The 56,080-nt window shown below is 71.7% G+C and carries 52 protein-coding genes and 1 tRNA gene (1 of these 53 cut by a window edge); 17 read left to right on the top strand and 36 right to left on the bottom strand.

Translation table 11 applies throughout. The features are described from left to right. The 16 genes from DEO23_RS10760 to DEO23_RS10685 all read right to left on the bottom strand — a co-directional run. On the bottom strand, positions 1-402 hold the 5' portion of the coding sequence (locus DEO23_RS10760; protein WP_109276041.1) for a PH domain-containing protein. Its footprint begins 75 nt before the window's first position; only the first 402 of its 477 coding nucleotides appear in the window; it begins with the start codon at positions 400-402; its stop codon lies beyond the left edge, outside the window. A 19-nt stretch (positions 403-421) separates the two neighbouring features. Next, positions 422-1,279 (bottom strand): ATP phosphoribosyltransferase, encoded by an 858-nt coding sequence (gene hisG / locus DEO23_RS10755; RefSeq protein ID WP_109276040.1) that lies wholly within the window; start codon positions 1,277-1,279, stop codon positions 422-424. Positions 1,280-1,349: 70 nt separating this feature from the next. Next, positions 1,350-1,613 carry a phosphoribosyl-ATP diphosphatase gene (locus tag DEO23_RS10750; RefSeq protein WP_109276039.1) on the bottom strand — a complete coding sequence of 88 codons (264 nt, stop codon included), beginning with the start codon at positions 1,611-1,613 and terminating at the stop codon, positions 1,350-1,352. Between the two features lie 98 nt (positions 1,614-1,711). Beyond that, positions 1,712-2,422 carry a nicotinamide riboside transporter PnuC gene (gene pnuC, locus DEO23_RS10745; RefSeq protein WP_109276038.1) on the bottom strand — a complete coding sequence of 237 codons (711 nt, stop codon included), beginning with the start codon at positions 2,420-2,422 and terminating at the stop codon, positions 1,712-1,714. A 27-nt stretch (positions 2,423-2,449) separates the two neighbouring features. Then, positions 2,450-3,133, bottom strand: coding sequence for a ribulose-phosphate 3-epimerase (gene rpe / locus DEO23_RS10740; protein ID WP_109276037.1), 684 nt, complete (start codon positions 3,131-3,133; stop codon positions 2,450-2,452). Further along, on the bottom strand, positions 3,130-4,818 hold the full coding sequence (locus DEO23_RS10735) for an RsmB/NOP family class I SAM-dependent RNA methyltransferase (RefSeq protein WP_109276036.1): 1,689 nt from the start codon (positions 4,816-4,818) through the stop codon (positions 3,130-3,132). The genes rpe and DEO23_RS10735 overlap by 4 nt, the downstream gene beginning before the upstream one ends. Continuing rightward, a complete protein-coding gene (fmt, locus tag DEO23_RS10730) occupies positions 4,815-5,795 on the bottom strand; it encodes a methionyl-tRNA formyltransferase (RefSeq protein ID WP_109276035.1) in 981 nt (326 codons plus the stop codon). The genes DEO23_RS10735 and fmt overlap by 4 nt, the downstream gene beginning before the upstream one ends. A gap of 39 nt (positions 5,796-5,834) precedes the next feature. Then, complete coding sequence (locus DEO23_RS10725; protein ID WP_165831806.1) at positions 5,835-8,045, bottom strand: primosomal protein N' family DNA-binding protein; 2,211 nt, start codon at positions 8,043-8,045, stop codon at positions 5,835-5,837. A gap of 21 nt (positions 8,046-8,066) precedes the next feature. Further along, complete coding sequence (locus DEO23_RS10720) at positions 8,067-8,447, bottom strand: FKBP-type peptidyl-prolyl cis-trans isomerase (protein ID WP_109276034.1); 381 nt, start codon at positions 8,445-8,447, stop codon at positions 8,067-8,069. A gap of 47 nt (positions 8,448-8,494) precedes the next feature. Beyond that, the gene (locus tag DEO23_RS10715) at positions 8,495-9,451 is read right to left on the bottom strand and encodes an FKBP-type peptidyl-prolyl cis-trans isomerase (RefSeq protein WP_109276033.1); all 957 of its coding nucleotides are present in this window, start codon (positions 9,449-9,451) and stop codon (positions 8,495-8,497) included. A 102-nt stretch (positions 9,452-9,553) separates the two neighbouring features. Continuing rightward, entirely contained in the window at positions 9,554-10,948 is a 1,395-nt protein-coding gene (pafA, locus tag DEO23_RS10710; RefSeq protein WP_109276032.1) for a Pup--protein ligase, read from the bottom strand. A gap of 4 nt (positions 10,949-10,952) precedes the next feature. Beyond that, positions 10,953-11,141: a ubiquitin-like protein Pup gene (locus tag DEO23_RS10705; RefSeq protein WP_109276031.1), complete on the bottom strand. Its 189-nt coding sequence runs from the start codon at positions 11,139-11,141 to the stop codon at positions 10,953-10,955. Between the two features lie 23 nt (positions 11,142-11,164). Beyond that, on the bottom strand, positions 11,165-12,910 hold the full coding sequence (gene dop / locus DEO23_RS10700) for a depupylase/deamidase Dop (protein WP_109276030.1): 1,746 nt from the start codon (positions 12,908-12,910) through the stop codon (positions 11,165-11,167). Then, a complete protein-coding gene (gene arc, locus DEO23_RS10695) occupies positions 12,903-14,480 on the bottom strand; it encodes a proteasome ATPase (RefSeq protein ID WP_109276029.1) in 1,578 nt (525 codons plus the stop codon). The genes dop and arc overlap by 8 nt, the downstream gene beginning before the upstream one ends. 2 nt (positions 14,481-14,482) lie before the next feature. Beyond that, a complete protein-coding gene (locus tag DEO23_RS10690; protein ID WP_109276028.1) occupies positions 14,483-15,577 on the bottom strand; it encodes a tRNA (adenine-N1)-methyltransferase in 1,095 nt (364 codons plus the stop codon). Positions 15,578-15,594: 17 nt separating this feature from the next. Next, complete coding sequence (locus tag DEO23_RS10685) at positions 15,595-16,680, bottom strand: site-2 protease family protein (protein ID WP_109276027.1); 1,086 nt, start codon at positions 16,678-16,680, stop codon at positions 15,595-15,597. A 79-nt stretch (positions 16,681-16,759) separates the two neighbouring features. Between DEO23_RS10685 and DEO23_RS10680 the strand changes: the two genes are divergently transcribed. Continuing rightward, on the top strand, positions 16,760-17,566 hold the full coding sequence (locus tag DEO23_RS10680) for a PAC2 family protein (RefSeq protein WP_109276026.1): 807 nt from the start codon (positions 16,760-16,762) through the stop codon (positions 17,564-17,566). 28 nt (positions 17,567-17,594) lie between these two features. Here DEO23_RS10680 and mshC read toward each other — a convergent pair whose 3' ends face one another. The 3 genes from mshC to DEO23_RS10665 all read right to left on the bottom strand — a co-directional run bounded on the left by mshC (position 17,595) and on the right by DEO23_RS10665 (position 20,298). Continuing rightward, positions 17,595-18,869 (bottom strand): cysteine--1-D-myo-inosityl 2-amino-2-deoxy-alpha-D-glucopyranoside ligase, encoded by a 1,275-nt coding sequence (mshC, locus tag DEO23_RS10675; RefSeq protein WP_109276025.1) that lies wholly within the window; start codon positions 18,867-18,869, stop codon positions 17,595-17,597. 59 nt (positions 18,870-18,928) lie between these two features. After that, a complete protein-coding gene (locus DEO23_RS10670) occupies positions 18,929-19,807 on the bottom strand; it encodes an undecaprenyl-diphosphate phosphatase (protein WP_109276024.1) in 879 nt (292 codons plus the stop codon). Between the two features lie 164 nt (positions 19,808-19,971). Next, positions 19,972-20,298 carry a DNA primase gene (locus DEO23_RS10665; RefSeq protein ID WP_109276023.1) on the bottom strand — a complete coding sequence of 109 codons (327 nt, stop codon included), beginning with the start codon at positions 20,296-20,298 and terminating at the stop codon, positions 19,972-19,974. A 105-nt stretch (positions 20,299-20,403) separates the two neighbouring features. On the opposite strand from DEO23_RS10665, the gene DEO23_RS10660 reads away from it, so the two are divergent. Beyond that, positions 20,404-20,688 (top strand): DUF5703 family protein, encoded by a 285-nt coding sequence (locus tag DEO23_RS10660; RefSeq protein WP_420808025.1) that lies wholly within the window; start codon positions 20,404-20,406, stop codon positions 20,686-20,688. Positions 20,689-20,813: 125 nt separating this feature from the next. Next, positions 20,814-21,314, top strand: coding sequence for a prepilin peptidase (locus tag DEO23_RS10655; protein ID WP_109276022.1), 501 nt, complete (start codon positions 20,814-20,816; stop codon positions 21,312-21,314). On the opposite strand, the gene DEO23_RS10650 is transcribed toward DEO23_RS10655, so the two are convergent. Next, on the bottom strand, positions 21,311-21,823 hold the full coding sequence (locus DEO23_RS10650) for a tRNA (cytidine(34)-2'-O)-methyltransferase (protein WP_109276021.1): 513 nt from the start codon (positions 21,821-21,823) through the stop codon (positions 21,311-21,313). The two genes, DEO23_RS10655 and DEO23_RS10650, sit on opposite strands and share 4 nt — an antisense overlap. Positions 21,824-21,996: 173 nt before the next feature. Between DEO23_RS10650 and DEO23_RS10645 the strand changes: the two genes are divergently transcribed. Both DEO23_RS10645 and DEO23_RS10640 read left to right on the top strand, forming a co-directional pair. After that, entirely contained in the window at positions 21,997-22,506 is a 510-nt protein-coding gene (locus DEO23_RS10645) for a hypothetical protein (protein WP_109276020.1), read from the top strand. 94 nt (positions 22,507-22,600) lie between these two features. Beyond that, a tRNA-Leu gene (locus DEO23_RS10640) sits at positions 22,601-22,686 on the top strand. 139 nt (positions 22,687-22,825) lie between these two features. On the opposite strand, the gene DEO23_RS10635 is transcribed toward DEO23_RS10640, so the two are convergent. The 9 genes from DEO23_RS10635 to DEO23_RS10595 form a co-directional block, all read right to left on the bottom strand. Next, the gene (locus DEO23_RS10635; RefSeq protein ID WP_109276019.1) at positions 22,826-23,683 is read right to left on the bottom strand and encodes a shikimate dehydrogenase; all 858 of its coding nucleotides are present in this window, start codon (positions 23,681-23,683) and stop codon (positions 22,826-22,828) included. A 4-nt stretch (positions 23,684-23,687) separates the two neighbouring features. Beyond that, positions 23,688-25,415, bottom strand: a complete 1,728-nt coding sequence (gene mltG / locus DEO23_RS16250; protein ID WP_205678949.1) for an endolytic transglycosylase MltG — start codon at positions 25,413-25,415, stop codon at positions 23,688-23,690. Continuing rightward, entirely contained in the window at positions 25,412-25,954 is a 543-nt protein-coding gene (gene ruvX, locus DEO23_RS10625; RefSeq protein WP_109276018.1) for a Holliday junction resolvase RuvX, read from the bottom strand. The genes mltG and ruvX overlap by 4 nt, the downstream gene beginning before the upstream one ends. Further along, positions 25,954-28,653 (bottom strand): alanine--tRNA ligase, encoded by a 2,700-nt coding sequence (gene alaS / locus DEO23_RS10620; RefSeq protein ID WP_109276017.1) that lies wholly within the window; start codon positions 28,651-28,653, stop codon positions 25,954-25,956. Before alaS ends, ruvX begins: the two co-directional genes overlap by 1 nt. 159 nt (positions 28,654-28,812) lie before the next feature. Continuing rightward, on the bottom strand, positions 28,813-29,439 hold the full coding sequence (rpsD, locus tag DEO23_RS10615) for a 30S ribosomal protein S4 (RefSeq protein WP_109276016.1): 627 nt from the start codon (positions 29,437-29,439) through the stop codon (positions 28,813-28,815). Between the two features lie 175 nt (positions 29,440-29,614). Then, positions 29,615-30,985: a replication-associated recombination protein A gene (locus DEO23_RS10610; protein WP_109276015.1), complete on the bottom strand. Its 1,371-nt coding sequence runs from the start codon at positions 30,983-30,985 to the stop codon at positions 29,615-29,617. 16 nt (positions 30,986-31,001) lie between these two features. Beyond that, positions 31,002-32,102, bottom strand: coding sequence for a quinone-dependent dihydroorotate dehydrogenase (locus DEO23_RS10605; RefSeq protein ID WP_109276014.1), 1,101 nt, complete (start codon positions 32,100-32,102; stop codon positions 31,002-31,004). Further along, positions 32,099-32,641, bottom strand: coding sequence for a hypothetical protein (locus DEO23_RS10600; protein ID WP_240613356.1), 543 nt, complete (start codon positions 32,639-32,641; stop codon positions 32,099-32,101). Before DEO23_RS10600 ends, DEO23_RS10605 begins: the two co-directional genes overlap by 4 nt. Next, positions 32,638-33,000, bottom strand: coding sequence for a hypothetical protein (locus tag DEO23_RS10595; protein ID WP_109276012.1), 363 nt, complete (start codon positions 32,998-33,000; stop codon positions 32,638-32,640). Before DEO23_RS10595 ends, DEO23_RS10600 begins: the two co-directional genes overlap by 4 nt. Before the next feature lie 106 nt (positions 33,001-33,106). On the opposite strand from DEO23_RS10595, the gene DEO23_RS10590 reads away from it, so the two are divergent. The 3 genes from DEO23_RS10590 (at position 33,107) to sucB (ending at position 38,035) form a co-directional block, all read left to right on the top strand. Next, positions 33,107-34,561, top strand: a complete 1,455-nt coding sequence (locus DEO23_RS10590; protein ID WP_109276011.1) for a leucyl aminopeptidase — start codon at positions 33,107-33,109, stop codon at positions 34,559-34,561. Positions 34,562-34,694: 133 nt separating this feature from the next. Next, on the top strand, positions 34,695-36,098 hold the full coding sequence (lpdA, locus tag DEO23_RS10585) for a dihydrolipoyl dehydrogenase (RefSeq protein ID WP_109276010.1): 1,404 nt from the start codon (positions 34,695-34,697) through the stop codon (positions 36,096-36,098). A gap of 23 nt (positions 36,099-36,121) precedes the next feature. Beyond that, entirely contained in the window at positions 36,122-38,035 is a 1,914-nt protein-coding gene (gene sucB / locus DEO23_RS10580) for a 2-oxoglutarate dehydrogenase, E2 component, dihydrolipoamide succinyltransferase (protein ID WP_109276009.1), read from the top strand. Positions 38,036-38,167: 132 nt separating this feature from the next. On the opposite strand, the gene DEO23_RS10575 is transcribed toward sucB, so the two are convergent. Next, entirely contained in the window at positions 38,168-39,586 is a 1,419-nt protein-coding gene (locus tag DEO23_RS10575) for a hypothetical protein (RefSeq protein WP_133249867.1), read from the bottom strand. 112 nt (positions 39,587-39,698) lie between these two features. On the opposite strand from DEO23_RS10575, the gene lipB reads away from it, so the two are divergent. From lipB to DEO23_RS10560, 3 genes are all read left to right on the top strand, one after another. Next, the gene (gene lipB / locus DEO23_RS10570; protein WP_109276007.1) at positions 39,699-40,397 is read left to right on the top strand and encodes a lipoyl(octanoyl) transferase LipB; all 699 of its coding nucleotides are present in this window, start codon (positions 39,699-39,701) and stop codon (positions 40,395-40,397) included. Between the two features lie 61 nt (positions 40,398-40,458). Continuing rightward, entirely contained in the window at positions 40,459-41,481 is a 1,023-nt protein-coding gene (gene lipA / locus DEO23_RS10565) for a lipoyl synthase (protein ID WP_109276006.1), read from the top strand. A 15-nt stretch (positions 41,482-41,496) separates the two neighbouring features. Next, positions 41,497-42,231, top strand: coding sequence for a DUF4191 domain-containing protein (locus tag DEO23_RS10560; RefSeq protein ID WP_109276005.1), 735 nt, complete (start codon positions 41,497-41,499; stop codon positions 42,229-42,231). A 394-nt stretch (positions 42,232-42,625) separates the two neighbouring features. On the opposite strand, the gene DEO23_RS10555 is transcribed toward DEO23_RS10560, so the two are convergent. After that, positions 42,626-43,060, bottom strand: a complete 435-nt coding sequence (locus DEO23_RS10555) for an RDD family protein (RefSeq protein ID WP_109276004.1) — start codon at positions 43,058-43,060, stop codon at positions 42,626-42,628. A 305-nt stretch (positions 43,061-43,365) separates the two neighbouring features. On the opposite strand from DEO23_RS10555, the gene glnA reads away from it, so the two are divergent. From glnA to DEO23_RS10540, 3 genes are all read left to right on the top strand, one after another. Continuing rightward, positions 43,366-44,796 carry a type I glutamate--ammonia ligase gene (gene glnA / locus DEO23_RS10550; RefSeq protein WP_109276003.1) on the top strand — a complete coding sequence of 477 codons (1,431 nt, stop codon included), beginning with the start codon at positions 43,366-43,368 and terminating at the stop codon, positions 44,794-44,796. A gap of 81 nt (positions 44,797-44,877) precedes the next feature. Next, complete coding sequence (locus DEO23_RS10545) at positions 44,878-46,155, top strand: sensor histidine kinase (protein ID WP_109276002.1); 1,278 nt, start codon at positions 44,878-44,880, stop codon at positions 46,153-46,155. Then, positions 46,152-46,775 carry a LuxR C-terminal-related transcriptional regulator gene (locus DEO23_RS10540; protein ID WP_109276001.1) on the top strand — a complete coding sequence of 208 codons (624 nt, stop codon included), beginning with the start codon at positions 46,152-46,154 and terminating at the stop codon, positions 46,773-46,775. The genes DEO23_RS10545 and DEO23_RS10540 overlap by 4 nt, the downstream gene beginning before the upstream one ends. On the opposite strand, the gene DEO23_RS10535 is transcribed toward DEO23_RS10540, so the two are convergent. The 4 genes from DEO23_RS10535 to DEO23_RS10520 form a co-directional block, all read right to left on the bottom strand. Further along, positions 46,776-47,693 (bottom strand): hypothetical protein, encoded by a 918-nt coding sequence (locus tag DEO23_RS10535; RefSeq protein WP_109276000.1) that lies wholly within the window; start codon positions 47,691-47,693, stop codon positions 46,776-46,778. A 119-nt stretch (positions 47,694-47,812) separates the two neighbouring features. Further along, positions 47,813-51,001, bottom strand: coding sequence for a bifunctional [glutamine synthetase] adenylyltransferase/[glutamine synthetase]-adenylyl-L-tyrosine phosphorylase (locus DEO23_RS10530; protein WP_109275999.1), 3,189 nt, complete (start codon positions 50,999-51,001; stop codon positions 47,813-47,815). Then, on the bottom strand, positions 50,998-52,335 hold the full coding sequence (locus DEO23_RS10525) for a glutamine synthetase family protein (RefSeq protein ID WP_109275998.1): 1,338 nt from the start codon (positions 52,333-52,335) through the stop codon (positions 50,998-51,000). The genes DEO23_RS10530 and DEO23_RS10525 overlap by 4 nt, the downstream gene beginning before the upstream one ends. Before the next feature lie 112 nt (positions 52,336-52,447). After that, entirely contained in the window at positions 52,448-53,125 is a 678-nt protein-coding gene (locus tag DEO23_RS10520) for a prolipoprotein diacylglyceryl transferase (protein ID WP_109275997.1), read from the bottom strand. Between the two features lie 189 nt (positions 53,126-53,314). Between DEO23_RS10520 and panB the strand changes: the two genes are divergently transcribed. Then, entirely contained in the window at positions 53,315-54,154 is an 840-nt protein-coding gene (panB, locus tag DEO23_RS10515; RefSeq protein ID WP_205678947.1) for a 3-methyl-2-oxobutanoate hydroxymethyltransferase, read from the top strand. 21 nt (positions 54,155-54,175) lie between these two features. Here panB and DEO23_RS10510 read toward each other — a convergent pair whose 3' ends face one another. Continuing rightward, positions 54,176-54,358 (bottom strand): hypothetical protein, encoded by a 183-nt coding sequence (locus DEO23_RS10510; protein WP_109275996.1) that lies wholly within the window; start codon positions 54,356-54,358, stop codon positions 54,176-54,178. Between the two features lie 139 nt (positions 54,359-54,497). Here DEO23_RS10510 and map point away from each other — a divergent pair, with 139 nt between their 5' ends. After that, positions 54,498-55,385, top strand: a complete 888-nt coding sequence (map, locus tag DEO23_RS10505; RefSeq protein ID WP_109275995.1) for a type I methionyl aminopeptidase — start codon at positions 54,498-54,500, stop codon at positions 55,383-55,385. 128 nt (positions 55,386-55,513) lie between these two features. Next, positions 55,514-56,080: polyphosphate--glucose phosphotransferase (gene ppgK, locus DEO23_RS10500; RefSeq protein WP_133249866.1), on the top strand; the 567-nt coding region annotated here is incomplete at its 3' end.

Raw genomic sequence — 56,080 nt, 5'->3', positions numbered from 1 at the left:
ACGGGCCGCGCGCATGCCGCTCGCCCCGTCGGTGCGCTGCACGGCCATCACGGAGATGGTGTCGCCGTCGGCCAGGTCGAGAGTCGCCCAGGGGTCTCCGGGAGGGAAGATCACGCCGATGATCTCGGCCCACTCGAGCTCGCGCGTGGTCATCAGGTTGCGCACCACCAGACGGTCCGCGTGGGCGGTCGCGCGCACCGATCCTTCGCGGTGGCAGAACCACAGCACGGCCAGACCGAAGGCGATGAACCCGACGGTGTCGAACAGCCCGAAGCGGGTGAGCACCGAGAGCAGCACGGCGGACAGCAGGACCAGCACGCCGATCACGTAGGCGACGACGCGTGTCAGCCGGGGCCGGAAGACGATCGGCCCGACCTCGCCCTGGGGTTCGCTGATGCTCATCGGTCCACGTCCCGCTCGCTCACATCCGGCACGCCTGGATCGCGGTGACGAGGATGGCGCGGGCACCCGCCTCGTACAGCGCGTCCATGACGTGGTTGGTGTCCGAGACCGCGACCATCGAGCGCACGGCGGACCAGCCGCTGCGATGCAGCTCGGAGACCGTGGGGGCCTCGAAGCCCGGGGTCACGGCGACGGCGCCCTCGAGCTTCTCGGTGGGGATGTCGTAGTCGATCAGCACGTACTCCCGGGCCACCAGCACCCCGCGGATCCTGCGCACCAGCACCTCGAGCGTGTGGGCGGCGTCGTCCTCGAGCTCGAGGTCGACCCGGGAGAAGAGCACGGCCTCGCTGGTCATGATCGGGTCGCCGAACACGTCCAGACCCGCCTGGCGAAGGGTGGTGCCGGTCTCCACCACGTCGGCGATCACCTCGGCCACGCCCAGTCGGATCGAGCTCTCCACGGCGCCGTCGAGGTGGACCACGGTCGCGTCCACGCCGTGCTCGGCCAGGTGGTCCTCGACGAGGTTCTCGTAGGAGGTCGCGATGCGGGCCCCCTGGAGGCTCTCCAGGGTGCGATCGGCGCCGTCCGGGGCGGCGAAGCGGAAGGTGGAGCGGGCGAACCCGAGCGGCAGGATCACCTCGCCGACGGTGCGGGAGTCGGCGAGCATGTCCTGGCCGGTGATGCCGACGTCGACCGTCCCCGAGCCGACGTACACGGCGATGTCCCGGGGACGCAGGAAGAAGAGCTCGACGTCGTTGGGCTCGTCGACCAGGACGAGCTCCTTGGCGTTGCTGCGGCGGCGGTAGCCGGCCTCGGCCAGCAGGGCGGCGGTGGGTTCGGACAGGGCGCCCTTGTTGGGCACGGCGATGCGGAGCATGGGGATTCCCTTTCGGGCGGGGCGGCGGAGGGCGGTAGGGGGCGCCGGGCCGGGCTCGTCGGCCGACGCCTCACAGATGTCGGTAGACGTCCTCCAGCGAGATGCCCTTCGCGATCATCATCACCTGCAGGTGGTAGAGCAGCTGGGAGATCTCCTCGGCGGCGGCCTCGTGCGACTCGTGCTCGCAGGCCATCCAGACCTCGGCGGCCTCCTCGACGATCTTCTTGCCGATGGCGTGCACTCCCGCGTCGAGCTCCGCGACGGTGCCGGACCCCTCGGGGCGTTCGGCGACCTTCCTCATGAGCTCCGCGTGCAGCGTCTCGAAATCCTTCACGGCACCAGGGTATCGGTCCTGCGGAGGGTTGCGGACCGCGGTCCGGGGCCGGGGCCCGCCCGGAGCGACGGCGTGAGCTCGGTGCCCGACGGGCCCGGTCAGCGACCGCGGTCCTCGCGGCCGACGGTCGGGTCCAGGTGAGCGGTCTCGACCGTCACCGACCCCTCGGCGCGCGAACGCACCCGCCACCACACGAAGAAGCCCGTGAGGGTGAAGAGGCCGTAGACGACGTACATCAGCCCGCTCGCGTAGTACCCCGCGGAGAACAGCAGCGGGACGCCGACGATGTCCACCGCCACCCAGATCAGCCAGAACTCGACCCAGCCCTTGGCCATGCCATAGGTGGCCAGCAGGCTGCCCATGAAGATCCAGGCGTCGGCCCAGACCGGCTCGTAGGAGCCCAGCGCGCGGAACAGCGGGGTGAGGGCGGCGGTGCCGCCCACGAGGGCGAGCGCGAGCAGGATCCGGGTGCGCCATCCCGCCCACCGCGGTGCCACGGCGGTGCCGCCGTCGCCGCGTGCCGCGCGCCAGCGCCACCAGCCGTAGACGCTGGCGACGATGAACATGACCTGGCGGCCCGCCTGCCCCAGCAGGTCCACGGGGTTCGGCGTCCCGAAGACGGTGCCCAGGAAGACGGTGAGCAGGAGCAGGTTGCCGAGGATCCCGATCGGCCACGCCCAGACCTTGCGCCGCATCCCGCCCAGGGCGCTCAGCAGGCCGAAGACGTTCCCGATCACCTCCCGCCAGAGCAGGAACTGCCCGCCGGAGAACTCGATCCTGGCGTCGAAGAGCCAGTGCGCGAATCCCATCAGCTTCCTTCCTCCCGCAGCGAGGGGTCAGTTGCCGTGGCCGTGCCCGGACGCCAGGGAGCGCAGCGTCCCGATCTCCTCGGCGGCGTCCTGCGCGCGGTAGATCGCCGAGCCGGCGACGAACACGTTGGCCCCGGCCTCGGAGCAGCGTTCGATGGTCTCGCGGTTCACGCCGCCGTCCACCTGGATCGACACCTCCAGGTGCGATGCGCTGATGGCCTTCCGGGCGCGCCGGATCTTGGGGAGCATCGATTCGAGGAAGCTCTGACCGCCGAACCCCGGCTCGACGGTCATGATCAGCAGCATGTCGAACTCGCCGATCACGTCCAGCAGGCTGTCGACGGGTGTCGCCGGGCGCAGCGCCACACCGGCGCGCGTGCTCTTGGCCCGCAGCTCACGGGCCAGACGGATCGGGGCGCTGGCGGCCTCGAGATGGAAGGTCACCGAGTCGGCCCCGGCCTCCGCGTAGGCGGGGGCGTTGCGGTCGGCGTCCTCGATCATCAGGTGGGCGTCCACCGGGATCGGCCCGTGGCGCACGATCTGCGAGACCATGTCGACCCCGAAGCTGAGGTTGGGGACGAAGTGGCCGTCCATGATGTCCACGTGGACGCTGTCGGCCGCGGAGATGCGGTCGAGCTCGCTGCCGATCTCCAGGAAGTCGGCGTTCAGGATGCTGGGGTGGATGAACTCCGCGTCGGTCGAATAGGTCACCGGTGCGTCCCTTCGCTCGGGTCGTCGTGATCGGGGTGGGCCTCGGGCAGGCGGCGCAGCAGGGCGATGAACATGCCGTCGGTGCCGTGCACGTGCGGCCACAGCTGCACGCTGGGGCCGGCGCCGAGGTCGATGTCGGCCGCATCGGCCCGGAGGCCGGCGCGCACGGCGTCGCGGGCGTCGAGCTGCTCGACGTCCTCGCGCCTGCGCAGGACGTCGCGGACGACCAGCAGGGTCTCGGCCACGTGCGGGGAGCAGGTCACGTAGGCGACCACTCCCCCGGGCTCGGTGGCATCGAGGGCGCTGGCGAGCAGGTCGCGCTGCAGACGGCCCAGCGCCGCGACGTCGCCGGGGCTGCGACGCCAGCGGGACTCGGGGCGGCGCCGCAGCGCTCCCATGCCCGTGCAGGGCACGTCGGCCAGCACGCGCGAGAAGCTCGACGGGCTCTTCCCGCCGATCTCGGTGCCGTCGCCCGCGCGCACCTCGACCTCGGCCCCCGCGTCGACGAGGGTGCCGACGGCGCGGCGGACGAGATCCACGCGGTGGGGCTGGATCTCGAGGGCGAGCAGGTCGGCGTCGTGCTCGACGGCGAGGCCTGCGAGCAGGGCGGTCTTCCCGCCGGGGCCCGAGCAGAGGTCCAGCCAGTGGGCGTCGGCGGACCGCACGGCGTCGTCGGCCCCGATCCCGAGCGCGAGCGCCATCAGCTGGGAGCCCTCGTCCTGGACGGCGGCGCGGCCCTCGGCGACCGGGGCGGCGGTGCCGGGGTCCCCGCCCGGCCAGGAGGCCGCGAAGATGCTCAGACGACCGGGCTCGGCGCCCGCGGCGGCGAGCTCGTCGGCGTCGGTCAGCCCGGGCCGCATCACCAGCGAGACCGAGGGCGCGGTGTTCTGCGCGGCCAGCAGGTCGTCGATCTCGCTGCGATCGCGTCCGTGGCCGGCGAGCGAGTCGGACAGGGCCCGCACCACCCACGCCGGGTGCGAGTGCGTGATCGCTAGATGGCCCACCTCGTCCTCGGAGCGCGCGGGGGCCGCGTCGGCGACCCAGGCCTCGAGGTCCTTCTCGCCGATCCGTCGCAGCACCGCGTTGACGAAGCTCGCGGCGCCGGCCCCGACGGTCTGTCGGGCCAGCGCCACCGTCTCGGAGGTGGCCGCATGCGGGGCGACCTCCATGTCCAGGAGCTGGTAGGCGCCCAGACGCAGCACGTCGCGCACGGCGTCCTCGACGTCCTCGAGCGGCCGGTCGATGCACAGAGCGAGGATCGCGTCGAGCCGGCCCTGAGCGCGCAGGGTCCCGTAGAACAGCTCGGTCGCGAAGGCGGCGTCCCGGCCGTGCAGGCGGGAGCGGCGCAGCTGATGGGGCAGCACGAGGTTCGCGTAGGCGTCGTCCTCGTGCACGGCGCGCAGCGAGTCGTAGGCGACGCTGCGGGAGGAGGTGGAGGACCTGCGGCGTTCGGACGGACGGCTCTCGGACCAGCCGCGGCGGGGGCCGCCGCGGCCGCGGGAGCCCGAGCGCTCGCGTCCCTTCTCGTCCCGGCCGTGGCGGGGTGCGCCGCGGTCATCGCGCCGGTCGCCGCCTCGATGGTCGCCGCCTCGATGGTCGCCGCCGCGCCGGTCGCCCGGGCGGCCGCCTCCGCGCGGTCCGTTCTCGTCGCGCCGGCCGTGTCCCTGACCCTGCTGCGGGCTCATCGCTCCTCCTCCTGCGTCTGCTCGCCACCGTGGTCGTTCGTCGTGGCACTGCCGAAGGCCGCGCCCTCGGACAGCCCGGCGCCGCGTGCCCAGTCCGCCGCGCGCATCGGCCGCCGACCGGCGGGACCGAGCTCGGCCAGGGCGAGGGGTCCGGTGCCCGTGCCCATCAGCAGCTGCTTCCGTGTGGCGTGCAGCTGACCGGGCGCGAGCGGCGGCCCCTCGGCGTGCACGGGCTCGAGGGCGAGCACCTTCATCCGCGCTCCTTCCCAGGTGGTCCAGGCACCCGGGGCGGGGCTCATCCCGCGGATGTGCGCCGAGACCTCCGTAGCCGGACGTGCGAGGTCGATCTCGGCCTCGGCCGGGGTGAGCTTCGCGGCGTGCGTGGCACCGTCCTCGTCCTGGACGCGGGGCCGTGCCCGCCCCGCCGCGAGGTCGTCGAAGGTGCGCACCAGCAGCGGTGCGCCGTCCTCGGCCATGCGCGACAGCAGCGTGCCCGCGGTATCGAAGGGATCGATCGCGACCTCCTGCGTCGCGAGGATCGGTCCGGTGTCCATCCCCTCCTCGAGCAGGAAGGTGGTCATGCCGGTGCATTCCTGGCCGGCGAGGACGGCGCGCTGGGCGGGGGCGGCACCGCGCCACGCGGGCAGCAGCGAGAAGTGCAGGTTCACCCACCCTTGGGCGGGGATCGCCAGCGCCGCCGGGGGGACGATGCTGCCGTAGGCGACCACTGCCGCGGCATCGAGCTCGAGCCCGCGCAGACGGTCCTGGACGTCCTCCCCGCGCAGACCCTTCGGGGTGAGCACCTCGATGCCGGCCTGCTCGGCGAGCTCACGCACGGGGCTGGGACGCAGCGTGCGCCCGCGGCCCGACGGCGCGTCGGGACGGGTGAGCACGGCGACGACCTCGTGGGAGGAGTCCAGCAGGGCGCGGAGCGAGGGAACGGCCACCTCGGGGGTGCCGGCGAAGAGGATGCGCATGATCAGCCATTCTACGGGCGCGCGGCGCCGGGGTCGGGGTCAGAAGACGTCGGGGGGATCCAGGCGCACGCGGAGGCTGCCGGGATTCTTGTGGGCGCTGCGCGCGGCCACCCCGGCCCGCAGCGCAGCGGCCAGTTCTCGTGAGCGGGTGACGGGCAGGCGCAGTACGGCCCGGGAGCGGATGCGGTCCTCCTCGTCGGCGACGTCGAGCGGGCCGAAGACCTCGGTCCCGTCGGGCAGGTCGGTGCCCTCGAGGAAGGAGCGCACGGCGGTCCTGTCCCCCACCACCTCGGCGACCTTGGTCAGCGGCGGGAGGTCGAGAGACTGCCGGTCGGTGAGCACCCGGTCGATGAACACCCGCGAGCGGTGGGCGACGAGGTCGCGGATGGCCGGCAGCGTCGCCGTGCCGACGACGAGAACCCTGCCGCCCTCGGCCTGGGGCCTCACCAGGGCGATCGCGTTGGACCACCGCCGCACGGCCTCGACGTCGGCGTCGAAGGCGGCGCGGGCGAGCATCGCGTCGGCATCGAGCAGGAGCGCGGCGGCGTAGCGCGATCCCGGCGCGGGCTCGGCGCCCGGGGTCGCGACCACGATCGCGCCGTCGGGCACGTCGTCGTCCGGGACCGGCCCCTGCGCACCCCCGGCCACGCGGAAGGGCGCGGAGGGGAAGGCGCGCCGGAGCTCCTCGGCGGTGCGGGCGGACCCGATCACCAGGGCGCGCACCTGTGTGCGCGAGCACTCGGGGCAGCGGTAGGCGTCCTCCCGCCTGCCGCACACCACGCAGTGCAGCCCTCCGCCGCGTCCGCGCAGCACGAGCGGCGCGGAGCACTGCGGACAGCGGCAGCGGGTCCCGCAGAAGGTGCACGCGACCGCCGGGACGTACCCGCTGCGCGGGACCTGCACGAGGACGGGGCCGCGCTCGATCCCCTCGCGCAGCACCCGCATCGCCTGCTGCGGGATCCGCGAGCGCCCGCTGGGACCTTCCCGCTCCCGCAGGTACTCGTCCATGGCCTCGATGTGCGGGCGCAGCGTGGTCAGCGGTGCCGGTGCGGGCGGCAGCAGATGCAGGTACCCGCTCTCGGCAAGGGCATCGGTCTGGGGGTCCAGCGAACGGCTCACCAGCAGCAGGGCGGCGCGCTCCTCGGCGGAGCGGCACTGCAGGATCGTCCGCAGGTGCGGGTACGGGGCGCGGGGTTCGACGAGCAGGTCGTCGGCCGGGTCCAGGCAGATGGCCAGCGCGAGGTCGCGCACCGGGGCGAAGGCGGCCGAGCGGTTGCCGATCACCACGCGGGACGCGCCGCGCAGTATCCGTCGGAAGGCGCGGTAGCGCTTCTCGGGGCCGTCGGCGCTCGCGAGCACCTCGTGCTCGATGCCATGGGCCCCGAGGCAGCGCGAGAGGCGCTGGACGTCGCGCTGGTCGGGGGCGATCACGAGGGCTCCGGCGCCCTCCGGCAGCGCGGCGACGGCCTGTGCGGTGAGCTCGTCCCAGGAGTGGGCGGGCTCGAGGACGATCCCCGCCCGCGGGACGGGGCCCTCGGGTTCCCCGGCACGGGAGAGCAGCGCCGGCAGCCCTGCATAGGCGGCGAGCAGGCCGTCGACGGTGGACTCGGCATCGGCCTCAGCGTCGGGGCCGGCCTCCGGATCACCGTCCGGATCGGACTCGGGTGCGGAGTCGGGCGCGGGGTCGGGTGCGACGTCCGCGTCGAGGTCGCTGCTCCCGGACTCCTCCACGGCCTGCTGCTTCTCGGCGGCGGCGCGGTCCGCCTTCTCCGCCCGCGCGTGACGCGGCGGGATCGCCAGGCGCAGCACGTCGCCGACGCTCCCTGCGCAGCGCTCGGCGATCTCGCCGCACACCCGCAGCATCGCCGGGGAGATGACCACGTCGGTGGAGACCAGCCGGGCCAGGGGCGCGAGCGGCCGGTCGGTCGAGGCGTGCTCGCGGCGCTCCAGGACGATGCCGTCGTGCTCCCGTCCCGAGAAGCGGACCTTCACGCGCATGCCGGGACCGGCGGCGGCGAGTTCCGCGGGAACGGCGTAGTCGAAGGGGCGGTCGAGGTGCGGAAGGGTGCCGATCAGCCGGACGGAGGCCACGGGCAGCTCGTCGGCGACGGCGAACCCCGCGGTCGTGCGGGGACGCGTCGCCGGGCGCGACGACGGATCCGCCCCCTCCCCCGTGCTGTCGCGCGGGGCGGGAGCGGATCCGGAGGCGGGAGCGGGGGCCTCGAAGAGCCCCTCCTGTGCGCTGCTCATCTCGCGGGCGTCATCGGCGGCTCAGCGGGAATGGACCGCCACCAGGTCGCACACGAAGATCAGCGCCTCACCGGGCGCAATCACCGGCGGGGCTCCGCGGTCGCCGTAGGCGAGCGAGGCGGGGATCTCGAGGCGACGACGACCACCGACCCGCATGCCCTGCACGCCCTGGTCCCAGCCGCTGATCACCTGGCCGACGCCGAGCTGGAAGCGCAGGGGCTCGCCGCGGTTCCAGGAGGCGTCGAACTCCTCGCCGGAGGAATGGGCGACGCCCACGTAGTGGACGTCGACGACGTCCCCCGCCTTCGCCTCGGCGCCGTCGCCGACGATCTCGTCGTGCGAGGTCAGCTCGGTGGGCGTCTCGGTGCCGGGGAACTCGATCTCGGGCTTGCTGCGGTCCATGGGTCCTCCTGGGGGTGGGGATGGGTGTTCTGGTGGACGGCGGGCCGTCAGGAGCCCTTCGGCGACGCGGCGTCCAGGACGTCGACGACGAACACGAGGGTCTTGCCCGCGAGCTCGCCGCCGCTCTTCTCGTCCGTGCCGTAGGCGTCCTTCGGCGGGATCACGAGCATCACCTGGCTGCCGACGGGCAGATCCGTGAGGTGCTCGTCCCAGCCCTTGATCACGTCGCCCTGGCCCTGGGTGAACCCGAAGGGCGTGCCGCGCTCCCACGAGGAGTCGAACTGCTTGGCGTCGTCCCACGTCCACCCGGTGTACTGCATGACCAGGTGATCGCCCTTCTTCGTCTTCCTGCCGCCGCCGCGGATCAGCATCTCGACGGTGGTCTTCGAGGGCGGGTCGCCCTCCGGCTTCCCGGACAACGAGGGGGCGCCGTCCTTGCCGAGCTTCACGGCGGGGAGGTCGCCGGAGGGCTTCTCCTGCTTCCCCTTCGCCCGCAGAGGGGAGACGATCCGGTCGATGTCGGAGACCTGGACGAGGGAGACCATGGAGCCCTTGGAGTCCTGCTGCCAGCCGGCGAGGGCGACGCGGGACTTCACGGTCGCGGTGGTCAGGAAGTCCTTGGCCTTCGCGCCGATGTCGTCGGAGGTGACCGTGATGCTGCCGGCCGGGGCGCCGTCCCACCAGGACTGCTTGGTCTTGCCGCTGCTGGCGTCGACGTAGAGCGTGCGCCAGATCAGGGTGTCGCCCTCCGAGATCTGATCGCCCTTGCCGGCGACGATCGTGCGCGCGTCCGGCTCCTCGATGTTCAGCGGCGCCGTGAACTTCACCGTCGGCGCCTTCCCGAGGTCCTCGCTGATGGTCACGGCATCCAGCGCCGGCTTCGCGCTGTCGGAGCCGCCGCCGTCGGAGGCCTTCGACGACGAGTCGTCATCGGAGCAGGCGGCGAGGCCGATGGCGGCGGATGCCGCCAGCGCGGAGCTGAGCAGGTTTCGGCGACTGATCACCAGGTGGCCTTTCGTAGCGGGAGGGCGAGATGGCCCACTCCCTCCAGGGTACGGGGTTCAGATGGGGCACGTCTGGACGCCGGCGCCCCGCCCGCGAACGTCTCAGGCGGGATGTGCGGCGTTCGTGCCCTGTCCCCCGCCTTCGGCGCGGACCCTCTCGATCAGGGCGTCGACCTGGGACGACGTGGTCGCGAAGGGGTCCATGACACTGACGGGCATGGCGCCCTGGCGCACGAGCCGCATCGTGGTCCAGTCCGCCACGTGGTCGACCCCGGCGTCCTCCGCGGCGGCGATGAAGCGCCCCCGCAGGTGCGCGCGGGTGCTCGTGGGCGCCGTGGTCCTCGCGGCCTCGACGTCGGCGTCCGCGAGGACGCGCGGCGCCAGGCCCCGACGCTGCAGCGAGGCGTGCAGGCCCTGGGCGGGATCGATGTCGTGGTAGGCGAGGTCGAGGCGTTCGATGCGCGGGTCACCGAGGTCGAGGGCGTGCCGCTGCGCGACCTGCCCGACCATCTTCTCCTTGATCGCCCAGTCCAGAGTGCGCGAGGCCCAGCTGCGATCCCCGGTGAGCACCGCGTCCAGGGCCCGCTGCCAGGTCTCGAGGACCTCGTGCTCCTCGGGGCGCGCGAGCGGCGCGACGAGGTCGAGGTAGCGCTGCTGGACCTGGAGCGCGCTCGCGGTCCGCCCACCTTCCAGGGGCAGCGGCTCGATCCCGCTGAGGTCGCGAGAGACGGCGCGGATAGAGCTGATGGTGTCCTCGAGCTCGGGGACGTCGGCGGCTCGACCGGACTCGATCAGGCGCAGCACCAGGTCGGTGGTCGCGAACCGCAGCCAGGTGGAGACCTCCGACATCGTCGAGTCGCCCACGATGACGTGCAGACGCCGGAAGCGGTTCGGATCGCCGTGCGGCTCGTCCCGGGTGTTGATCAGGGGGCGTGTGCGCGTCGTCGCCGAGGAGACCGCCTCGAACATGTGGTCGCTGCGGCGGGAGAAGACGAAGCGGGAGGTGCCGTCGGCCTCGGTCACGACGCCGCCCGCACCGGTGACGATCTGGCGGGTGACCAGGAAGGGCAGCAGGATCCGCGGCAGCCGGGTGAACTCCCCGCGTCGGTCCACGAGGTAGTTCTCGTGGCTGCCGAAGGCATTGCCCTCGTGGTCCACGTTGTTCTTGAGCAGGTGGATGCGGGCGTCCTCCCCGCGCTCGGCGAAGCGCGCGTTGGCCTGGGCCATCAGTTCGGCCAGCAGACGCTCGCCGGCACGGTCCTGGGCGACCAGCTCCCACCAGTCGTCGCACTCGGCCGTCGCGTACTCCGGGTGGGAGCCGACGTCGAGGTACAGCCGGGCGGCATTGCGCAGGAACACGTTCGAGGAACGGCCCTTGGCCACGACCGGCTTGAACAGCTCCCGCGCGGCTGCCTCGGGCTCGAGGGCGCGGGTGCCGTCCCCGCGCACGCACACGAGTCCGAACTCGGTCTCCAGTCCGCCGATGCGGCGCTCCATCAGATCACTGACCGCCCTTCTGGACGAAGGAGCGCACGAACTCTTCGGAGTTCGACTCCAGGACGGAGTCGATCTCGTCCAGGAGGTCGTCGGCGCCCTGTGCGGAGGCGAAGACCTGACCACCGGCGGCGGTCTCCTCGCTGCTGTTCTCGTCGTCCGACGGGCCGGAACCGTGCAGGCTCTGCTGGGACATGGTGTCTCCTCGGGGTCGTGGGATCAGTGGGACGGGTCGGTGCCGACGGCGCTGCCGGCGTCGGCGTCGGGGCCGGGGACGGTGGCCGTGTCCGCCGCGGCGCGGGCAAGGGCCTCGAGCACATCGGGCAGGGCGGCCTCGGGGTCGAGGCCCAGTGCCTCGCACCAGGGGCGGGAGCCGATGCGGGGATCGGCCAGGCGCACCCGGGTGGTCGAGCCGTCCTCGGCGGCCAGTGTGATCACGTCCCAGCCGGTGGAGGCGACCTCACCCCGATGGTGACGGACCAGGCGGCCGCGCAGGTAGGCGCGGGTGCTCGCCGGCGGCGTGCCCACGGCCTCCTCCACCTCCTGGTCGCTCACCAGGGTGGCGACGCGGCCGGCACTGCGGAGCTTCGTGAACAGGCTGCGCTGGGGGCGGAGGTCGCCGAACTGGAGGTCGATCGCCCGCAGCCGGGCATCGCCCCAGTCCAGGCCCGCGCGAGCGCGGTAGCTCTCGAGGAGCTGGTGCTTGGCGACCCACTCGATGCGGTCGGCCGCGCGTGCCGGCTCGGTCTCCAGGGCCTGGAGCAGCTCCGACCACAGGTCCAGCACCTCGGCGGTCTCCGGATCGGTCCGATCGGCGTGCGCGCTCACCGCTTCGAGATGGGCGCGCTGGATCTGCAGGGCCGTGAGCTCGCGTCCGTCCGCGAGCGGGACCGTCCGCGTCAGTGTGGGGTCGTGGCTGATGTCCCGCAGGGCCTGCACGGGGTCGGCGAGCTCGAGCACGGGGAGGATCCGCGCCCCGCTCTCCTGCTCGGCCTCGAGCGCGGCGAGGACGAGCGAGGTCATGCCCATCTTCAGGAACGTCGAGGTCTCCAGCAGGTTCGCGTCGCCGATGATGACGTGGAGACGGCGGTGGCGCTCGGCGTCGGCGTGGGGCTCGTCGCGGGTGTTGACGATCGGGCGGTCCAGGGTGGTCTCCAGCCCCACCTTCTCCTCGAAGAAGTCGGCCCGCGAGGAGATCTGGAACCCGGGCTCGGTGCCACGGGTGCCCAGCCCCACGCGGCCGGCGCCGACCAGGATCTGCCGGGTGGCGAAGAAGGGCAGCAGCGCCTGGACGACCCGTTCGAAGGGCACGTCGCGCGCGAGCAGGTAGTTCTCGTGGGTGCCGTAGGAGGCGCCCTTGCCGTCGGTGTTGTTCTTGTACAGGGCGACCTCGGGGACGCCGTCGGCGGCGGCGAGGAGCTCCATCGCGCGCTGGGCCACCACCTCGCCCGCCCGGTCCTGCAGGACGGCCTCGCGGGCGCTCGTCACCTCGGGTGAGGAGTACTCGGGGTGGGCGTGGTCGACGTAGAGGCGCGCGCCGTTGCTCAGCACGGTGTTCCCGATCGAGCGTCGCGCGGCCCAGGCGAGCACCTCGGCGTCGCTGCCCTCGGGGGCGATCTCGGGCGCCTGCAGCGGCATGTCCATGTCGATGCTGGGCAGGTGCGCGTCGTGCACCTGATCGGTGAGCTGCGTGGGATGGGCGGCGGCCCGGCGGATCTCGAAGCCGCGGGCGTCGCGCAGCGGCGACTCGTCCCCGTAGTCCCAGCGCACGCGCCGGCCGCGGGTGCCCTCGGCGGGGTGCAGGAGCCCGTAGGCGCCGACCACCAGGTGAGAGAGCGCGATCGAGCTGCTGGCCTCTCCGGTGCGCGCATCGAGCGCGGCGTCCAGGATCCCGAACTCGGTCTCGATGCCCATCACGCGCTCGGTCACCAGTCCGCGGCGGGCGTCGGGGGCCTGGTCAGACATCCCGGGCTCCCTCCTGCTCGTCCTGTGCGGCGAGGATGCCGCCGGCGCGCAGCGGCACCACGTGCTCCACACGGCGTCCGCGCCGGCCCGAGATCCGGGCCCAGTCGTCGGGATGCGCCCCCGAGGGCAGGTCCTCGTTCTCGGTGAACTCCTGGGCCACCGCCTGCTCGAGATGCTCACGGCCGATGCCGCTGGTCCCCGTGTTCAGGTAATCCTTGACCGCGTACTTCTTCGCACGATCGGCGATGTTGCGCAGCGTCGCCCCGGAGACGAAGTCACGGAAGTGGAGGGTCTCGGAGCTGCCGTCGGAGTACTCCAGCCGCACGAAGGCGGTGTCCTCGCCCTCCGCATAGATCCGGTCGACGGCGACATCGAGAAGAGCCTCGTGGTCCTCGCGGACAGGGACGCTCCGGTCGAGGTAGAGCGCGAGGATCTCGCGGGCCGCGGCCGCGTCGGGCCGGCGGATCCGGATCTTCACGTCCAGTCGGCCCGGGCGCAGGATCGCCGGATCGATCATGTCCTCACGGTTGGAGGCGCCGATCACGATCACGTTCTCGAGGGACTCGACGCCGTCGATCTCCGCGAGCAGCTGCGGGACGATGGTGGTCTCCACGTCGCTCGAGAGGCCCGTGCCGCGGGTGCGGAACAGCGACTCCATCTCGTCGAAGAAGACGACGACGGGATGACCCGACTCGGCCGCCTCCCGGGCGCGCTCGAAGACCAGGCGGATCGACCGCTCGGTCTCCCCCACGTACTTGTTGAGCAGCTCGGGGCCCTTGACGTTGAGGAAGAAGGAGCGCTGGAGCGCCTGCTCGACGCTCACTCCCCTGGCCTCCGCCGAGCGCACCGCGAGCTCGTGGGCGACGGCCTTGGCGATCATCGTCTTGCCGCAGCCGGGAGGGCCGTACAGCAGCACGCCCTTGGGCGGGCGCAGCCCGTACTCGCGATAGAGGTCCTGCTGCAGGAAGGGCAGCTCGACGGCGTCGCGGATCGCCTCGATCTGCTCCCCCAGCCCGCCGATCCGGGCGAAGGAGGTGTCGGGGACCTGCTCGAGCACGAGGTCGGTGATCTCGGCCCGGTCGATGCGCTCGAGGACGAGCTGGGCGCGCAGATCGGCGAGCACGTGGTCCCCGGCGTCCAGCGAGACCTCCTCGACCGCGCCGGAGCGGCGGAAGGCGCGCAGGTCGTCCGGGCCCACCTGGACGAGCACGCGGCCGTCCTCGAGGGACTCCTCGACGACGATCACGCTGCCCGTCTCCTGGGTGGGGACGACGTCCACGACGGCGAGCCCCTCGTTCAGGCGCAGCTCGGCACCCGGTCGCAGGGCCTCGAGGTCGATCTCGGCGCTCGTGGCCACGCGGAGGCGTCGACCGTTGTGCAGCACGTCCACCGTGGTGCCCTCGGTGCGGCGCAGGAAGGTCGCATAGGAGTTCGGTGGGTCGCCGACCCGCTCGAGGTCGTTCTTGAGATCGACGATCTGGGCGCGGGCCGACCGCAGGCTGGCGACCAGTCGGTCGTTCTGCGCGACGTAGCGATCGAGCTCCTCGGTCATCTCCTGGTAGGTCTTCATTCTCACCGGTCCCGGCCCTGGCGGATGTCGCGCAGGGCTCGCTTGATCTTGCGGGGGGCGACACCGCGCTCCCCGATGTCCTGGCTGCTCCACTCGCCCGTGGAGCCGCCGAAACCCTCGTTGTCCGGATGGTTCAGCTCGGCCTCGTCCTGGGAGCCCGGTGCCGGTCGGCGGGTGCGACGCAGGGCCTGGGTGCCGTGGGCGGTGCGGCGGGCGGTCAGGAGGAAGCCCGTGTGGGCGTTCATCCGGTGCTCGGGCCGCACGGCGAGCCCCTCGAGGTGCCAGGGACGCACGAAGGATTCCCATGCGGAGGGCTCGGTGAACTCCCCGTGGTCGCGCAGGGCCTCCGCGGTTCGGGAGAGCTGGGTGACGGTCGCGACGTAGGCGAGGTAGACGCCCCCGGAGACGAGCACGCCGGCCGCGGCGTCCACGCACTCCCAGGGGGCGAGCATGTCCAGGACCACGCGGTCGGCGCTCTCGCCCTCGTCGGCCATGCTCGCGGCGACCTCCTGGAAGTCACCGACGCTCAGGGTCCAGGTCTCCGGCGTGCCGCCGAAGAAGGTGTCGACGTTCTCGCGGGCGACCTCGGCGAACTCCTCGCGGCGTTCGATCGAGTGCACGCTGCCGTGCTCGCCGACGGCCCGCAGCAGGGCGGTGGTCAGACCTCCCGAGCCGACGCCGGCCTCGAGCACGCGGGCGCCCGGGAAGATGTCGCCCCACATGAGGATCTGGGCGGAGTCCTTGGGGTAGATGATCGCGGCACCGCGGGGCATCGAGAGCATGTAGTCGGAGTACAGCGGACGCAGCGCCTGGAACGCGTTGCCGTGGGAGTCGTGGACGACGACGCCGTCCCGGGCACCGATCAGGTCCGTGTGCCGCAGGACCCCCCGATGGGTGTGGAACTCGCCGCCCTCACGGAGGGTGATGGTGTGCAGCCGGTTCTTGACGTCGGCGAGCTGCACCTTGTCCCCGAGCACGAAGGGGCCCGTGCGGTCGAGTCCCGGTCGCGCGGCGGGCGGGGCGGGCACCTGCGCCGCCGGGATCGCGGACTCCTGACCGGTGTCAGGAAGGGGAGTCTCATCGGCAACTGGGGTCATGCTCACCAGTCTAGGCGTCAGCGCTGCTGGAGGGCACGATCGACCATCGCGGTGGTGACGACGCCGACGACGTCGCCGCGCTCGTCGACCACCAGGTGCAGGGCGCGACGCTGCTCTTGGATCTCGGCGACCAGCTCGTCGCCCTCGAGGGTGACGGCGAGGCGACCGGGGGGACCGAGCCAGGTGGTGACCGCGCCGACGGGCACCCTCTCGTGCTCCTGGGACGGGACGGAGCGCACGGCGTCCTCGTCCAGCAGCCCGGCGCCGTGCGCGGGGTCGAGCACGAGAACCTGCGGGCCCTGGGCGGGCAGCTGCGAGAGGACGGCGTCCGAGCGGACCAGGGCGACGGGGCTCATCACCTCGCGCACCCGGAGCGTGCGTACGCGCTCGTGCAGGCCGGCGTCGTGCAGGGCCTCGCCGGCTCCGCGCCACAGCATGGCGGCGATCATGAAGCCCCACATCACCAGGATGAGGCTGGTGGTGGAGGGGAAGCGCAAGGCGGTCAGCAGCGGGCCGGCCACCACGATCACGGCGATCACGCGGCCCGCCCAGGCGGTGATGCGGGTGGCCGACGCCGGGCGGCGCAGGAGCGCTCCCAAACCCGCTTCGACGGCGCGCCCGCCGTCCATCGGCAGGCCGGGCAGCAGGTTGAAGACCGCGAGCGCCCAGTTCAGGCTCGAGATCATCGTCAGCAGATGCGCCGTCGCCCCCTCCTGGCCGACGCCGTTCCCGAGCAGGCCGGCGGCGATCGCGAGAACGAGGTTCACCGCCGGTCCGGCGAGCGAGATCAGGACCGAGGAGAGAGCTCCCACGCGTCGCGCGCGGTACGTCGTGTGCCCGCCCCAGAGCGTGAGCGCGATGTGGTCCACGTGCGCTCCCGAGGCCCGTGCGACCACCGCGTGGCCGATCTCGTGCAGGGCCACCGAGAGCACGAGCGCGAGAGCCACGCCGACGGACAGCGCGAGAGCCGCCCCCGAGGAGATGCCCGGGATCGACTGGAAGCCCGGTGCGACCAGCAGCGCGACCACGGCGATCATGACCAGCGTCGCGGCGGACAGCTGGATGGGTGGAAGACCGGGCAGGCGCAGTCTGGGCGCGGGCATTCGTCCTCCGGGCACTCGCGGATGATCACGGGGTCACCGCACCCTACGCGGCCCACCTGGGGAGACCTAGACTGATGCGATGACCCGCATCGCCATCTGTGCATTCAGCGGCTGGAACGACGCCGGCGAGGCGGCGACGGGAGCCCTCGAGCTGCTGCTGGAGGCGTGGCCCTCGCACACCATCGCGCGGATCCCGGCCGAGGAGTTCGTCGACTTCCAGGTGCACCGACCCGAGACCCGGCTGGACGCCGACGGTCGCAAGGTCATCGACTGGCCCGACACCCGCATCGACCTGGTGACCCCGCCCCAGGGCCCCGAGCTGCTGCTCGTCCACGGCGCGGAGCCGTCCCTGCGCTGGAACGCGTTCTGCCGGCAGGTCCTGGACCGGCTGCTCGGGGCCGACGCCTCACGCCTGATCTCCCTGGGCGCCCTGCTCGGCGACGCCCCGCACACGCGCCCGCTGCCGATCAGCGACCAGGTCGAACCCGGCCGAGCGGAATCGGCCGACCCCGAGACCTACGAAGGGCCGATCGGGATCCCGACGGTCCTCGCCCGCGCCGCCGTCTCCCTGGGCGTGCGCACCTCCAGCATCTGGGTGCAGGTCCCCCACTACGTCTCGCAGAACGCCTCCCCCAAGGCCGTCCTGGCTCTGGTGCGCGCGCTGCAGGACCACGTCAGCGCGCCGATCCCGGTGCGCGAGCTCGAAGAGGACGCGGAGGCCTGGGAGCGGGGCGTCGAGGAGCTCTCGCGCAACGATCCCGACATCTCCGAGTACGTCGCACGTCTCGAGGAGGCGCAGGACGCCGAGGACCTCCCCGAGGCGTCGGGCGATGCGATCGCCAAGGAGTTCGAGCGATTCCTGCGCCGACGCGAGGGCGAGGACTGAACCTCCGGTCAGGCCGTGAGGCTCGCCGTCAGGCCGTCAGCGTGATGCCGAAGAGGGCGTCCAGCGCGGCGGGCACGTCGGCCGGACGCTCCGCGCCGGGGTCCTCGGTCGGGACGGCGCTGCTCGGCACGGACTCGCCGGCGGCCCACGCGTCGAGCAGCACGAGCGCCTGCGGGGTGTCGAGGTCCTCGCGCAGGGCCGCGCGCAGACCCGCGACCACGTAGGCGTCGGCCTGGTCGCCAGCCTCCCGTCGAGCGGCGGCGCGGTAGGCGTCGAGACGGCGCTGCGCGTGCTCGAGGTCCTCGTCCGTCCACTCCCAGTCCGAGCGGTAGTGGTGGTCCATCAGGACCAGACGGATGGCCATCGGGTCGACCCCGCGCGCGACCAGGCGGGAGACGAACACCAGGTTCCCCAGGGACTTGCTCATCTTCTCGCCCTCATAGGCGACCATCCCGGTGTGCGGGTAGGTGCCGGCGAAGGGGCGTCCGAGCGCCGTCGCGTGGGCGGCGCACATGTCGTGATGGGGGAAGACCAGGTCGCGACCGCCGGCCTGGACGTCGAAGGGGAGGCCGAGCGCGCCGCGCGAGATGCACACGCACTCCACGTGCCATCCGGGACGGCCCCGGCCGAGCTCCGCGGCGTCCCAGGCGGGCTCGCCCTCGCGCTCCGCGCGCCACAGCAGCGGATCGAAGATGCCCCGCTTGCCCTCGCGCTCGGGGTCTCCCCCGCGATCGGCGAACACCTCGAGCATCTGCTCCTGGTCCCATCCGCAGACGGCGCCGAGGGAGCCGTCCATCGCCAGGTCGAGGTACCAGTCGTCGCCGGAGGCGTCGGCCGTGGGGACCCGGTAGGCGCGGCCGGAGGCCCGCAGCTCCTGCACCAGGTCGATGATCTCGTCCATGGACTCGCTGACCGAGCGATAGGTCTGCGGGGCGAGGATCCGCAGGTGCTCCATGTCCTCGCGGAACAGGTCGGTCTCGCGCTCGGCGAGGTCCTTCCAGTCGATGCCGTCGCGCGCGGCCCGCTCGAGCAGCGGATCGTCGACGTCGGTGACGTTCTGGGCGACCTCGACCTCGAGACCCTGGTCGAGGAAGGCACGGCGCATGAGATCGGCCGCGTGGTAGGTCGCGGCATGCCCGAGGTGGGTGGCGTCGTACGGCGTGATGCCGCAGACGTAGAGGCGGGCGCGGCTCTGCGTCAGCACGGGGACGGGGGCGATCCGGTCGGTGCGCGAGTCGTGCAGCCGCACCGGGAGTCCGGAGGCGGGAAGCGGGCTGATCAGGGGCGAGTTCCAGGAGCGCACCCGTCGATCATACGGACCCCCGGGCCGCGCGGGATGCCTGGGAGGCATGCCTCACGCGATCAGGCCGTGGACCCCGCGAGCGGATCCAGGACGCCGGTCGTCAGCAGCACGATGAGCAGCAGCCCGGCGCCGACGCGGTAGACCACGAACGGCAGGTAGGAGCGGTTCTCGATGAGCCGCATGAACCACACGATGACCGCGTAGCCGATGCCGAAGGCGACGAGGGTCGCGATGATGATCGCGAGCAGCGAGGGCTGGCCGGCCGCAGCGGCCTCCGCGCTGCCCCGAGCGCTCAGCAGGGGCGGGAGCTCCTTCGCGGCCTTGTAGAGACCCGAGGCGAAGACGGCGGGCACCGCGAGCAGGAAGGCGTAGCGGGCCGAGGCACGACGGGTGTAGCCCATCGCCAGTCCCGCCGTGATCGTGCCGCCTGACCGGGAGACGCCCGGGATCAGCGCGAGCGCCTGCGCCAGTCCGAACAGGATGCCGTCGCGCCAGCTGAGGCGATCGAGCTCCTTGCGCTGGGGTCCGAGGCGGTCAGCGAGGGCGAGCAGGATGCCGAAGCCGATCAGCATCGCGGCGGTGATGTAGAGATTGCGCAGGCCGTGGTCGATCTGGTCCTCGAAGGCCAGCCCCAGGACGCCGATCGGGATGGAGCCCACGATCACGAGCCAGCCCATGCGCACGTCCGGGTCCGACTGCGGCACCCGGCCCGCGAGGGCGCGGCACCAGCGGCCGATGATCCGCGAGATGTCCTTGCGGAAGTAGAGCAGGACGGCGGTCTCCGTGCCGAGCTGCACGATGGCGGTGAAGGCGGCGCCGGGATCGGCGCCGGGCATCAGCAGCTCCCCCACCACACGCAGGTGTGCGCTGGAGGAGACGGGCAGGAACTCGGTGAGTCCCTGGACGATGCCCAGGATGATCGCGTCGAGGACGGACACTTCGGCTCCTGAGGGCGGCGGGGGCGGCGGACAGGTGGGCCCGACGCGGACGCCGAGCCCCGCACACAGTACGCGGCGCCCGCCGCTGTGGCGGGCGCCGCGCAGGTGCTCGAGGCGAAGATCTCGGGTGTGAGGCTCTGATCAGGGCCTCGGTGGCGGATCCGTCAGCGGGTGGGGAAGTCCGCCTCGTCCTCGTCGGTGTCCTCGTCCTCGAATCCGTCGTCGTCGCCCTCGACGTCGAGGTCGTCGTAGTCGTCGTCATCGTCGTCGAAGTCGTCGTCATCGTCCTCGCCGTCGAAGACGATCAGGGGCGTGGCGATGTCGTAGGCGTCGAACAGGGCGTCGTCGTATGCGTCGAAGGCCGTGGTCAGGCCCTCCGTGGCCGCCTCGAGGGCGGGGTCGTCGTCGCCGCGCGAGGAGGCGGCGGCCTCGTAGTGCCGTTCCAGAGCTGCGATGAGTGCGGCGAGGGCCGAACGCGGATCCGTGTTCATGGTTGGACGGTACCGCGTCGATGGGCACAATGGACAGACCTCGATCCCGGGCTCGGGTCATTCCGTGCTCGGACCTCCCTCTCGCTGCTCAGGAGGTGTGCCCCCGTGCCCAGGCCGCAGGGACCCCCGCCGTTCCGCCGACTGCCGCTCCCCGCCGCGCGTACACGGGGCGACCTGCCCGTGGAGCGTGGCCGCACGCCGGAGGACTACGAGTTCCAGGTCCTCGCCGTGCCGCGTGGCACCTCGTTGGGGAGCGTGCGCAGCGCGCTCGCGGCCGAGTCCGAGTACGGGCGCTGGGACCTCGTGCGCACGCGGCTGTACATGGGAGGCGAGAGACGCGTGTGGATGCGTCGACGGATCATCCGGGTGCGCTCGAGCCTGCCGCGCTGAGCCGGCGCGCGCCGGACGGTCCGCTCGGGCGGTTCCGGCACGCACCAGGCCCTCCCCACCGCGGGCTCGTCCACAGACTGGCGAGGATCGCTGCGCGCCACGGCGGACTCTGCTGGAATGCTCGCGTGAGCCACGTCCCCGCCCTGCTGCTCCTGCCTCTGCTCGCGGTCTACCTCCCCCATGCCGTCGTCCTCAGTGCGATCGACGGTGCCGAGCACCGGCTGCCCAACCGCTGGGTCGCCTCGCTCACGCTGCTGCTGGCGGCGGCGCTCGCTCTGCTGGCGGCGCTGCAGGTGGAGCTGCGCCCCCTGATCGGTGCTGCTGCCGTGATCGCGGTCGTGGTGGCCGCGCTGGGCGTCGCCGTCGCTCTCGTCGCGCCGCGCCTGATCGGGATGGGCGATGCGAAGACCGCCCCGGCCGTGGTGCTGATGAGCGCGGCGATGGGGCCGGAGGTGCTGATCGCCGGGGCGCTCGCGACCGCCGTCCTCGGTGGGCTCGTGGGGATCGTGGTGATGGCAGCGACCCGTTCGGCCGGCACCCGCTTCGCCTTCGGTCCCCTGCTGCTGGCCGGCCCGTTCCTGGGCCTGCTGGGTGCCGATGCGGTGCGTGCTGCCCTGGGGACCTAGCGGCCCTCGGATCCCTCGTCCGTGCGCGGCTGCTGCGCGGGGGAGGCGCCGGCGCCGGGGTAGCCGGCCTGCCGCCACGCCTCGTACACCGCGATCGACGCCGCAGACGCCAGGTTCAGCGAACGCCGGGCGGGCAGCATCGGGATGCGCACCCGTGAGGTGATCCGCGGATGCGCGAGCACGTCCTCGGGCAGCCCGGTCGGCTCGGCGCCGAACAGGAGGATGTCGTCCTCCTGGTACTCGACGTCGGCGAAGGAGTCGTCGGTGTGCGCAGTGAAGGCGAAGACCCGCGAGTGCGGCAGGGCGCTCAGTGCATGCTCGAGGTCCGGATGGACCGTGGTGGTCGCGAGGTCGTGATAGTCCAGGCCGGCTCTCCGCAGCTTGGAGTCCTCGAGATCGAAGCCCAGCGGCTCGACGAGGTGGAGCGGGGCGCCGGTGACGGCGGAGAGCCGGATCGCGCTGCCGGTGTTCCCGGCGATCCTGGGCTCGTGGAAGAAGACATGGACCATGGACCGATCTTTTCACCCCGGACCTGCAGATGGCGCGCGGAGGGGTCCTCACGTCCATGGACTTCCCAGTAAAGGGTGGGTAAAGTACGGAGCTGTTCGCGATGCTGCGGCGACCGCCGTCCCTCTCCGCGGGGATCCGGGCCCGGCGTCCGAAAGTCCACAGGGAGGTGGAGATGTCCGCGAGCGCGACGACCCACGAGGAGTCGCTCACACCCGTCGAGCAGCCGCTCGATCCTGCCCCGCCGACGATCGAGATGTCGGAACCGGGCGCCGCGACCTCCCCTCCCCTGCCCTCATCGCCCGCGCTCGTCGCCCCGTCGGCCGCAGCGGCCGTTCCCGCCGCCGAGCCGGGCGCCGTCACCCGCCGACGTCCGGATCCGGTCGAGGACCTGCTGCGCCGTTGTGCGGCGCTGTCCGCTCGTGCCCGGGTCGACGTGATCTCCACCCCGGGCGCCCACTCCCTCGCGGAGCTGCGGGAGGTGATCGCCTCGCTGTTCGCCCTGGAGGCTCCGCTGGATCATCTCGCCGAGGGCCACCTGCCGACGCTCGCCGTCGCCGCCCTCGAGGACCTCCGCCACCAGCTCGCCGAGCACCCGGCGCCCCTCCCCGTGCACGAAGCGCTGCAGGACGTGGATCTCGCTCTCTCCCTGCTGCGGCCCACCCCGCCGATCGTCCGCGCGTGACTCTGTTCACGATCGACCGTGGGGAGCGTTCTCGGTGGTGGAGCCGTGCTTTGTGCGTGCTAGAGTCGCCATGTCGCAACAGCGCGACCACCTCGTCCGGGTGGCGGAATTGGTAGACGCGCTAGCTTGAGGTGCTAGTGACCGTATTAGGTCGTGGGGGTTCAAGTCCCCCCTCGGACACCGACGAAGGCCCCCGATCCGCTCAGCGGATCGGGGGCCTTCTGGTTCACGCCCGCTGCTGCACCCGGGCCGAGCCCCGGCACGCTCCGGCTCCCCGACGGCACCACGTCACCGTCCCCAGGACGGCGCCGTGGGAGATTCAGCGGCTCCCCAGGGCCTCGAGTGCCGCGTCCCGCATGGCGTCGAGCGGCGCTGCCTCGATCCCGAGCATCGAACGCAGCTGCAGGTCGGCCTGGTGGATCAGCATCTCCAGCCCGCTCGCGACCTCTCCCCCGTGTGCGCCGACGAGCGCCGAGAGCGGCGCGGGCCAGGGATCGTAGAGGGCATCGAGCAGGACCAGCGGCATCGGGGGCAGCGAGCGCTCGGACCAGGACTCCGCGAGGGCATGCGCGCCCTCGATCGCGAGGGCGCTGATGACGACGTCGGCCTCGAGGACCTGCTCGCTGCCCGACCAGGGGATCTCGGTGATGGCGATGCCCCGGTGTTCGGCGAGCTGGCGGAGCGGGGCGAGCTTCCCGGGGCTGCGGGCACTCAGCAGCACCCGGCGCACTCCGAGCTCGGCGGCCGCGGCGACGGCCGAGAGGGCGGTCGCCCCCGATCCCAGGATTCCGGCGACGGTGGGATCCGTCGCCCGCCCTGGCGTGGAGCCCGGCAGATGGTCGCGGAGGGCGGCCGTGATCCCGTGGACGTCGTGGTTCTCGGCCCGCCAGCTGTCCTCGCCGGTGCGCAGGAGCGTGTTGGCGATGCCCAGCTCGCGGGACGTCGCATCGTGCTCGTCGGCGAGGTCGTGCGCCTCGACCTTGTCGGGCATGGTCACGCTCAGGCCTTGGAGGCGTGTCCCCTCGCCGTCCCGCAGGAAGGCGCCGAGCGTCCCCGCGGGCACGTCGAAGCGCTCGTAGTCGGCGTCGGTGACGCCGAGGCTGCGGTACGCGGCGGTGTGCAACACCGGGGAGAGGGAGTGGGCGATCGGCGAGCCCACCACGGCGAAGCGACGCATGACCTCAGCCGTCCGTCTTCTGTGCCGAACGGTCCTTCCACTCCTGGACATACTTCTCGTGCTCGGAGTAGGTGTCGGCGAACTTCGTCTCCCCGGTCTTGGTGTCGACCGTGACCCAGTACAGCCACTCGCCCTTGGGTGGATGCACGGCGGCCTCGAGGGTCTCGCGGCCGGGGTTGGAGATCGGCCCGATCGGAAGACCCTCGTGGAGGTAGGTGTTGTACGGGCTGTCCTTCGCGCGCTGCTCGTGCGTCGTGGAGACCGAGTCGCTGTCCGAGACGTAGCTGACCGTCGAGTCCAGCTGGAGCTTCATGGACCCGCCGTGGGCGTCGCCTGCGCCCTCCAGACGGTTCTCCATGGTGCGCACGGCCATGCCGTAGTCGTGCGGGTCGCTGACCTCCTTCTCCGTGATCGAGGCCAGGGTGAGGACCTTGACCCGGTCCTGGTCCTTCACGCCGAGCTCGTCGAGCTGGCCGTCCATCCGCTCCCACATCATCGTCAGCACGTCGCCGGCCGTCGCATCCTCCGGGATGTCGTAGCGGCCCGGCCACAGGTATCCCTCGGGGCTGTTCGCCGCGTTCTTCGGGATGCCGTAGTCGGTGTAGTGGGAGGCGGCCTTCTCGAAGTCCTTCACCGGGATCCCGGTGGACTTCGACATGCGCTCGAAGATCTCCTTCATCCGCATGCCCTCCGGGATCGTCACGCGGGCACCCGTGAGACTCGAGGGATCCATCAGCGCGTCGAGAGCGGAGGACGAGGACATCTTCGTGTTCAGGCGGTAGGAGCCGGGCTGGATCTGACTGGCCTCCTGGGTCGAGCCGAACAGCCGCACGAAGGGTGGGGAGGACTTGATGACGTCGTGGTCGACGAGCGTCGCGGCGATGTCCGAGCCGGAATCGCCCTCGGAGACCTCGACGACGGTCTCCTTGTCGCTGCCCGAGCCCGTGTAGTCCTCCTCCTTCGCCTGCCCGATGCTCACGTGGCCGCTCAGCCAGGAGTAGCCGTAGACGGCGCCGACGCCGAGGGCGCCGACGACGATCAGCACCAGCAGGATCGGCAGCACGTGCAGCGGGGACCGCCTCCGGCGCTCCGGCTCGAGGCCCGCGCCCGCCAGGGGGTGGCGGTCGTCCTCGTCGTCCTCGTACTCGTCGCGTTCGTCGTCCTCCGCGACGTCGTGACGGTCATCGTCCGCGTCGTCGAAGTCCTCGTGGTGGTACTCGTCGTGCTGCTCCGCGCCGTCCTCGTGGTCGCCGTGCTCGTTGTGCTCGTTGTGCTCGTTGTGCTCGACGTCGCCGACGGGCCGACGCTCGTCGGTGGCGGTGGCGGTGGCGGTGGCGGCGACGGTGGCGCGAGGGTCGTCATCGTGACCTTGGCGCCCGTCCTGCTCGGACGGTTCCTCAGTCTCCTCGTGCCGTTCCGACGGGGCCGCGGCGGCGATGCCGGCGGCTCGTTCGGGCGTGGACGCTGTGTCCTCGTCGGCGTCCTCGCGCAGCGCCCTCAAGGAGCGGCGGGCCTCCTCGAGCGCCCGCTGGTGCTCCGGGTCCCGCTCGAGCGAGGCCCGTCGGCTCCCGGCCGCGGCGGGCTGGGCCTCCTCGCCCTGCTCGGGTCTGTCGATCGACTGCTGGGCGGAGCCGTCCTCGTCGCGTCGGGCGCGGCGGCCGTGGGTCCGGGGCCGTCGCACGTGCGGAGAGGGATGGGCTCGCGTGCTGTCCTCCGACTCGCCCTCGCTCATGCGTCATCTCCCTCGACGTCGGTGTCCGCCTCGAGCAGTTCGCCGGGCGCACGGCCCGTGCTGCGCTCGAGATCCAGCGCCTGCTGCAGGATCATCACCGCGGCCACCTGGTCGACGACCGTGCGGTGGCGGCGGCCCTTCCGGCCCGAACGATGGAGAGCCTGATGGGCCGTGACGGTCGTCAGCCGCTCGTCGACGAAGCGGATCTCGGCCTCGACGTCCTGCGAGAGCAGGGCCGCCTGCAGGTCCGTGGCGAAGGCGCGTGCCTTCGCCGCGGCAGGTCCCTCCTGACCGCTCAGGGAGCGCGGAAGCCCGACCATGATGGCACGCGCCTCCAGCTCCCGGGCCGACGACACGACGGCGGCGACCGCCTCCTCCCGCGGCAGCGTCTCGACCGGTGTGGCGAGCAGCCCGTCCAGATCGCTGCGCGCGAGGCCCACCCGCACGTCGCCGACGTCGACGCCGAGACGGACGAAACGCGCAGGCGGCTGTGTCGCGCCGTCCGCGTCGGCTCCCGGTCCCAGCCCGGTCGGCGGCATCAGGAATCGTCGCCGAGGGCGGCGGCGATCGTCGACAGCGCCGCGGAGGCCAGCGCGGGATCGCCGCCGCCTCCCTGCGCCATGTCGTCCTTCCCGCCGCCACGCCCGCCCATCGCCTGGGCGGCGTCCTTCAGCAGGACGCCGGCGCGCTGCCCCTCCGTGCGCGCGGCGGCGTTGGTGGCGACCACCAGGGCCGCCCGGCCGCTCTCGGACCCGGTCACGGCCACGACCGCGGGAGAGTCCTCGCCCAGGCGAGAGCGCAGGTCCTGCGCGAGAGTGCGCAGATCCCCCGCCGCCACGCCGTCCCCGGCATCGTGCAGGAGAGCGCGCACCCCGCCGATCGTGCGGGTGCTCTCGACCAGACGGCCCGCCTCGGCCTGCAGCTGCGCGCCGCGCATCGTCGCGAGCTGCTTCTCGGCGTCGCGGACGCGCTGGGTGAGCGCGCGCACGCGCTCGGGCAGGTCGTCGGCCCCGACGTTCATGATCTCGGAGAGCTGCGAGACCAGCGCCCTCTCCTTGGCCTGGTGCCGATAGGCGTTGAGCCCGACGAGGGCGTCCACGCGGCGCACCCCCGAACCGATCGAGGACTCCCCGACCAGCTGCACCGAGCCGAGCGCGCCGGTGAAGGGCACGTGGGTGCCGCCGCACAGCTCGCGGGACCAGTCCCCGCCGATCGAGACCACGCGCACGATGTCGCCGTACTTCTCGCCGAACAGTGCCTGCGCACCCAGGGCCTTGGCCTCGTCGATGGGCATCTGGGCGTCGGTGACGGCGAGCTCCTGCTGCAGGAGGGTGTTCACGCGTCCCTCGATCTCACCCAGGCTCGACCGCGGGACGGCCTGACCGAAGCGGAAGTCGAAGCGCATCCGTCCGGGCGAGTTCTCCGAGCCCGCCTGGGTCGCGCCGTCGCCGAGCTCCTCGCGCAGTGCCTGGTGCACCATGTGGGTCGCGGTGTGGGCCCGGGCGATCGCACCGCGACGCTCGGTGTCGATCGAGGCGACCGCGCTCTCCCCCGGGTGCGCTCCTCCCTCGACGAGCCGGCCGCGGTGCACCGGGAGGCCCTTCACCGGCGCCTGGACGTCGTCCACCTCGATGATGCCGCCGCCCGCCAGCGAGATCTGGCCCTGATCGGCGAGCTGACCGCCCATCTCGGCGTAGAACGGGGTGGAGGAGAGGACCACCTCGACGCTCGCGGGGGCCTGGACGTCGTCGACCAGCGCACCGTCGACCAGGACGGACTCGACGGAGGTGGCGACGGTGGACTCGGTGTAGCCGAGGAACGGGACGGCCTCGCCGCGCTCGCCCAGCAGACGGTTGTACAGGGCGGTGTCCGTGTGACCGGTCTTCTTCGCCGCGGCATCGGCGCGGGCGCGCTCGCGCTGCTCCGACATGGCCGCGCGGAAGCCCTCCTCGTCGACGCTCAGCCCGACCTCCTGGGCCATCTCGAGCGTCAGGTCGATCGGGAAGCCGTAGGTGTCGTGCAGGCGGAACGCCTCCTCGCCGGGCACGCTGCGGGCACCCGCGTCCCGGACGCCGCCGACGACCTGCTCGAATCTCGCCGTGCCGGCCTGCAGGGTGCGGCGGAACGCCTCCTCCTCGGCGTACACGATGTCGCTGATCCGCGAGAAGTCCGGACCCAGCTCCGGGTAGGACTCCTTCATCAGACCGTGCGAGACCGGCAGCAGCGAGGGCATCGACGGCTCGTCGTAGCCGAGCAGTCGCATGGAGCGGACCGCGCGACGGATCAGGCGGCGCAGGACGTAGCCGCGTCCCTCGTTACCGGGGCGCACACCGTCGGCGACCAGCATCAGAGCGCTGCGCACGTGGTCGGCGACCACGCGCATCCGCACGTCGTCCTCGGCGTCGGCCCCGTAGACGCGACCGGTGAGCTCCTGCGCCGCCTCGATGACGGGGAAGACCTGGTCGATCTCGTAGAGGTTGTTCCTGCCCTGCAGGATGTAGGCGAGTCGTTCGACGCCGAGGCCGGTGTCGATCGCCTTCTGGTCGAGCTCGCCCAGCAGCGGGTAGTCCTTGCCCTTGCCTTCGCCGCGCAGGAACTGGTCGAACACGAGGTTCCAGATCTCGATGTAGCGGTCCTCCGCCTCCGGGGAGCCGGGCCACTCGGCCTGGCGCCCGCTCGGGGCCTCGGGGCCGAACTCGGGGCCGCGGTCGTAGTGCCACTCCCCGGTCGATCCGGCAGGGCCGGGCTGGCCGGTGTCCCAGCAGCTCTCCTCCCACGGCAGCAGGACGATCCGGGACTCCGGGAAGCCGACGGTCTGCACGAGGTGCTGGTAGGACTCGGAGTCCTCCTCCCACAGCGTGATCCACAGCCGCTCGGGATCCAGCCCGTACCCGCCCTCGTCCTGGGAGCTCGTCAGCAGCTCCCAGGAGAAGTCGATCGCGCCCTTCTTGAAGTAGTCGCCGAAGGAGAAGTTCCCGGCCATCTGGAAGAAGGTGCCGTGGCGGGTGGTGCGCCCGACGTTCTCGATGTCATTGGTGCGGATGCACTTCTGCACGCTCACCGCCCGGTCGTAGGGCGCCTTCTCGGTGCCCACGATGTAGGGGATGAAGGGGACCATCCCGGCGATCGTGAACAGGATCGAGGGGTCGGAGGAGACCAGCGAGGCGCTGGGCACGACCTCGTGCTGCTTCTTCGCGAAGAAATCGAGCCAGCGACGATGGATCTCGGAGGTGCGCATGGGGGGCGGGGTCCTTCCTGGGCCGTCCGGACGAGGGACGGGATGGGCGTGGAGGAAGCGGGGCGCGGACGACGAAGCCCCGGTCAGGGTACGTGGAGCACACCTGCCGGGGCACGTCCCGCGCGGCTCACCGGCCGCGCGGGTGTTCGTCGCGAGGGGTCAGCGAGCGTAGTACTCGACGACCAGCTGGACCTCGCAGGTCACGGGGACCTCGGAGCGCTTGGGACGCGAGACCAACTTCGACTTGAGCTGATCCAGCTCGACCGACAGGTAGGAGGGCGTGGCGGCGAGGACGTCGCTGTTGCCCCCCTCTGCGGCGATCTGGAAGAACTCGGAGGCCTGGGAGCGCGGCTTGACCTGGAGGGTCTGCCCGACCTTCACGCGGTAGGAGGGGCGATCCACGATCTTGCCGTCGACCATGATGTGGCGGTGGCTCACGGCCTGACGGGCCTGCAGGATGGTGCGGGCGAAGCCCGAGCGCAGGATCAGCGAGTCCAGACGCATCTCCAGTAGCTCGACCATGCTCTCGCCGGTCAGGCCGGCCTCCTTGCGCGCATCCAGGTAGATGCGGTGGAGCTGCTTCTCGCGCAGGGCGTACTGCGCACGCAGACGCTGCTTCTCCTTCAGACGCACCGCGTAGTCGGACTCGGTGCGGCGGCGAGCACGGCCGTGCTCGCCCGGAGGGTAGGGACGCTTCTCGAAGTACTTGACCGACTTCGGGGTGAGCGGGAGCCCGAGGGCTCGGGACAGGCGCGCCTGGCGACGCGCGCGGGTGACGTTGGTCACGAGGAATACCTCTGTTCGCGTGGTGTGAATCCAGTAAGGCAGCCGCGGATTCAGCGGCCCACTCTATCGGGGTGCTCGATCCCCCTCAACTCACCTGCGCCGATGTCACGCCCGCAGGGCTGTGGAGTCGGTCACGGCGACGGGGCCGGGTCCCACGATCCCGCCGGCGACGAGCTCAGGAACCCCGGACGATGCGGCGCAGCTCCGGGAGGCTGCGGGCGATCGCGGCCTCGGCACCCCGGGTGGTCGGCTCGTAGTAGACGGTGCCGTCCTCGGCGAGGTCGTCGGGCAGGTACTGCTGGGCGGCGACCCCGTGGGGCTCGTCGTGCGCGTACCGGTATCCCTCGCCGTGACCGATCGAGGTCGCTCCGGCGTAGTGGGCGTCACGCAGGTGCGCCGGGACCCCGGCACCGCGACCCGAGCGGACATCGGCGATGGCGGCGTCCAGGGCACGATGGGAGCGGTTGGACTTGGGCGCGGTGGCGATGTGCACGACGGCCTGGGCCAGTGGGATCCGACCCTCGGGCATCCCGAGCATCTGCACCGCCTGCATCGCGGCGACAGCGACCTGGAGCGCCTGCGGATCGGCCATCCCGACCTCCTCGCTCGCGGCGATCACGACCCGGCGGGCGATGAACCGCGGGTCCTCCCCCGCCTCGATCATCCGAGCCAGGTAGTGCAGGGCCGCATCGGGATCCGAGCCGCGCATGGACTTGATGAAGGCGCTGGTGACGTCGTAGTGCTGGTCGCCGGCGCGGTCGTAGCGCAGGGCCGCGCGGTCCACGGCCTGGGCGAGGGTGTCGGCGTCGACGACCTCCTCGCCCTTCATCAGCGCCGCTCCCGCGGCGGCCTCGAGCGAGGTCAGGATCTTGCGGGCGTCCCCGCCGCCCAGTCGGAGCAGGGCGGCGCGGGCGTCGTCGGTGAGCGTGATGGTGCCGCCCAGTCCGCGCTCGTCCGTGAGCGCCCTCTCGATCAGCTGCTCGAGATCGGACTGCTCGAGGGACTCGAGAGTGAGCACGATCGAGCGCGAGAGCAGCGGGGAGATCACCGAGAAGAAGGGGTTCTCGGTGGTGGCGGCGATCAGGGTGACCCAGCGGTTCTCGACGCTGGGCAGCAGGGCGTCCTGCTGGGACTTCGAGAAGCGGTGCACCTCGTCGACGAAGAGCACGGTCTCCTTGCCCGTGGTGCGCAGGCGCGAACGGGCGCGGTCGACCACGTCGCGCAGCTCCTTGACGCCCGCCTGCACGGCGCTGACCTCGACGAACTCGCGGTCCCCGGAGGTCGCCACGACATAGGCGAGGGTGGTCTTCCCGGTGCCCGGCGGACCCCACAGGATCACCGAGGCGGGAGCGGTGCGGGCGTCGTCGGCCGCGACCAGGCGGCGCAGCGGGCTGCCCGGATCGAGCACCTTGTGCTGGCCGACGACCTCCTCGAGGGTCCGCGGTCGCATGCGGACGGCCAGCGGTGCCCGATGGTCGCGGTTGCCCTCGCTCAGGGTGCGCGGCGCGGGCGCATCCCCCGAGAGGCTGAACAGGTCCTCCTCCATCGCTCCAGCGTAGGCGTCAGGACCGACGGGCCAGACCGCGGGCGATCCGGCCGGGCCAGGACGGACCCTCGTAGATGAGTGAGGTGTACCCCTGGACGAGGTCCGCGCCGGCCTCGAGTCGCTCACGGACGTCCGCGGCGGTGACGATGCCGCCGCAGCTGATGATCGTCATCTCGGCCGGCAGGGTCTCCCGCAGGATCCGCAGGATCTCCCGGGAGCGGGCGGCGAGCATCGGGCCCGAGAGGCCGCCCGCGCCGATCCTCTCGATGCGATGCCGAGCCGTGCGCAGGTCGCGCGGGCGATCGATGGTCGTGTTCGTCGCGATCACGCCGTCGAGGCCGAGGTCCCGCGCCAGGGAGGCGACCGCGCGCACGTCGTCGTCGTGCAGATCGGGGGCGATCTTCACCAGGACGGGGATGCTCCTGCCGAGCCGCGAGCCGACCGAGCGAGCCTCCTCGAGGACGGCGGTGAGGATCGGGCGGAGCGCGTCGGTCGCCTGCAGGTCCCGCAGCCCCGGCGTGTTGGGACTGGAGACGTTGATCGCGAGGTAGGAGGCGTAGGGGGCGAGCGTGCGCGCGCTGAAGCGGTAGTCCTCCGCGGCGTCGGGCAGGAGCGTCGCCTTGGTCTTGCCGATGTTCACGCCGATGACCGCGCGCTGGCCCCGCTCGGTGCGACGCACCGAGCTCAGACGCTTGGCGGCCGCGGCCGCCCCGTGGTTGTTGAAGCCCATCCGGTTCACCAGCGCCCTGTCCGCGAGCAGCCGGAAGGAACGGGGACGGGGATTTCCGGGCTGCGGCTTCGCCGTCACGGTCCCGACCTCGACGTGGCCGAAGCCGAGGTCGAGCAGGGCCAGCGGCACCTCGGCGTCCTTGTCGAACCCCGCGGCCAGACCGAAGGGCGTGGGGTGGTCCAGACCCAGGGCGTGGACGGGAGCGGTGCCGGATCCGAGCGGCGCAGGCGTCCGGAACAGGGCGCGCAGGACCGCCGTGCCGCTCGGGACCGACTGCGCCAGGCGCAGGGCCTGGACGGTCGCGCGATGGGCCCACTCGGGGTCCGTGCGCGTCAGCACATGGTCGAACAGCAGTGCATACGGGCGCAGGAGTCTGGACGTGCTCACGGGGCAACCGTAGTTCCTGCGGCGGAGGCCTCGCGGACCTCGGCGCGCCGGTGGACGAGCAGGTAGACGATCGCGACGATCGGCAGGACCAGCGGCACGAACCCGTAGCCGGATCCGAAGTGCGACCACACGGTCGTGACCGGGAAGATCCCCGGGACGAGGGCGGAGAGCGTGCCGACCACGAGGATGCCCGCCAGCTCGATCGCGCACACCCAGAGCGCTGCCCGCGACCGCCCGCCGCGGCGCACCAGGAGGATCGTCACCAGCAGGTAGGTCGCGGCCGAGAGCACGGAGAGCGTGTAGGGCAGCGGAGCCTCTGTGAACTTCGTGGCGAGCTCGAAGGCGGCCCTGCCCGTCGCGGCCAGGGCGAGGATCCCGTAGACGACGATCAGCAGCGTCGCGAAGCCACGCTCGCGCCGGTGCACGCTCCCGGTGGGATCCACGCCGGGCTCCTCGTCCCCTCGCGTCGTGGTGGCCGACGGGAGGGCGACGCCCTCTCCCGTCGCGGGTCGAGGCGGGGGCGTGTCGGTCGGGCTCATAGGGGGCCTCCGGGCCAGATCTGGGGCAGACGCATCTGCAGGACGAACTGGGTCAGCGCGGCGATCGCGATCCCGGCGCTCCCCCATCTGCTGCGCTCGGTCGCGCCCAGCCAGGCGGCGCCGAGCGGCATCACGAAGCCGGTGGCCAGGTAGCCGTACAGGGTGATGCGATCGGGTGCGGGGCCGGCGCTCAGATCGCTCCAGGCGATGACGAGGCCCTCGAGCAGCCACAGCAGCATGATCAGGGCGGGCCCGGCGAGCAGCAGCAGGTCCGCGGCGAGCTGCTTGGCGACGTAGAGCAGGGCGAGCGCTGCCGTGATCCCCGAGGCGACGTAGACGAGAACGGCGAGCACCGCCACGAGCGCTCCCCTCCCGGCGCCCGGCGGCACCGCACAACGAACCTGCGGATCACGGTCCGCGGCCGGCTCGGTCGGAGGGCCGCGAAGCGCCCCCTACGATAGAGGAATGGCCTCCATCACCACATCCTCCTCAGCCGTCACCTCCGTCACTGCCGACGTCCTGGTCCTGCCCGTGCTCACGGGCGAGGGGGACGCCGGTCCGTCCGTGCCGGACGTGCCCGCGCTGGATGCCACCCTCGCGGCCGTCGGGGTCCGCGGCAGCCGTGACGAGCTCACCCGTGTGCCGGCTCCCGAGGGAGTGGCCGCCGGTTCCGTTCTGCTGACGGGTCTGGGCGTCGAGTCCCTCGATCAGGCCGATGCCGTCACCCTGCGTCGTGCCTTCGGTGCCGCCACCCGTTCGCTGGTGGGCGTGGGCGATGCGGCCGTCGCGCTCCCGGGCGGCGATGCCGAGCAGCTCGCCGCCGCGGCCGAGGGCGCGGCCCTCGGGGCCTACGCCTTCACCTCCCACAAGTCCGACGCCTCGGCGAGCACCGCAGCTCTCGCGCGGATCCAGCTGATCGCCGAGGGCGACGCCGCCGCCACGGCCCAGCGCGCGGCGACCCTCGCCGAGGTCGTCGACATCACCCGGGACCTCGTGAACACTCCCCCGAACCTGCTGTACCCCGAGTCCTTCGCGGCGCGCGCCCGGGAGGCCGCCTCCGGGCTCCCGCTCGAGGTGAGCGTGCTGGACGAGAAGGAGCTCGCCGAGGGCGGCTACGGCGGCATCGTCGGCGTCGGCAAGGGATCCGCCCGCCCGCCGCGGCTGGTCCGGGTGCGCTACTCCCCGTCCGACGCCCGCTCCCACGTGGCCCTGGTCGGCAAGGGCATCACCTTCGACACCGGCGGCATCTCGCTCAAGCCCGGCCCCGGCATGGACGACATGACCTCCGACATGACGGGTGCGGCGACCGTGCTGGCCGCCGTGGTCGGCGCCGCCCGTCTCGAGCTCCCGGTCACCGTCACCGCTTACCTCGCGATCGCCGAGAACATGCCCGGCGGCGGGGCGCAGCGTCCCGGTGACGTGGTGACGATGCGCGACGGCCGCACCGTCGAGGTGCTCAACACCGACGCCGAGGGCCGCATGGTGATGGCCGACGCGCTCGTGGACGCCGTCGCCGAGTCGCCCGACCTCGTCATCGACGTGGCCACCCTGACCGGGGCGGCCGTGGTCGCACTCGGCGACCGCACGGGCGCCGTGATGGGGACCGACGACGCCCGGGCCGAGCTGCTGGAGGCCGCGGAGGCGGCCGGCGAGCCGTTCTGGCCGCTGCCCTTCCCCGAGGAGCTGCGCGCCGGGATCGACGGCCGCGTGGCGGATCTGCGCAACATCGGAGCGGGTCGCTCCGGCGGCGCGCTCACGGCCGGGATCTTCCTGCGGGAGTTCGTGGGCGAGACGCCGTGGGCGCACCTCGACATCGCGGGGCCCGGTTTCGCCGACTCGCCCCAGGGATACATGGGCAAGGGGGCGACCGGCATGAGCGTGCGCACCGTGCTGGCGGCCCTGGAGGCCCGCGCCCGCTGAGACGTGCTCGACCCCACCGTGCCGGCCGCGTGGTTCCGGACATCGCCGGGCCTCCACGTGGCCTAGCATGGTGGGGTATCCGGCGTGGCCGCCATCGACCGCGCCAGTTCGGACGACCCGAGGGAGCTCACCGGTGACGGAATCACCCACTGACCAGTTCGACATCGTCATCCTCGGAGGCGGCAGCGGCGGCTATGCGGCCGCGCTGCGCGGCGCGGAGCTCGGCAAGAGCGTCGCCCTCGTCGAGAAGGACAAGTTGGGCGGCACCTGTCTGCACCGCGGCTGCGTGCCCACCAAGGCCCTCCTGCACGTCGGCGAGGTCGCCGACAACGCCAAGGAAGGCAGCACCTTCGGCCTGGACATCGACGTCAAGGGCGTGGACGTCGAGCAGATGCTCGGCTTCAAGGACAAGGTCATCGGTCGCCTGTACAAGGGCCTGCAGGGCCTGGTGAAGAGCCGCAAGGTCGAGTACGTCGAGGGCTTCGGCCGCCTGAGCGGCCCGAAGACCGTCACCGTCGAGACCGAGAACGGGACCCGCACCCTGACCGGGGAGAACGTCGTCCTGGCCTCCGGCTCCTTCTCGAAGTCCCTCCCGGGGCTCGAGCTGGGCGGGCGCGTGCTCGACTCCGAGACCGCCCTGCAGCTGCCCGAGATCCCGAAGAACCCCATCATCCTGGGCGGCGGCGTGATCGGCGTCGAGTTCGCCTCGGTGTGGAAGTCGCTCGGCGCCGAGTCGGTCACGATCGTCGAGGGCCTGCCCCACCTCATCGCCAACGAGGACGAGTCGCTGTCCAAGGCGCTCGAGCGCGCCTTCAAGAAGCGCGGCATCGCCTTCTCGCTCGGCATCTTCTTCGAGAAGTGCGAGCAGACCGAGAACGGCGTGAAGGTCACCCTGGCCGACGGCACCGTCTACGAGGGCGACTACCTGCTGGTCGCCGTGGGCCGCGGCCCGAACACGAAGGACCTCGGCTACGAGGACCAGGGCATCACGATGGACCGCGGCTTCGTGCTCGCGGACACCGAGACCCTCGAGACCAGCGTCCCCGGCGTCTACGCCGTGGGCGACATCGTGCCCGGCCTGCAGCTCGCCCACCGCGGCTTCCAGCAGGGCATCTTCGTGGCCGAGCGCATCGCCGGCCTGAACCCCGCCCCGATCCTCGAGTCCGGGATCCCGCGCGTCACCTACTGCGAGCCCCAGGTGGGCTCCGTGGGCCTCACCGAGAAGCAGGCCAAGGAGCAGTTCGGCGACGACGGCGTCGAGTCCTACGAGTACGGCCTCGGTGGCAACGGCAAGTCGCAGATCCTGGCGACCACGGGCTTCGTCAAGCTCGTGCGCGAGAAGGACGGCCCCGTCGTGGGCGTCCACATGATCGGCACCAACATGTCCGAGCAGATCGGTGAGGCGCAGCTCATCGTCAACTGGGAGGCCTACCCCGAGGACGTCGCCTCCCTCGTCCACGCCCACCCCACGCAGAACGAGGCCCTGGGTGAGGCGCATCTGGCGCTCGCCGGCAAGCCTCTGCACGCCCACGCCTGAGTCGCCCCCAGGAGGAGAAGAACATGTCCGAAACCGTGAAGATGCCGGCACTCGGCGAGTCCGTCACCGAGGGCACGGTCACCCGCTGGCTGAAGTCCGTGGGCGACACCGTCGAGGTCGACGAGCCGCTGCTCGAGGTCTCCACCGACAAGGTCGACACCGAGGTCCCCTCGCCCGTCGCGGGAACCATCGAGAAGATCCTGGTCGACGAGGACGAGGACGCCGATGTCGGCGCGGACCTCGTCGTGATCGGCGACGGGTCGGGCTCCGAGAGCTCGGATTCGGGTGACTCGGGCGCGAGCGCCGAGGCGAGCGAGGACTCCGCCGAGGACTCCTCCGGAGGCGAGGACCTCGCCTCCGACGAGACCGTGGCGCCCTCCACCGAGCAGGGCAGCGACGAGCAGCCGGCCTCCGAGAAGTCCGAGCAGTCCGAGGCGCCGGCCGAGGGCTCCTCCGACGCCGGCTCCGGTTCGGGCGGGGGCGCCTCCGGCACCGATGTGCAGATGCCCGCGCTCGGCGAGTCCGTCACCGAGGGCACGGTCACCCGCTGGCTGAAGTCCGTGGGTGACACCGTCGAGGAGGACGAGCCGCTGCTCGAGGTCTCGACCGACAAGGTCGACACCGAGATCCCCTCCCCCGTCGCCGGCACCCTGCTCGAGGTCCGCGTCCAGGAGGACGAGGACGCCGAGGTGGGCTCGGTCATCGCCGTGATCGGCGATGCCTCCGGTGCTGCGTCCGGCTCCTCCGACTCCCCGCAGGAGAAGCCTGCTGCCGCGAGCGAGGAGAAGGCGGAGGAGAAGCCGGCCCAGTCCTCGGAGAAGTCCGGGTCCTCGGAGAAGCCGGCCGAGAGCACGCCCGCGAAGGCGGAGTCGAAGCCGGAGCAGGCCGAGAAGGCACCGGAGCAGGCTCCGGCCCCGTCGTCCGAGTCCGCCGCCGCTCCTGCGGCCTCCTCGGGTTCGGCGCCGAAGGCCGCTGATTCCGTCTCCGGCGCCGAGGCGTCGGGCTACGTGACGCCGCTGGTGCGGAAGATGGCGTCGGAGGCGGGCGTCGACCTGTCGACCGTCACCGGTTCCGGCCTGGGTGGGCGCATCCGCAAGCAGGACGTGCAGAAGGCGATCGACGCGAAGTCGTCGGCCGCAGAGGCTCCCGCGGCCTCCGCCCCCGCCGGGGCCCCTGCTGCCGGCGCCTCGGCGCAGGCCCCGAAGGTCGAGGTCTCCCCGCTGCGCGGCACCGAGGAGAAGATGTCGCGGCTGCGCAAGATCGTGGCCAGCCGGATGGTCGAGTCCCTGCAGACGCAGGCGCAGCTGACCACCGCCGTCGAGGTCGACATGACGCGCATCGCGAAGCTGCGCGGCCAGGCCAAGGACTCCTTCGCCCAGCGCGAGGGTGCCAAGCTGACCTTCCTGCCGTTCATCATGCAGGCGGCCGTCGAGGCGCTGAAGACGTTCCCGAAGCTGAACGCGGAGATCGACGGCGACCTGATCAAGTACCACGGCTCCGAGAACATCGGGATGGCTGCGGACACCGATCGCGGGCTCGTGGTCCCGGTGATCAAGAACGCCGGCGACCTGAACCTCGCGGGCCTGGCCCGTCAGATCGGCGATCTCGGCAAGAAGGCCAAGGACAACAAGCTCGGCCCGGACGACCTCCAGGGTGCGACGTTCACGATCACGAACACCGGCTCCGGCGGTGCCCTGTTCGACACCCCGATCGTCCCGAACCCGCAGGTGGGCATCCTGGGATGCGGCACCATCGTCAAGCGGCCCGCCGTGATCACCACGGAGGAGGGCGATGAGGTCATCGCCGTCCGCTCGATGATGTACCTGTTCCTCTCCTACGACCACCGCCTGGTCGACGGCGGGGACGCCGCACGGTTCCTGAGCTTCATGAAGCAGCGTCTGGAGGGAGGGGCCTTCGGCTCCGAGCTCGGCCTGTGATGCTCTGAGCGGCGGCCGAGAGGCCTTCCGAGCAGCGCGCATCTGAGCGTGGCGGCCCATGATCCCCGGGATCATGGGCCGCCACGCTCTTCGCTGTCCGGGGCGGATCGCCGTCGACGACCGGTGGAGCCGTCACACCGGGTCGACCTCCCGCACACGCCAGGCGCCGTCGTCACCGCGCTCGAGCTCCAGGCGGATCTCTGCGGCCGGGTGTGCGGCTCGCACGCGGACCACTCCGTCCGGCATCCGCACGCGCAGCTCACCCTGCTCGCTGCTCACCCGCAGACGCGCCGTCCCCTCCTCGTCGTCGATCTTCTCGAGAACGGCGCCCGTGACCTGCGGCCCCTCCCCCGCGACCTGCGCATCGGCGTAGGCATCGCGTACCTGGTCGTCCTGGTCCGCCGCCGGGCTCCCCGGGAGCGCCGCGGATTCCTCTCCCGCCCCGGTCACGTATCCGTGCCGCATGGTGGCGAGTTCCTGGGCGAACTCGCGCGGATCGGTGATCGACGCCTCGACGCCCGCGGGGTCGCTCCGAGGGACGGCTCCGCGCGGGCCAGCGCTCGTCCCCGACCGTGTCTCCCTCGTCGCACCCGGCCCCGTGCCGTGATCCGCGCCGGTCGCGGTGCCGGGATGCGGAGCTTCGGCGGCCCGGTGCTCGGACCCCATGGCCAGAGCCGTCGCGCCGCCCGCGAGGACCAGGAGCCCGCCGGCCAGGACGAGAGCGAGTCGTCGGGGCACAGGAGGGTGACCGCCTCGTCGTCGGCCGGCGAGCGACCTCTCCCCGTTGCGGGACCGCGGTCGAGCGGAGGGAGCGGCACGATGGCGGTGATCGATGCTCTCGGGTCCGAGGATCCCGCGACCGAGGGGCTCGGGATCGGCTCGTGCGGATCCCGCGGGTCGCGGCCCGTCGGCCTCGCTCCTCGGCCCCGCTGCCGGGCCCTGGTCGATACGGCGACGGAGCGTCCGGTCCTGGTCCTCGAGGACCGAATCCACCCAGTGCTGGTCGGCGAGCCGTTCGCGTCCCGCGGGTCCGGGTGCGAGACCGCGCAGATCGGCCAGCACCACGGAACCGTCGCGCCGGGTCCCGAGCCCGCCGCCCGGCGCGAGCCCGACACCCCAGCCTCGGCCGTGCAACGCGTCGACCAACGCGTCGAGATCCTCCCGCGCCGTGACCAGCGCACGACGTTCCGCGCTCGAGGGAGAGGCCCGGTGCGCCTCGGCGCGACGACGCCCGCTCCCGGAACGCAAGGGGACCGAGCGCTCCAGCAGCAGGCCGCCCCCTCCCGCGTCGAGCAGACGCGGGGCGGCCCGCACGGGAATCTCGTTCAGCTCCGTCAGCAGACCGGCCACCAGGTGCAGTCGTTGCGACTCCCTGTCGCTCAGAGCACGCACACGGACCACCACATCGCCGGCCCGCTCCACCAGCAGCACCTCACGGTCCGCGTCCCTGTGCGCCACCTCCAGCACGCGCTCGTCCCCGGACGTCCCCCGCCGGCCCGGCGTCCCGGCATCACGGATCTGCTCCCGGTGGTCCTGTCGTCGCGGCCCCATGGGGCACAGTGAACACCGGTGATGGAGGAGGGCCCGGAACTCATCCACAACGTGCAGGCCCCGGCGCCGGGCGTGTGCTCCCCGGGTGGGCTGCGGCGGTAGTCTGTCGGTCGTGCTCGACGTCATCCGCCTCGGTTTCAGCGACCCGCTCCCCGGTGGGGACCGCCATCAGGAGTTCGGCCTCCCGCCCGGTCCTGTCGAGTTCAACGCCGCCTGGGACGTCCAGCGTCAGGTGCATGCCGACGTGGTCGCGGGGCGTCGGCCGAACACGCTGATCCTCCTCGAGCACGAGCCCGTCTACACGGCCGGCAAGCTCACCGCCGAGGAGGAGCGCCCTCGGGACGGCGCCCCCGTCGTCGACATCGACCGGGGCGGCAAGATCACCTGGCACGGTCCCCAGCAGTTGGTCGGCTACCCGATCGTCACCCTTCCCGCGCCCATCGACGTGGTGGGCTTCGTCCGCGCCCTCGAGAGCACGCTGATCGGCGTCGCGGCCGATCTGGGTCTCGAGACCCGCCCGGTCGAGGGCCGCAGCGGCGTCTGGGTGGTCCGCGAGGGCGAGGACGACCGGAAGCTGGCGGCGATCGGCCTGCGGGTCTCCAAGCGCACCACGATGCACGGCTTCGCCCTGAACTGCGCGAACGATCTGAACTGGGCGCAGAACGTGATCCCCTGCGGCATCGACGACGCCGGGGTGACGAGCCTCAGCTCCGAGCTGGGCCGCAGCGTCCGCGTGGCCGACGTCATCGACACCGTCGAGGCCGCCATGGGTGACCTCGTGGCGGAGCGCACGTCGGCGCGCTCACGCTGACACGGCCGTGACCCCTCCCGGCCCGTAGACTGGCCGGGAACCGCGATACGAGGAGGAACGCGTGACGATCGCTCCCGAGGGGCGCAAGATGCTCCGTGTCGAGGCTCGCAACGCCGAGACCCCGATCGAGCGCAAGCCCGAGTGGATCAAGACCCGCGCCGTCATGGGCCCGGAGTACTCCGCCATGAAGAAGCGCGTGCACGGCCGCGGCCTGCACACCGTGTGCGAGGAAGCCGGCTGCCCGAACATCTTCGAGTGCTGGGAGGACCGCGAGGCCTCCTTCCTCATCGGTGGCGACCGCTGCACCCGTCGCTGCGACTTCTGCGACATCGCCACCGGCAAGCCCGAACCGCTGGATCCGATGGAGCCCTTCAAGGTCGCCCAGTCGGTGCAGGAGATGGGTCTGCGCTACTCCACCATCACCGGTGTCGCCCGCGATGACCTCGCCGACGGCGCCGCCGGCCTGTTCGCCGAGACCTGCAGGCAGGTCCATGCGCTGAACCCCGGCTGCGGGGTGGAGCTCCTGATCGACGACATCAAGGGACGTGGTGAGGCCCTCGAGCAGGTCTTCGACGCCCAGCCCGAGGTGTTCGCCCACAACCTCGAGACCGTCCCCCGGATCTTCAAGCAGATCCGACCGGCCTTCCGCTACGAGCGCAGCCTCTCAGTGCTCGAGATGGCGAAGGACGCCGGGATGATCACCAAGTCGAACCTGATCCTGGGGATGGGCGAGACGCCCGACGAGGTCATCGACTCCCTGCAGCGCCTGCACGACTCCGGCTGCGACATCATCACCATCACGCAGTACCTGCGGCCCTCCAAGATGCACCACCCGATCGATCGTTGGCTCAAGCCCCAGGAGTTCGTCGAGCTCTCCGAGACCGCGGAGCAGATGGGCTTCCTCGGGGTCATGGCCGGCCCGATGGTGCGCTCCTCCTACCGTTCGGGACGGCTGTGGGCGCAGGCGATGAAGAAGCTCGGCCGCGAGATCCCCGAGAATCTCCGCCACCTCGACCAGAACACCCCCGCCCGGCAGGAGGCCTCGAGCGTGGTCGCTCGCATGTCCGCCGCGCAGGCGGGCTGAGACACAGGAAGAACCATGGCACGTACCAAGGACACGGACACCACCGAGGCGACGCCCAAGAAGCAGGGCCGCCTCAAGCAGATGGTGGAGGTCTTCAAGGTCACCCAGGCGGCCGACCGCTCCACCCTGCCCTGGATGCTCGGCGCCTTCGTCGCCGCCATCGTCGTGCTGACGATCCTCAGCAAGCTGATCCTGGGGATGATCTGGTACGGCATCTTCCTGGGTCTGGCCGTCGGCCTGCTCGCCGCGATGTTCATCCTCGCCCGCAAGGCGGAATCGGCGGCCTTCAACCGCATCAAGGGCCAGTCCGGCGCCCCGCTCGCGGCCATGCAGTCGATCCGTCGCGGATGGAACGTCGAGGACGAGCCCGTGCAGATGGACCCGCGCTCGCAGCGGATGATCTTCCGCGCCTCCGGGCGTGCGGGCGTGGTCCTGGTCGCCGAGGACGGCTCGGGGCCCTCGATGAAGCTGCTCGACAAGGAGACGCGTCGCGTCAAGCGCGTGCTGAACAACGAGCCGATCCCGGTGCACCGGATCGTCGTCGGCGACGGCGAGGACGAGACCCCGCTGCACAAGCTCCCCTCCTACATGACGCGGATGAAGAAGTCGCTGACGAAGGACGAGTCGGCTGCGGTCAGCCGTCGTCTGGCCGCCCTGACCCCCTCGGTCCGCAGCGCCGTGCCCAAGGGCATGGATCCCACCCGGACGCGCGGTGTCAGCAAGAAGGCGATGATGCGCGGAGGTCGCTGAGACACCTCGATGCCGCTGCCGTCCCGTGCGGCGCAGAGCCCCCGTGAGTGCCGGTCCCGCCGGCGCCGCGGGGGCTCTCGCATGCGGTCGCGAGGCTGCCGAACGCGTGCCGTTACCATTCCGTTATATTCGTTATCTAAACGTGATCTTATGTCGTCGCAGGTCAGAGGGTTTTACGGGAGGACGGCGAGCGTGTTCGGCACGTGCGTACCGCCAGGTCGCGAACAGGAGGAGTCTCTCCGGAGCAGGGAGGTGGCGCTGCGTGCCATCGGCTTCGTCATGCCCGATCCGGCACGGGCGTCAGCGAGGACGTCGCGAGGTGACGACCTGGATCCGTGAGGTCACGGGCGCAGGGCCCGACGGCTGCGTCACCGCCCGGGAGCGAGCCCTCCGCTCAGCGGCGGACCACCGCGGTGCCCGCGGCGACGTCGTGCAGGGGCTGGGCGTCGCGGTTCCAGATGATCGCCGGCAGCAGCAGGAGCATCAGGACGATCCTGATCAGGGAGCGCAGCAGGATCGGCTGACGGCCACGCACGGGGGTGACCCGCACGGCCATCGCGAACTGTCCGATCGTGATGCCGAAAAGGCTGATCAGCAGCAGGTTCTCGACAGCGAAGAGTCCCAGCGTCATCGCGGGGTCACCGCCGGTGAACAGCTGCGAGACGAGCAGGCACAGGGCCCAGTCGATGAGCAGGGAGAGGATCCGTCGGCCGATGGGAGCGACCGATCCCGAGCCCTCCGCGGGCAGCCCCAGCCGGGAGCCGCGCACGTACTCCTCGTCGGTCGGAGGCCCCTCGAGCCAGGCTCCCAGATCCTTGCGTTCGATCACCGCTCCAGCCTACTGATCACCAGAGGCGAGGGCACCGCGCGCTGCGCCCACGGGTCGTGAGTCCGGCCACGCGGCTCCTGCGGCTGCGCAGGGATCCCCGTCCGGAGAGCTGTGCGTGAGGCCCCGTGAGGGCCGACCCGGCGGCCCGGACCTCTGCGCGGAAGGGTCCGCGCATCGTCCTAGACTGCTGGCACGGGCTGCGGGCATCCCGCAGCCGGACCGTGGGCGGGTCGCGTCCCGTCCGCGGCCGATGACCGCCCCCAGGGGATCAGCAGCGCATGCGTGAGCATGCGGATGGAGGAGACGTGTTCAGCAATCCCAGCGAGGCCATCAAGTACATCGAGGAGGAGGGCGTCGAGTTCGTCGACATCCGCTTCTGCGACCTCCCCGGTGTCATGCAGCACTTCAACGTGCCGGCGAGCACCTTCGACGAGGACGCCATCGCCACCGGCCAGCTCTTCGACGGCTCGTCGATCCGTGGCTTCCAGGCCATCCACGAGTCCGACATGAAGCTCGTGCCGGACCTCGACACCGCCTACATCGATCCCTTCCGCGAGCACAAGACGCTCGTCGTCAACTTCTCGATCGTCGACCCGTTCACCGACGAGCCCTACTCCCGCGACCCGCGCACCGTCGCCACCAAGGCCGAGGAGTACATGCGCTCGACCGGGATCGCGGACACCGCGTTCTTCGCGGCCGAGGCGGAGTTCTACATCTTCGACGACATCCGCTTCAAGACCGAGATGCAGGGCGCGAGCTACCAGATCGACTCCGACGAGGCAGTCTGGAACTCCGACCGCGACGAGTCGGCCTTCGGCGGCAACCAGGGCTACAAGACCCGCGTCAAGGGCGGCTACTTCCCCGTCTCCCCCAACGATCAGATGGCCGATCTGCGCGACGAGATGGTCGTGCGTCTGGCCGAGGTGGGGCTGAACGTCGAGCGTGCGCACCACGAGGTGGGCACCGCCGGCCAGCAGGAGGTCAACTACACCTTCGACACGCTGCGCAAGGCCGCCGACGACGTCATGAAGTTCAAGTACGTCATCAAGAACTCGGCCTGGGAGAACGGCAAGACCGCGACCTTCATGCCCAAGCCCCTGTTCGGCGACAACGGCTCGGGCATGCACACCCACCAGTCGCTGTGGAAGGATGGCGAGCCGCTGTTCTACGACGAGCGTGGCTACGGCGGCCTCTCGGACATGGCCCGCTGGTACATCGGCGGGCTCATCGAGCACGCACCCTCGCTGGTGGCCTTCACCAACCCCACGGTGAACTCCTTCAAGCGCCTGGTGCCGGGCTTCGAGGCCCCCGTGAACATGGTCTACTCGGCGCGCAACCGCTCCGCGGCGATCCGCATCCCCGTCACGGGCACCTCGCCGAAGGCCAAGCGTCTGGAGTTCCGCGCGCCCGACCCGTCGGCGAACCCCTACCTGTCCTTCGCCGCACAGCTGATGGCCGGCCTGGACGGCATCCGCAACCGGATCGAGCCGCCCGAGCCCATCGACAAGGACCTCTACGAGCTGCCGCCCGAGGAGCACGCGCAGATCAAGCAGCTGCCCGAGTCGCTCGGCGGCGCGCTGGACGCGCTCGAGGCCGATCACGACTACCTCACCGAGGGCGACGTGTTCCCCGAGGACCTGATCGAGACCTGGATCAGCTACAAGCGCGAGAACGAGATCGATCCCTTCCGGTTCCGTCCGCACCCCTTCGAGTTCGAGCTCTACTACGACATCTGAGCCGTTCCCTCGGACGAAGAGCCCCCGACCCGCCGTGACGCGGATCGGGGGCTCTTCCTCGCTCTTCCCTAGACTCGGGTCATGACCTCGCCGGCAGGACCGCAGCGCGCGCCGTACGCGCAGGCTCTGCGCTGGCTCGTGCATGCGCTCGTGTACCTGCTGGTGGCGATCGCCGCCCTGCGCACCCTGCCGCAGCTCCCGGAGACCGCAGCGAGCCTCCGCCTCGTCCTGCTGGTGGCCCTCGTGAGCGTCTACTCGATCGGCGCCCGAATGGCCTCCGCACGGGGAATCGGTCACCGGGGCTCATGGTGGGCCCTGCGATACCTGGTCCCCGTCCTCCTGCTCTGGGCCTGCTGCTTCACGCTGTCCGGGGACGCCGTCTGGATCGCCTTCGGCCTGGACTTCGCCGTCCTCTACGCCCTCCCGCTCGTGGGCGGCGTGAGCGCGCTCGTCGTGGTCACCGCGGTCGCTGCGGGAGGCTTCGCGCTCTGGGAGGGGCCCGCGGGCGCAGCAGGGATCCTCGGCCCCGTCCTGGGGGCTCTGGTCGCCCTCGCCGTCGTGCTCGTGGTGCGGACCCTGCAGGACGTGATCGACGAGCGCACTCAGCTCGCCCAGGACCTGCTCGATGCGCAGGATCAGATCGCGCGCACCCAACGGGAGACGGCGCGCGCCGAGGAACGCGAGCGCATCGCCCGCGACCTGCACGACACGGTCGCGCAGTCGGCCCTGTCGATCCAGATGCTGCTCGACGCCGCGCGCACCGCGCTCGAGGCCTCCGACCTCGAGACCGCCTCGGGTCACCTCGCCCAGGCCCGCGGGGCCGCGGCGCTCACCAGCCGTCAGACCCGCGCGTTCGTCGACGCCGACGGCGCCTCCGCGTCGGGCACGCCGCTGCACGAGCGACTCCAGGAGGTGCTGACCGAGATGGCGCCGAGCTCCGCAGACTCGCCCCGGGTGCAGTTGCGCTGGGAGCTGGCGGAGGGCGAGGACGGTCAGGTCCCGGAACGGGCGGCCTCGGCGCTGGAGCGCATCACCCGCTCGCTCGTGGGCAACGTCCTGCAGCACGCCGATGCGTCCCGCGCCGTGCTCACGGTGGGCGCGCAGGACGGGGACCTGGTGCTCGACGTCGTGGACGACGGGCTCGGCTTCGACCCGTCGACCGCCGAGGGATTCGGGCTGCGCACCGTGCGCGCCCGGGCCCGTGCCGCCGGTGGTGACGTCACGGTCGAGTCCGCGCCCGGGGAGGGCACCGCGGTGCAGGTGCGTCTGCCGGTGGGCGCGGCCCCGGGACGGGGCACGGCGGCTACACACGTCGTGCAGGAGGCACCGGCGGCAGACATCCGGGAGGAGCAGGGATGATCGATGTCCTGGTGGCCGACGACCACGCGATCGTGCGGCGAGGGCTGGTCTGGGTCCTCGACGCCGAGGACGACCTGCGGGTGGTCGCCGAGGCGAGCACCCCGGAGGCGGCGAGGGACCGCGTCCGACTGGGCGACGTCGACGTCGTGCTGCTGGACCTGCAGTACACGACCTCCCCGCTGCGCGGGAGCGCGATCATCCCCGATCTGCTCGCCCTTCCGGAGCCGCCCGCCGTGGTGGTGCTGACCACCTACGACAACGACCAGGACGTGCTCGAGGCGATGGAGGCCGGGGCCGCGGGCTACCTGCTGAAGGACTCCCCGCCCGAGGAGCTGGTGCGCGCGGTGCGCGGCGCCGCGTCCGGGACGCGCGTGATGGATCCGCGGGTGCGCTCACGACTGGGCGGGCGCGGATCCGATGAGCTCAGCGAGCGCGAGCGGGAGGTGCTGCGTCTGGTGGCAGAGGGTCGCACCAATGCCGCCATCGCCGCCGAGCTGTTCCTCTCGCAGGCGACCGTGAAGACCCACCTGGTGCACGTCTTCGACAAGCTCGGCGCCGCCAGCCGTACGGATGCGGTCGCCCGGGCGCGTTCGCGAGGGATCCTGCGGCCCGAGGGCTGATCACCCGATCGCGTCGAGACCGCCCTTGGACTTCAGCAGGTTCACCAGCAGCTGCTGGGGCTGGGTGCAGCTCTCGAGCACGCAGTCCTCGGCCTCGAAGCCCCAGACCCTCCGCAGCGCCGTGAAGGTCTCGAACTCCTCGGGCCCCGTCCTCAGCGGCACCACCGAGTACCCACCGGCCTCCGGCAGGTGGATGATGAAGGCCCCGGTCAGGTCCGGCATCTCCCGCACGGTGCCGTCCTCGTCCAGCAGCGCCTCGGCGTTCACGACGGCGACGCCCTGCAGGGCGTAGTCCCCGCGCACCTTCTTCGAGGTCTTGATGTCACCGCTGAGCAGCGCTCCGCCGATCCGCACGATGCAGTCGGTGGTCCCCGCGTAGCCCACGCTGTGGTTCACGACCGTCTGCTCGACCTCGACGAACTCGGGCTGGAACTCCTCGAGGAAGCGTCCGTAGCCGTCGAGCCGCACCGCGGCCCGGTCCAGCAGCGCCCCGGCGTCGGGCTCGCGCGCGAAGGCGCCCTCGCTCCCCCGCATCGACTCGGCGATCCCGGCCACGTGGTCCCGGGAGGGACGCTCCCCGCTGCGGCCCCAGTCCTCGCAGGCCGCGTGGACGAGGGTGCCGAACTCGGAGGCGATGCGGGTGTGCTCCTCCGCGGCCGCCGCGATCCGCTTCTGTGCCCCCCAGCGGTCCTGCGAGACCCGGGAGATCTCCGAGGCGGCGCGGTCGGGGTTGCGATCCAGCCAGGCGTACATCTCCAGAGCCCGCTTGGAGGCCATGGTCGCGTACCAGCCCTGCAGATGGTCCTTCGCGCGCATGCCGGCGACGGTCGTGATCGAGGGGTAGACGACCGGCCCGTCGGGCTCGATGCGGTACATGCGTCCGCGCGGTGTCTGCTCGCTCAGCGTGGGTGTGGTCATGGCTCCTCGGGTGGGGATACGTCAGGGCGGGGTCCGCGGGCCGGCGCCGGTGGTCGACGGCCCGGACCAGGGTACGGCGCGGAAGGCGACGGGGCGTGCTCAGTCGCCGTCGGGCGCGGTCAGTCGGCGGCGTCGCCGAAGATGATCTCCTCGGCGACGGTGCGGGCGTGGCGGGTGGCGCGCAGGTAGCTGTCCTCGAGCTCGGAGGCGCTGGCCTCGTCCCCCTCGACGAGGACGGCGGCGGCATAGAGGTCGATGCGGTCCTTCGGCAGGACGTCCCCCTCGCGACCGCGCCACAGGAAGATCGCGCGACGGATCTGCCAGGAGAGGCGCCACGCGGCCTCCAGCTCCTCCTGCTGGCGCACCGTGAGCAGCTCGGCGGCGCGCGCCCGCTCGAGGATCTCCAGGGTGGTGGTCGTGCGCAGCTCAGGGATCTCGTGCGCATGCCGCAGGACGATCAGCTGCGAGACCCACTCGACGTCGCTCATGCTGCCCCGGCCGAGCTTCAGGTGCCGGGCGGGGTCGGTGCCGCGCGGCAGCCGCTCGGACTCGACGCGGGCCTTCATGGTGGCGATCTCACGGTGGGCGGACTCGCCGAGGCCGCCCGACGGATAGCGCTCGTGGTCCATCGCGCTCTCGATCTGCGACTGCAGGTCCCTGGAGGCCACCACGACGCGCGCCCGCACCAACGCCTGACGCTCCCAGGTGAGGGCGTCGCGGCGGTAGTAGACGCTCCAGCTCTCGATGCTGCGGGCGAGCACGCCGTTGCGACCCTCGGGCCGCAGATCGGCGTTCACCTTCATGTCGGCCCCGGTGGAGGGGGCGTTGAGGATCCGCTGGACCTGGGTGGCGACCTTGACGGCGATCGCGCCGGCCTCCTGCCCCGCCCCGCGATCGGTGAACAGGAACTGGACGTCGGCGTCGGAGGCGTATCCCATCTCGCGCGCCCCGAAGCTGCCCATCGCCACCAGCGCCATCTCCACCCCGAGAGCGCGGGAGGGATCGCTGCGGCGCTCGCGCAGGTCGCTCGCGCTGAGCTCGAGGTCCTCGCGCACCGGGGCGACGTCCTCGCCGATCGCGCCGCGCTCCCGCGCCACCGCGTGGTACGCGACCAGCAGTCCCGCCTCGAGAACGGCCTCGGCGAGGTCGGTGAGCCCCCGGGCGGCCTGGCGGGAGTCCACGAGCCCCAGCAGGTGCGCCATCGAGATCCGCAGCAGCTCCCGCAGTCGCGCGCGGCGCAGCAGGTCCTGGGCCGATTCGATCGAGTCCACGCGGCGGATCACCGCCAGGAACTCCTCGTGGAGCTTCTCCCGGCCCAGCGGCCGCAGGGTCTCGTCGCGGCTCAGCCAGCGCACCGCCTCGGGGACCTTCTCGAGCTGTTCGCCGACGAAGCGCGAGCTCGAGAGGACACGGGTGAGACGGCGCGCGGCGACCCCGCTGTCGCGCAGCAGCGCCAGGTACCAGTGCGCGGAGCCGATGGTGTCGGAGAGCCGGCGGAAGGCGAGCAGGCCCATGTCCGGGTCGATCCCGTCGGCGAACCATTCGAGCAGGGCCGGCATCAGCTGGCGCTGGATCGCCGCGCGGCGGGAGATGCCGTCCGTCAGGGCACGGATGTGGTCGATCGCCCGACGCGGATCGCGGTAGCCGATCGCCGCCAGCCGCGCCTGCGCGGACTCGCTGGAGAGCATGACCTCGTCGTCGCTGAGCTGCGAGTTCGTGAGCAGCAGCGGGCGGTAGAAGATCTCCTCGTGGAGCTGGCGCACGCGGCGGCGCGTGCGTTCGTAGCGGGGTGTGAAGTCCTGCGGCGTCAGGCCCACGCTGCGGGCCAGTCGGCGCAGGTCCGCCTCGGCCGTGGGCAGCACCTGGGTCCGGCGCATGCGGTGCAGCTGGAGGCGGTGCTCGACGGTGCGCAGGAAGCGATAGGCCGAGTCGAGCTCCACGACGTGCCGACGCGAGATGAAGCCGCCCGCACCCAGGCGCTCGAGAGCGGGCAGGGTCCCACGCACGTGCAGCGTCTCGTCGGTGCGCCCGTGGACCATCTGCAGCAGCTGGACCGTGAACTCGACGTCGCGCAGGCCGCCGGGGCCCAGCTTGATGTTGCGATCGGCCTCGGCACGGGGGATGTGGGCGATCACGCGGCGGCGCATCGCCCGGGTGTCCTCGACGAACCCCTCCCGCGTGGAGGCCTGCCAGATCCAGGGCTCGACCATCTCCTCGAAGGCCTTCCCCAGTTCCCGGTCACCGGCGACGAACCGCGCCTTCAGCAGTGCCTGGAACTCCCAGGAATCGGCCCAGCGCCGGTAGTAGCGCCGGTAGGAGTCCAACGTCCGGACCAGCTCACCGTCCTTGCCCTCGGGCCGCAGGTTCGCGTCGACCTGCCACAGGGACCCCTCGGCCGTGCGATCGGCGCACACCCGGGCGAGCTCCCGGCACAGAGCGGCCCCGATCTCGACCACGGTTCGCTCCTCGTCCGGATCGGAGCCCGTCGCCGTGGAGCCGGAGCGCTGTCCGGCAGACGGCTCCGTCGGCGCCGCAGCTGCCTCGGAAGCGGCCTCGGCGACGTAGACGACGTCGACGTCGGAGATGAAGTTCAGCTCGCGGGCGCCGGTCTTGCCCATCGCCACCACGGCCAGCCGCACCTTCTGCTGGTCCTCCACGGCCGTGCGCGCGATCGCGAGGGCTGCCTCCAGGGAGGCGCCGGCGAGATCGGCCAGGGCCGTGGAGACCAAGGGCTGCACGGCGGTGGGGTCGGGGGCGGTGACGTCGGCAGCGGCGATCTGCAGCAAGCGCTCGTGATAGGCGATGCGCAGCGCGTCGCGTCCCTCGCGGCCGCTGAGCGAGGCGAGCGGGATCTCCGCGCCGGCCACCGCTCCCACCGCTCCCAGCAGTCGCGAGCGGACGTCGGCGGAGTCCATGGTGAGCGCGTCCGGTCCTGCCTCGAGGGCGACCGCGCGGTCGGGGTGCCGGGTCAGGAAGTCCCCCAGCGCCACCGAGGTGCCCAGCACCCGGATCAGCCGCTCCCCCGGCCCGTCGGGCCGACCGATGTCGCCGAGCAGGTCCTCCAGCTCGCGGTCGCGCCCGGCCTCGCGCGAGGCCTCGGCGAAACGCAGCAGCCCGAGCACGGCCTCGTCGGGGTCCGCGACGCGACCGATCGCCTCGGCGGCACCTCGCCCCAGGCCCGCCAGCGCCGGTTCGTCGAGGAAGGAGCGGACGCGGTCCGGGCGCGCGTATCCGAGGCGGGCGAGCGCGCCGGTCGTGGTCGGGGGCTCGCTGCCGGGGCCGGGGCGGCGCGGGGGTGCGGGGCTCATCCGGCGAAGAACGACGTCTCGAACTCGCGGGAGGTGACCTGCTCGCGGTAGCGACGCCACTCGTCGTGCTTGTTGCGCAGGAAGAACTCGAAGACCTGCTCGCCGAGCGTCTCCGCCATCAGCTCACTGCTCTCGAAGACCTCGAGGGCACGGTAGAGATCGGTGGGCAGGGGCTCGATGCCCATCGTGCGGCGCTCGCGGTCCGTGAGCTCCCAGACGGTGTCCTCGGCGCCCTCGGGCAGCTCGTACTCCTCCTCGACCCCCTTGAGCCCGGCCGCGAACAGCACCGCGAAGGCGAGGTAGGGGTTGCACGCGGAGTCCGTCCCGCGGAACTCGACGCGCGAGCTCGTGCCCTTGGTGGGCTTGTGGAAGGGGACACGCACCAGCGCCGAGCGGTTGTTGTGCCCCCAGGTGATGAAGCTCGGGGCCTCCTGTGCACCCCACAGGCGCTTGTAGGAGTTCACGAACTGGTTGGTCACCGCGCAGTACTCGGCGGCATGGCGCAGCAGGCCCGCGATGAACTGGCGGCCGGTGCGGGAGAGTCCGAACTCGGCGCCGGGCTCGTGGAAGGCGTTGCGCCCGCCCTGGAACATCGACAGGTGGGTGTGCATGCCCGAGCCGGGATGCTCGATCATCGGCTTGGGCATGAAGGTCGCGACCTGGTCCATGCCCAGGGCCACCTCCTTGACCACGGTGCGGAAGCTGAGGATGTTGTCGGCCGTGGTGAGGGCGTCCGCGTACCGCAGGTCGATCTCGTTCTGGCCCGGTCCGTTCTCGTGGTGGGAGAACTCGACCTGGATGTTCATCTGCTCGAGGTACTGGATGACCGTGCGGCGGAAGTCCTGTCCCTGCCCCTTGTGGACGTGGTCGAAGTAGCCCGCCGTGTCCACCGGGGTGAGCGTCCTCCCGGGCTCGTAGCCCTCCTTGAAGAGGTAGAACTCGATCTCCGGGTGGGCGAACAGGTCCAGGCCCTTGTCGGCGGCGCGTTCGGAGACCGAGCGCAGCACGCGGCGGGGGTCGGAGGCGGCCGGCTCGCCGTCGGGCGTGAGGACGTCGCACATCATCCGTCCCGTGCCCTCGACCTCACCGCGCCAGGGCAGGGTCTGGAAGGTCGCGGGGTCGGGACGCAGCAGCATGTCCGACTCGTAGGCCCGGGTGAAGCCTTCGATCGTGGAGCCGTCGATGCCGATGCCCTCGTCGAAGGCCGTCTCGAGGTCCTCCGGGGAGATCGCGATGGACTTCAGCGTCCCGACCACGTCGCAGAACCACAGGCGGATGAACCGCACGTCCTTCTCGGCGACCGTGCGCAGGACAGCATCATGATGGCGTTCCATGGGTCCAGTGTGCCGCATCGAGCGGATACGGCCGCGGACGTCGGACGGCCTGCCACCGCGGGGGTGGCAGGCCGTCCGACGAGGCGTGGAGCCGGGAGCGTCCGCGTGCTCGTCACAGCTTGAAGTACCACTGGCCGTCGTCGGCCTTCGCCATCGTGGTGTCGTTCGAGCCGTCGAAGCTGAGAGTGATCGTGCCGTCGTCCTCCGCCTTCGCGTCGATCATCGACGCATCGAGCATGCTCACGAGCTCCGGAGTGAACTGGTCCATCTGTTCGGACTTCTCGATCTGCTTCGCGCAGACCTTGCGGGCCATCCCGTCGATCGGTTCGCCCGTCGACGGATCCATCGTGAAGCCGCAGGCTTTCTCGGCGTCCTTGTCGCCGAGAGCCTTCATGAAGTCGATGAACTGTCCCTTGGCGGCGCTGAGATCGCCCTCGGTGACGTCCTCCTCCGAGCCCGAGCTCTCGGAGTCGTCCCCGCCGGCCCCCGAGGCGTCCTCGTCCGAGGCAGCGGAAACCTCGGACGTCGCATCGTCGGAGACCGACTCCTCGTCGGCGGTCTCCTCCGAGGTCGCCTCCTCCTGGGTCGAGGGGTCGGCCTCCTCGTCCGCCGTCGACTCCTCCGCGGTCGTCGCCTGCTCGGTCGCTGTCTCCGCAGTGGGCTCCTCACTCCTCGCACCCCCGAGCAGCGGCCCGATCAGGGTCCCGCATCCCGTCAGCGCGAACGTCAGTGCGAGCGATCCCGCGCCGACGGCGAGACCTCTGCCCCATCCACGATTGCTGGTCCTCATGACGTCTCCCCTCGATCCAGGCGGGCGCCTCCGTCGGCGTCCCTGTGGGAACGAATACTGGCACGGTCGTCGAGGACCTTCCATGGGGAGGAGTCCCCATGTACGCCGGGTGGCCGACCAGCCCGCTAGGCTGGGACGGCCCTGCCGGCGACCGCCGGCACCGCAGCTCTCGCCCCGTGGAGGACCCCCATGAACACCGCCGCCGTCCCGATGCCGCCCGAGCGGTCGCACCGTCCCGCGAAGGTCCGGCTGCGCCACCTGCAGGAGGCGAAGGACGCAGGTCGCAGCTTCTCGATGCTCACCTCGTACGACGCCCTCAGCGCGCGTGTCTTCGAGGAGGCCGGTATCGACGTGCTGCTGGCGGGCGACTCGGCGGGCACGACGGTGCTCGGGTTCGAGTCGACGGTCCACACCACCCACCAGGACATCGTGACCTTCACCGCCGCCGTGGCCCGATCCGTGTCCCGGCCCCTCGTGGTCGCGGATCTCGCCTTCGGCAGCTACCAGGTCGACGTGGCCGAGGCCGTGCGCAACGGCGTCGAGCTCCTGCGCGCAGGCGCCGAGGCGGTCAAGCTCGAGGGTGGCGCAGCGCGCTCGGAGACGGTGCGAGCCCTGGTGGACGCCGGCATCCCGGTGATGGGGCACCTCGGCTTCACCCCACAGTCGGTCAACGTGCTCTCCGGTCACCGCGTGCAGGGCCGCGATCATGCAGCCGCGGACCGCCTCGCGGAGGACGCCCAGGCCCTCCAGGAGGCCGGCGCCTTCGCCGTCGTCCTCGAGCTGCTGCCCAGCGAGGTCTCCGGACGCATCACCGAGTTCCTCGAGATCCCCACGATCGGCATCGGCGCCGGGCCCGACTGCGACGGCCAGGTGCTGGTGTGGCAGGACATGGCAGGGCTCTCCGGCTTCGAGGGCCGTTTCGTGCGACGCTTCGCCGACCTGCGGGGGGAGCTGCTGCGGGCGGCCACCGAGTACCGCGAGGCCGTCGAGACCAAGGAGTACCCCACGGCCGAGCACTCCTTCGAGTGACGGCCGCGGGGCGTCGCGGACTCAGTCCTCGTCCCACTCCTGGTCCTGGCGGTCCCAGGCCTGGTTGCGCTCCTGGGCACCCTTGAGCGCGCCCTGGGCCTGCTCGCGGCTGGAGTACGGACCCATCAGCGACGCCCCCGGGGACTGGTGCCCCTCCTCCACCTGACCGGTGTCGACGTTGTAGTAGAACTCGCTCGTGGTCATCGCGCTACTCTCCTCTGGTGTCGTCTGCGCTCTCGTCGTGGGCCGCTTCCGGCCGGGGTGCACGGCCTCTCCGTCGACCTCGCCACGTCGACCCCGCGCGGGGCCGCTGGGCGCGAGGACCCGGTGAGACACTGCACCCATGACTGTAGAGCAGCGATGGATCCGTCCGGAGGGCCGTGAGCTCCTCACCCCGGGGACCGTGGGCCCGGCACGCACGGTGCCCGCCTCGATCGAGCGTCCTGAGTACGTGGGCAAGGACCAGGCGGTCTCCGACTCCGGGCCGCACGTGCAGAGTCGCGACGTGATCGAGCGGATGCGCGAGCCCTCCCGCATCGCCGCTCTCGCCCTGCAGGCAGCCGGCGAGGCCGCCGTCCCGGGGGCGACCACCGACGACATCGACGCCGTGGTCCACGACGTGATCGTCTCCCACGGCGCCTACCCCTCCCCGCTGGGGTACCTGGGCTTCCCGAAGTCCGTGTGCACGAGCCTGAACGAGGTCATCTGCCACGGCATCCCCGATTCCACGGTGATGCGCTCGGGCGACATCCTCAACGTCGACGTCACGGCCTTCAAGAACGGCGTCCACGGTGACACCAACGCGACCTTCCTGGTCGGGGACGTCGACCCGCGGGCGGCCGAGCTCGTCGAGCGCAGCCACGAGGCGATGATGCGCGGCATCCGTGCCGGCCGCGCCGGGCGCGAGGTCAACGTGATCGGGCGCGTGATCGAGAAGTACGTCGCGCGCTTCGGCTACGAGTCCGTGCGCGACTACACGGGGCACGGGGTCGCCGAGGGCTTCCACAACGGTCTCGTGATCCCGCACTACGATTCCGCGCCCCTCTTCGACGACGTCATCCAGAAGGACATGACCTTCACCGTCGAGCCCATGGTCACCCTCGGGTCCCAGGAGTGGGAGCAGTGGGACGACGGCTGGACGGTGGTGACGGCCGACGGCTCCTTCACCGCTCAGTTCGAGCACACGCTGGTGATCACCGACGACGGGTACGAGCTGCTCACCGCGCTCTGATCCCTCGCCCGCCGTCCCTCTGTCAGAATGTCCTCGGCTCGCGGGCACCTGCCCGCACCGGCCGCCTCCTGCAGCGTCGCCTCCAGGAGCCCGCGACCGGCAGATCGCCGGGCGCGAGAGGAGAGACCATGAGCAAGGAAGCATTCGGGATCGACATCGGTGGCAGCGGCATCAAGGGCGCGCCGGTGGACCTCAAGAAGGGCAAGTTCTCCCAGGACCGGCTGCGGATCCCGACCCCGCAGCCCTCGGTCCCCGATGCGGTCGCCGACACCGTCGCCCAGCTGATCGACTCCTTCGGCGTGGCCGACGACATGCCCGTGGGCGTCACCTTCCCGGCCGTCATCCAGCACGGGGTCGCCCAGACCGCCGCGAACGTCGACCCCTCCTGGATCGGCACCGACGTGGACGCGCTGCTGACCGAGCGCACCGGCCACGACGTCTTCGTGGTCAACGACGCGGATGCCGCGGGCATCGCCGAGATGGAGTTCGGCGTCGGTGCGGACGCCCGGGGCGTGGTGCTGATGACCACGCTCGGCACCGGCGTCGGCAGCGCCCTGTTCAACGACGGCGAGCTGGTGCCCAACACCGAGCTCGGCCACGTCCTCTACGAGGGTGACAGCTACGAGAAGTACGTGGCGGACTCGGTGCGCGAGCGCGAGGAGCTCTCGTGGGAGGAATGGGCCGAGCGTCTGCAG

Origin of the sequence: Brachybacterium endophyticum (genome assembly GCF_003130585.1) — a bacterium.
In the GTDB taxonomy this organism is placed as follows: Bacteria; Actinomycetota; Actinomycetes; order Actinomycetales; family Dermabacteraceae; genus Brachybacterium; species Brachybacterium endophyticum.
Note: the sequence above shows the minus strand (reverse complement) of the source record. Positions and strands in the feature narration are given on the sequence as shown.

Excerpts from the sequence above, each read along its gene's own strand:
- hisG (WP_109276040.1), bottom strand. The coding sequence starts at position 1,279 with ATGCTCCGCATCGCCGTGCCCAACAAGGGCGCCCTGTCCGAACCCACC.
- pnuC (WP_109276038.1), bottom strand. The coding sequence starts at position 2,422 with ATGGGATTCGCGCACTGGCTCTTCGACGCCAGGATCGAGTTCTCCGGC.
- DEO23_RS10735 (WP_109276036.1), bottom strand. The coding sequence starts at position 4,818 with ATGAGCCCGCAGCAGGGTCAGGGACACGGCCGGCGCGACGAGAACGGA.
- fmt (WP_109276035.1), bottom strand. The coding sequence starts at position 5,795 with ATGCGCATCCTCTTCGCCGGCACCCCCGAGGTGGCCGTTCCCTCGCTC.
- DEO23_RS10725 (WP_165831806.1), bottom strand. The coding sequence starts at position 8,045 with ATGAGCAGCGCACAGGAGGGGCTCTTCGAGGCCCCCGCTCCCGCCTCC.
- DEO23_RS10720 (WP_109276034.1), bottom strand. The coding sequence starts at position 8,447 with ATGGACCGCAGCAAGCCCGAGATCGAGTTCCCCGGCACCGAGACGCCC.
- pafA (WP_109276032.1), bottom strand. The coding sequence starts at position 10,948 with ATGGAGCGCCGCATCGGCGGACTGGAGACCGAGTTCGGACTCGTGTGC.
- DEO23_RS10705 (WP_109276031.1), bottom strand. The coding sequence starts at position 11,141 with ATGTCCCAGCAGAGCCTGCACGGTTCCGGCCCGTCGGACGACGAGAAC.
- dop (WP_109276030.1), bottom strand. The coding sequence starts at position 12,910 with ATGTCTGACCAGGCCCCCGACGCCCGCCGCGGACTGGTGACCGAGCGC.
- arc (WP_109276029.1), bottom strand. The coding sequence starts at position 14,480 with ATGAAGACCTACCAGGAGATGACCGAGGAGCTCGATCGCTACGTCGCG.
- DEO23_RS10690 (WP_109276028.1), bottom strand. The coding sequence starts at position 15,577 with ATGACCCCAGTTGCCGATGAGACTCCCCTTCCTGACACCGGTCAGGAG.
- DEO23_RS10685 (WP_109276027.1), bottom strand. The coding sequence starts at position 16,680 with ATGCCCGCGCCCAGACTGCGCCTGCCCGGTCTTCCACCCATCCAGCTG.
- DEO23_RS10680 (WP_109276026.1), top strand. The coding sequence starts at position 16,760 with ATGACCCGCATCGCCATCTGTGCATTCAGCGGCTGGAACGACGCCGGC.
- DEO23_RS10665 (WP_109276023.1), bottom strand. The coding sequence starts at position 20,298 with ATGAACACGGATCCGCGTTCGGCCCTCGCCGCACTCATCGCAGCTCTG.
- DEO23_RS10650 (WP_109276021.1), bottom strand. The coding sequence starts at position 21,823 with ATGGTCCATGTCTTCTTCCACGAGCCCAGGATCGCCGGGAACACCGGC.
- DEO23_RS10645 (WP_109276020.1), top strand. The coding sequence starts at position 21,997 with ATGTCCGCGAGCGCGACGACCCACGAGGAGTCGCTCACACCCGTCGAG.
- DEO23_RS10635 (WP_109276019.1), bottom strand. The coding sequence starts at position 23,683 with ATGCGTCGCTTCGCCGTGGTGGGCTCGCCGATCGCCCACTCCCTCTCC.
- mltG (WP_205678949.1), bottom strand. The coding sequence starts at position 25,415 with ATGAGCGAGGGCGAGTCGGAGGACAGCACGCGAGCCCATCCCTCTCCG.
- ruvX (WP_109276018.1), bottom strand. The coding sequence starts at position 25,954 with ATGCCGCCGACCGGGCTGGGACCGGGAGCCGACGCGGACGGCGCGACA.
- alaS (WP_109276017.1), bottom strand. The coding sequence starts at position 28,653 with ATGCGCACCTCCGAGATCCATCGTCGCTGGCTCGATTTCTTCGCGAAG.
- DEO23_RS10610 (WP_109276015.1), bottom strand. The coding sequence starts at position 30,985 with ATGGAGGAGGACCTGTTCAGCCTCTCGGGGGATGCGCCCGCGCCGCGC.
- DEO23_RS10600 (WP_240613356.1), bottom strand. The coding sequence starts at position 32,641 with ATGAGCCCGACCGACACGCCCCCGCCTCGACCCGCGACGGGAGAGGGC.
- DEO23_RS10590 (WP_109276011.1), top strand. The coding sequence starts at position 33,107 with ATGGCCTCCATCACCACATCCTCCTCAGCCGTCACCTCCGTCACTGCC.
- sucB (WP_109276009.1), top strand. The coding sequence starts at position 36,122 with ATGTCCGAAACCGTGAAGATGCCGGCACTCGGCGAGTCCGTCACCGAG.
- DEO23_RS10575 (WP_133249867.1), bottom strand. The coding sequence starts at position 39,586 with ATGGGGCCGCGACGACAGGACCACCGGGAGCAGATCCGTGATGCCGGG.
- DEO23_RS10560 (WP_109276005.1), top strand. The coding sequence starts at position 41,497 with ATGGCACGTACCAAGGACACGGACACCACCGAGGCGACGCCCAAGAAG.
- DEO23_RS10545 (WP_109276002.1), top strand. The coding sequence starts at position 44,878 with ATGACCTCGCCGGCAGGACCGCAGCGCGCGCCGTACGCGCAGGCTCTG.
- DEO23_RS10540 (WP_109276001.1), top strand. The coding sequence starts at position 46,152 with ATGATCGATGTCCTGGTGGCCGACGACCACGCGATCGTGCGGCGAGGG.
- DEO23_RS10535 (WP_109276000.1), bottom strand. The coding sequence starts at position 47,693 with ATGACCACACCCACGCTGAGCGAGCAGACACCGCGCGGACGCATGTAC.
- DEO23_RS10530 (WP_109275999.1), bottom strand. The coding sequence starts at position 51,001 with ATGAGCCCCGCACCCCCGCGCCGCCCCGGCCCCGGCAGCGAGCCCCCG.
- DEO23_RS10525 (WP_109275998.1), bottom strand. The coding sequence starts at position 52,335 with ATGGAACGCCATCATGATGCTGTCCTGCGCACGGTCGCCGAGAAGGAC.
- DEO23_RS10520 (WP_109275997.1), bottom strand. The coding sequence starts at position 53,125 with ATGAGGACCAGCAATCGTGGATGGGGCAGAGGTCTCGCCGTCGGCGCG.
- panB (WP_205678947.1), top strand. The coding sequence starts at position 53,315 with ATGAACACCGCCGCCGTCCCGATGCCGCCCGAGCGGTCGCACCGTCCC.
- DEO23_RS10510 (WP_109275996.1), bottom strand. The coding sequence starts at position 54,358 with ATGACCACGAGCGAGTTCTACTACAACGTCGACACCGGTCAGGTGGAG.
- map (WP_109275995.1), top strand. The coding sequence starts at position 54,498 with ATGACTGTAGAGCAGCGATGGATCCGTCCGGAGGGCCGTGAGCTCCTC.